Origin of the sequence: Bacillus sp. 123MFChir2, assembly GCF_000383235.1 — a bacterium.
Classification (GTDB): domain Bacteria; phylum Bacillota; class Bacilli; order Bacillales; family Bacillaceae_G; genus Bacillus_A.
The window spans coordinates 56,880-106,456 of the sequence record NZ_KB910930.1; the positions used below are offsets into that span (position 1 = coordinate 56,880).

The following is a 49,577-nucleotide window of genomic DNA, read 5'->3' on the forward strand; positions in this document are numbered from 1 at the left end:
GCCTGATAAAAGTTTTTCACCTTCTCCATTTCCGCCTCCCTGAAGGATACCAACATATACTAAGTTCCCGATATTTACATCACGAAGAAGCGTATCAAATACACCAGAGAGGCCTTTTTTAGCCAATTTTTCTGTGAAAAGAGTAATGCGTATTTGTCCGCTTGCAAGAGGTTGTCCAGATTCTAAAGAGGTTGTTGTTTTAACTTGCTTAATTGTATTTCCATAGCCTTGAAGTACTTGTACTTTATTCCCTTTTCTTTGAATTGGACAAACGTAAGTTACTTTCAATCTTCCATGGTCTGAACCTGCATCTGAAGCAACATCAAAAACAGCCCCTTGAATGAGGCTAATATCGTCAACGATACTTTTTGGGACACATGCTGTTGTAAAAAGTAAGCAAAAACTAAAAAGGAATATTACTTGTTTCTTAATGTTTTCCATTTCTTTTTCACCCACATTATAAGAAATAAGATTGGGATGTACACAAAAACAATCCAAAAGCTTCCTTTTGAGACTTGACTAATAAAATTATTAATGTCATGCCGTTCTATTAGGAGTTGTGAAATAATGACAGTTATGAATAATAAAGAAAGTAATATGTACTTTTGTTTTACATGAAAGACTTCGTGTAATCCTCTTGTTGCAGCCCATAATGGTAAGATAATACTTGTAATGACAATGAGTGCATAGCCCGAAATCGCAATATATTCTAGACGCTCAATGAAAGGAAGATGAATGACTTGTGTGATAGAGAGCTGTGACCAAATTGTTTTTGACAATTGTTTTTCGCTAAAAAAAGCAAAAGCAAGGATTGTACTTAATAAATATAAAAAGTTAGAAAATAAAACACCATATTGTGCAAATTTATGAGATTTCTCAGGCGTTTTGACAAATGGATACATCATCAAAATAACTTCAAAACTAATCATTGTATAAGTTGATGCTTGAGCTGCTTTTAAAATCTCTCCAAAAGAATGAGAAAATACAGGCAATAGATTTCCGAAATTTCCATATTTAATGACCACAAATAGCAGCATGATATATCCGCATGTAGCAACGACAGAAACAACACAAATGCCGGTCATAACCCGGAAGCCGGATGAAATAATATAATAGCTAAGTATGGATAAAAAGATTGTTAATTTCCATGTAGCTGCTGTTGGGAACATCCAAACTTGAATAATTTCTACGTACGTGCGCATAACGGAGACGCTGACAAGAAAGAAATATGCCATAAAAATTACATTGCATGCATTGCCTATCCACTTTCCAAATAGATTTTGATGTAATGTAATCAAGTTTCCATTTATGCTTTCTAATAAACGGTATATCATCCACATAAGAATATGAATGATGATACCTGCAATAAGAACCCCCATCCATGCATCGTATCCGGCAGCTTTTGCAATAACACGTGCAAATCCAAGAACACCAACACCGAATTGCGCGCTATGGACTAAGAAAAAAACAAAAATGGGAGATACTTTATAGTTGGTTTTAACTGTACTCATATGCGCTCCTCGCTTTTTACTCATCGAAATCTGTCATACGTTTTTGAAATACTTCCTTTATATAACGACCATCATGTTGTGGCCTTGCTTGAACCCCTCGCTGATCTATTTTAGATAATGGCATTCGTACGAAAGAGTCTTTTGCTGACTGTTTGCGAAATGGATAGACAAACCCATACGGTTTTCGAAGAGATGATAATCGAAAAAGCCGTGTTAATAGAAAGATAAATCCTAAAGAAATTCCTAATAATCCCCATAACTCAGCAAGTATGAGAAAGGGAAAGCGAAGTAAACGAACGGCATTACCCATTTGATAAATCGGTGTAATAAACGATGCAAGCGCAGATAAGGCAACGATGATTAACAAAATGTTACTTGTTAATCCTGCTTGGACGGACGCTTGTCCAATTACGATACCGCCTACAATGCCGAGCGTTTGTCCGACTTTCACTGGTAAACGTGCTCCTGCTTCCCGAAGAAGATCAATAGCTAACTCTAGGAAAAAAGCCTCTATTATAGGCGGAAATGGTACTTGTGCCCGCGATAAAATTAATGTCTCCAGCAAATCACTAGGAATTAATTCATAGTGATAACTAAGCACAGCTACATATAGAGGCGTTGCACAAATGGAAAACGTAACTGCGATAAAGCGTAATAAACGGGAAAAAGTTGCATAAAACCATGACACGCTGTAATCCTCTGGAGAGATGAAGAAATCCAGTAGAGATACAGGTGATAACAAAACATTTGGTGAGCCATCAACAAATATAGCAATTTTTCCATCAATGAGCCCGTTGCTGACACGATCAGCACGTTCTGTGTTAATAAATGTTGGGAAAATAGATGTATTACCCATTAGCTGGGGAATATAATAGCTATCATTAATTTGTTCATATTGCATTGTGTTTAAGGCATTTTCTAGATATGTAACGTTTTCTTTTTCTGTTATATTACTCAAATACATGATAACGACTTTCGTTTTGGATAATTCTCCGATTAAGAGTTCTTTTGTTTTTAACTCCAGAACTGGCAACCGTTTTCGAACCAGGTTAATGTTTGTATCGATATCCTCTACAAATCCTTCTTGCGGTCCGATAACTGTTGATTCGTTTAATGGTATAGTCGGTAATCTGTATTTCTCAATTGCGACATTTGCAAGTAGACATTCCGTATCATGTTCTTGTAGTTGAATGATAGCATGCCCTTTTAAAACCATTTCTTCAATTTTTTTTACGTCACTTGTAATGATGAGTCCGCTGATTGGAACCATTGCTTTTATTTCTTCTAGTGTTGGCGCGGTATGGTGCAATAAAGCAGGCATTAAATAATTTTGTAATCTCATACCATCCATTGACGCACGAAAATAGGAGATCCAATACGGTTTAGTAGGGTCTTCAGAAGTATGATAGTGAACAAAATCGCTGGATTCTCGTAATTTTTGAATCAATTCTTGTAGCGAATGAGCGGTTTCGTGCTCTGGTTTACTAAAGTCAAAAATGTCATTTTGACTTTGCTTTGATTGTTGATTCGTTGTAGTTCGTTGTTGGTTTGTCTGCTGTTTGTTGTTTTGAGCCTGCTGTTGGTTTGCTTGCTGTTTGTTGTTTTGAGTTTGTTGTTGGTTTGCTTGCTGTTTATTGTTTTGAGTTTGTTGTTGGTTTGTCTGCTGTTTGTTGTTTTGAGCCTGCTGTTTGTTTGTTTGCTGTTTGTTGTTTTGAGTTTGTTGCTGGTTTTCCTGTTGTTTGTTCGTTTGCGCTACTTGCTTGACGTTTGTTTGTTCATTTTGTTTCTTTTTCGAACCTGTATTGTTCTTTTCTACTTGTTTCTGATCGTTCTTCTTTTTGCGAAACCATTTGAAAAACATATGTATTCCCTCTTTACCCAAATAAGATAACTTTAGTCTGTGGGAATTTTTATATATTATGCATATATTTGTGTGCGAAAAAGTGAAATATGAATAGCGAGGCGAAAAGATGTTATATGTACAAAAACAAGTATTTCGGCTAAAGAAATATACATTTGAAAACGGTGCATCAATTTCTAAATCAGCAAATCTCAAGTATGATGTAACTACTACACATAACTTGTTTTCTAAGTGGTGCATGCTAAAATTGAGAAGAAAAAAGGAGGAGAGTTTTATGACTGAAGTGAAAACAATTATGCCAGAGGAAGTACAAGAGCGTTTAGAAAAAGGAGAAACGCTATTTTTAGTAGATGTGCGTGAAGATGAAGAAGTAGCATACGGGAAAATTCCAGAAGCAGTTCATATTAAGATGGGGGACATTCCACATAAAGTAGATTTCTTTGATAAAGAAAATGAATATATTTTTATTTGCCGCTCTGGTATGCGCAGCGAAAATGTTTGCCATTATTTAAATGAACTAGGCTATAAGACACTGAACATGGTTGGCGGTATGATGCAGTATGAAGGAGAAGTAAAGTAAGCTACTATTTCTTAAAATGTAATCATTCTTTTGAAAACTTGAAACGCGTCCGTTTCAAGTTTTTTTCTTTTGCATACAGTGTAGAAAGCAGGAGATATTGTTAAGAAAGGTGGCTCAAGAGTGAATTCACTTATTCGAAAAATCAAAATTATAAACAATAAAGGAGCAATCAATATGGGGGATTGTTATAATCTTTCTCCATTTTTTGCAAGGAAAGCGTTTAGTGGTGCTGGTGGATCGAGCGTTGCGACATTTTTAAATGGGAAGTTAACGCCGCCGATAACACCGCAAACTACTGAGTTTACTCCGCCTCTACCAGCTAGTGTATTAACAGCAGGATTATAATATATAGATGCAAAATGAAAAACTAACATAAAAACCCTTTTCTTTTTCGGTGGGCGAGAGCAACTGGCCATGTATAGAAGCGGTCAGGGCCTATTCCTGCCACATGCAGGGTTTTAAACAAAGGGAGCAAGCGAGTAGAAATTATGTTTTATTCTGCATAGCAGCAGCTGTTGTGTAGGGAAATTAAAACATGAATTTAGATGGAAAGGTTGTATAAAATGGGGGTTTGTATTAAGGAATTTGTTATTGTTAATAATTCTGGGAATATTTTTACGGGGGATAATTTGCGAGATACTTCGTTTGTTGCTTCGAAAACATTTACAGGATCGACAGGACCAACATGTATGGATGTTGTCGTCGTTATAGGGAATACAAATGAAGTTTGTTTACGCCCAGGTGATACATTGACAACTTCAATTACACGAGGGACTGGACTAACAGGTAGTAGCTCAAGCAGTGGCCAAAGTAATAGTTCAAGTAGTAGCGGTGGGAGCGGTTTACAAGCAGCTCCTAGTACAGGGAATGCAGATTTTGGAGTAGGGTTTTCGTAGAAGTACCTCCGAAGGTTAAATACTCGTTAACCGAATTTGGAAAGTCATTGATTCCAATTATTATAATGATGCGTAATTGGGGAGATGAATATTGAATGCAAATAGAGCAGGGATAAAAGAAGTGTGCAATCAAGATGTTGCACACTTCTTTATCCCTATTAAAATTTTAACGGTTTTCGTTTCCGATAAATGATATAACTGCGTCGTAAATATTTCACCGGTACGCTAAAGACATGAACGAGTCTTGTAAATGGCCACGTTGCAAACAATCCCATAGCGCCAATGATATGAATTTTAAACCAAATTGGGACCTCCGCCATATATTCTGCTTTAGGTTGGAATATAAAGAGGCTGCGGAACCACGGGCCAATCGTTGTTCGGTAATCAAAACCGTTTGAATCAATATTTAAAAATGTAGAAGAAAGCCCTGCAAGCATTACAATGAGCAACAAGATAAGGGCGATATAATCTCCGGTTGTACTTGTTGCGATAATCCGTTTTACGGTGAAGCGGCGATACGTTAAAATGAATAATCCGATTACAGAAGCAATACCTGCCGGAAGGCCGAAGCCAATTGCCATTATATGATACGTATGTTCAGAAATGCCAAGGGAACTGTAGACAGATTCGGGGATTAAAATTCCCATAACATGCCCGCCAATTACGAACATAATACCAAAGTGAAATAGTAAACTTCCGATTCGAAGCATTTTCTTCTCTAATAGTTCACTAGATTTTGATGTCCAACCAAATTGATCGTAGTTGTATCTAAAAATATGTCCACCAATGAAAATAGCTAAAATGATATAAGGGAAGATTACCCATAAAAATTGATCCATCATTCTTGCTCCACTCCTTTCTATATAAATCCATTTTGACTTTTTGACATATAGATTGCTGCCATGAAGATAAAAACGAACCTACATCTTGCTACCGTTCTCTGTTTTAAAGCTTTGTGCGTGGCAGAAAAGGCCCTGACCGCTCCTATGCATGGCTAGTCCCTCTCGGCCATTTAAAAAGATGCCTTTCTTCCTTTTTTTATAGAGGGACTGAGTAGTTACAAAAGAAAAGGCTTTTTATGTCGGTTTTTTAATTAGGATTTACATAGTTTATTTCATACTGCCATGCATGAATAGCAGTAAGGATGCAACGGACAATTGGTTCGTGCATACTGTTTGTGTCTTTTAATTGTTGATGCAATGCTTCGATATTGCTTTCATATTTTTTCATAATTGGCTCACTATCTTCTTTATCAGCGTTTGCCAGAAATTCTAGCATAAGCGGTAAATAATCAGGCAATTCTTTATCTGTTACAGCGAGGCCTGCTTTTTGATAGTGTTGTTTAAGTTCTAGCAGTTCAATTCCTCGTTCTCGTTGTTCACCAGTATTCATATAAGTGAGATACATATTTGTTTTTTTGCCAAAATCAAATGTATATACAAACGATTGAATTAATTCATCATTTGTCTTTTGTTTTGCTTGTTCGATAAATGTTGTAAGGGTAGTGCGAATTTCCTCATGTTCGATCGTTTGAATATCATTTTGTAAATGAGTAAGTGCTTCTCTCCATCCTTGTTCAGGATAGGAGAGAAGAAAGGAAGAACAAGAGAAAGCTGTTTGTAAACTTTGATTCATAATTGTTACCTCCTTTATTTTAAGAGATTGTCATGCAAGAGCCAGGACCACCGGTAAAGGAAAGACCACAGCTTCCTTGCTCGTTATAAAGGTCTGCTACTTGCTCGCGGTGAGAAGTTGGAATGACGAAACGATCTTTATATTTCGCAATCGCAAGAAGACGATACATATCTTCAATGTCTTCTTTTGTTAAGTTCAGTTCTTTTAATATAGCTTCATTTGGTTCTTTATTTATTTGCAATGCTCTCATATGAGTACGCATGACAGCTAGCTTTTTCAATGTAAGACGAATATGAGATTCATCGCCTGCAGTTAATAAATTTGCTAAATATTGAATCGGAATACGCATATTATCAATAGCAGGGAAAATTTCTTCTGCTTGCCAGTTGCTTCCTTTTCCTTCGACCATGTTCATAATTGGACTTAATGGCGGAATATACCAAACCATTGGCAATGTACGATACTCCGGATGAAGAGGAAGAGCAATTTTCCAATCGATAATCATTTTATAAATTGGTGATTGCTGAGCAGCCTTGATCCATTCTTCTGGAATACCTTGTTTCTTTGCTTCAGCAGCTACTTCTGGATCGTTTGGATCTAGGAATACGTTAAGCTGAGACTCGTATAAGTCTTGTTCATCTGGTGCAGATGCAGCTTCTTTTACTTTATCAGCGTCATATAACATAACTCCGATGTAACGAATGCGTCCGACGCATGTTTCCGAACAAATTGTTGGCATACCAGCTTCAATACGCGGGAAACACATCGTACATTTTTCAGCTTTATTCGTTTGCCAGTTGAAATACACTTTTTTATATGGGCAAGAAGAAACGCAGAATCTCCAAGCACGGCATGCGTTTTGGTCGACAAGGACAATTCCATCTTCATCACGCTTATACATAGAGCCAGATGGACAAGAAGATACGCACGACGGATTGAGGCAATGTTCGCAAATGCGCGGTAAGTACATCATGAACACATTTTCAAAATCCGTTTTTATTTCTTCTTCCATTTTTTTGACGTTTGGATCTTGTAAGCCTGTTATATGTCCGCCTGCTAAATCATCTTCCCAGTTTGGTCCCCATTCAATTTTGTCAATAAATTCACCTGTAATAGCTGACTTTGGGCGAGCAACTGGTTGGTGCTTACGCTGTGGGCTATTTGTTAATGTTTCATAATCGTAGTTCCAAGGCTCAAAGTAATCATCAATTGTTGGCTGATCTGGGTTATGGAAAATGTTCATGAGACGCTTCATTTTTGAACCGGATTTCAACTGAAGGTCTCCGTTTTTCAGCTCCCAGCCGCCTTTATATTTTTCTTGATCTTCCCATTGTTTTGGATAGCCAATGCCCGGTTTTGTTTCCACATTGTTAAAGTACATATACTCAGCACCTGGACGATTCGTCCAGGTGTTTTTGCATGTTACGCTACAAGTGTGACAGCCGATGCATTTATCAAGATTCATTACCATTCCGACTTGTGCTTTAATCTTCAAGCCAATCTACCTCCTTCAGTTTGCGGATGACGACATTTAAGTCACGTTGGTTCCCAGTTGGGCCATAGTAGTTAAAGCCATAGCTTAATTGACCGTATCCGCCAATCATATGAGTTGGTTTTACGTGAATACGCGTCGGACTATTATGGGTTCCGCCGCGGTTACTTGTTAAATTCGTACCAGGCACGTTAATGTGGCGGTCTTGTGCATGATGCATAAATGCCATTCCGCGCGGCATACGGTGTGTAACGACAGCGCGCGCAACAACAACGCCGTTTCGGTTAAAGCATTCAATCCAGTCATTATCAGCAACACCGGCTTCATTGGCATCATCTTTATTCATCCATACTGTCGGTCCGCCGCGGAAGAGCGTTAACATCGGCAGTGAATCAAAGTACATACTATGAATAGACCACTTATTATGCGGTGTTAAATAGTTTAGCGTAATTTCTTTTCCTTCTACTTCAGGGCGAGATTTACGGAACGGTTTATGCTGTAAAATTGGTTTGAACGTTGCCATTGTTTCGCCAAATTCTTTCATCATGTCGTGATCTAAGTAGAAAGATTGACGCCCAGTTATTGTTCGCCAAGGAATGAGACGTTCTACATTTGTTGTAAACGGTGAGTAGCGACGTCCTCCTTTTTCAGATCCAGTAAAAGCAGGTGATGTAATAACTGTTTTTGGCTGCGCTGTAATTTGTTCGAATGTGAAGCACTCTTCTTCACGTTCTTCTGCTAAATCGCGCAGTTGTAAATCCGTTTGTTTTTCAAGCGCTTCCCATGCTTTTACTGCCATATGACCATTTGTTGTTGAAGAAAGAGTTAAGACTGCTTCAGCAGCATTGATTGCTTCTGTTATGTTAGGACATCCTTTTGCGATGGAATCTGTACGGATGACACCTAATTTACTCTTTAGTTGTTCATATTCTTTTTCCGCAGACCAGGATATTCCTTTCGTACCAATTGGTTGTTTTCCAACGTTTGGTCCGAGTGCGGTCATTTTGTCGTACAGCGTTTTATAGTCGTGTTCTACAATATGAATTTGCGGCATTGTTTTGCCTGGGATTGGCTCACATTCTCCTTTGCTCCAGTCTTTAATTTGACCGAGCGGTTGTGCTAATTCTTGCGGTGTATCGTGAAGAAGCGGCGTTGCAACAACTTCTTTCATTGGCTCAAGGTCTAATGTTTGGGCTAAATCAGAGACTGCTTTTGAAAGGGAGCAGAAAATATCCCAGTCAGAACGAGCTTCCCACGGTGAACCGATTGCTGGATTAAACGGATGCACGAACGGATGCATATCTGTACTGCTTAAATCATGTTTTTCATACCACGTTGAAGCAGGAAGAACGATGTCAGAGTATAGTGCTGTCCCGGCCATCCGGAAATCTAAGTTGATAAGTAAATCTAGTTTTCCTTCAGGTGCTTCTTCATGCCAGTTTATTTCCTCTGGTCGTAATGAATCATGATCGTCGTTCATTAATCCGTTTGTTGTACCTAATAAATGTTTTAAGAAATACTCGTGTCCTTTACCGGAACTTGAGATCAAATTCGCGCGCCATACGAATAAATTGCGCGGGAAGTTATTTTTGTTATCAGGGTCTTCGATCGCAAATTTGAGCTCTTTGTTTTTTAGCTTCTCTGCAACATATTTTCCGATTTCTTCCTGGGTAGTTGCGCCACTAGCGACCGCTTCCTTATATAATTCAATTCCGTTTTTCTCGAATGTTGGATAGGATGGTAACCAGCCAAGTCTTGCGGCCAACACATTGTAATCACCGTGATGTTGATAGCGAGAGTTGCCGACAACTGGTGATGCTAAATGTCCAACTGGTGTATCTTCATAGCGCCACTGATCTGTAACGAAATAGAAGAAGGATGTACCGTTTTGTAGTTTCGGCGGACCTTGCCAATCTTTTGCCATCGCAATTGTTTGCCAACCTTCTGCTGGGCGTAATTTTTCTTGGCCGACATAATGAGCCCAGCCGCCGCCGTTTACTCCTTGTGCTCCAACAAGAAGAACGAGGTTTAACACAGCGCGGTAAATCGTATCAGAGTTAAACCAATGGTTAATGCCAGCGCCGACAATAATCATTGAGCGTCCATTTGTATCAACGGCATTTTGCGCAAATTCACGAGCAATTTGAATAATAAGTTCTCGTTTTACACCTGTCATTTTTTCTTGCCATGCTGGTGTAAACGGAGCATCTTCATCAAAGCTCTTCGGTTCTTGGCCGCCAAGACCGCGGTCCACGCCGTAGTTTGCTAATGTTAAGTCATAAACAGTTGTTACGAAAATATCGCCGTTTGGCGTTGGAATCTTTTTCACTGGAATGGTACGTTCTAATACTTCATTTCCGTCATCAGAGAAATATGGAATTTGGACAGTTCCAATTGCATCTTCCATACCAAGTAAAGAAAGACGCGGGTCAATTTTTTCCCCTGTTTGTTCATCTTCTAAACGTAAGTTCCATTTTTTCTCGTTATCCCAGCGTGATCCCATTGTGCCGTGAGGTGTAGCGAAATCAAGACTGTTATCGTTCCAAAGAACAGGTTTCCATTCACCAAGCTTTGTTTCCCGGCCAATATCAGTGGCATTTAAGAAACGATCTGCAACAAATTGATCTCCTTGCTGTTTTAACGTGACAAGGAATGGGAAATCTGTGTATTGTTTTGCATAATTTATGAAGTAGTCTACTTGTTTGTCCACGTAGAATTCTTGTAAAATAACGTGCCCCATTGCCATTGCAAGTGCACCGTCTGTTCCTTGTTTTACGCTGATCCAGTCATCAGCGAATTTTGTTGATTCGGCAAAATCAGGGCTAACAGAAACAACTTTCGTTCCTTTATAGCGCACTTCTGCTAAGAAGTGGGCATCTGGTGTCCGTGTTAGCGGTACGTTAGAGCCCCATGTCATAATGTAGCCAGCGTTGTACCAATCACTACTTTCTGGTACATCTGTTTGATCACCCCAAATTTGCGGCGAAGCTGGCGGTAAGTCAGCGTACCAATCGTAGAAGCTGAGCATCGGCCCGCCCATAAGCTGCATAAAGCGGCTGCCAGCTGCGTGACTTAACATTGACATTGCAGGAATTGGCGAGAAGCCAACATTTCGATCAGGACCATACTTGATTACTGTATATAATAAGGAAGCAGCAACGAGCTGTAATACTTCATCCCAACTTGCACGAATGAAGCCGCCTTTTCCGCGAGCACTTTTATATGTGCGCGCTTTTTCTGGATTTTCAACAATGCTTTTCCAAGCATCTAACGGTGATTCATGTTTTTGCAATTCTTCTTGCCACATATTCCAAAGAACGCCGCGTACATATGGATATTTCACACGAAGAGGGCTGTAGATGTACCAAGAAAAGCTTGCTCCGCGCGGACATCCGCGTGGCTCAAAGTCTGGCATATCAGGACCAGTAGACGGATAATTTAGCTCTTGTCCTTCCCAAGTGACAATTCCATCTTTTACGTAAATGTTCCAGCTGCAAGAACCGGTGCAGTTTACGCCGTGTGTGGAGCGGATTACTTTATCATGTTGCCATCGTTTTCGATAGGCATTTTCCCATTCTCGGTCTTCATACGTTTCTTGCGTATGGTTATCGTTATAACGATCTATTGGAGAAAAATATTTTAAACGTTGCATGAGTGGTGATAGTTTCTTTTTCATATTGTTCACTCCTTTATTGCGTCTCTCTTGCTTACTTTCACTATAAGAGGGCATGCAAAATAGGGATGTGATATCTATCACAGTTCAACAGATTGTCAAAAAATTATTGATATATAAGGGGAAATGGAAAAGATGTGACATTTTGCACATCACAAAGTATGTTTTGTATGTAAAGTAGGGGAGAGAAAGAAAAAAAGAGCAGCATCCTCAATCATATATCCAATTTAATTTTCCGACACATAAGCTGCTGTTATGCAGAATAAAACATCATTGCTACATGCGTGCTCCTTTTGGTTGAAACTTCGCATGTGGCAGGAGAAGGCCCTGACCGCTTCTATGCACGGCCAGATACTCTCGTCCCTCCCTTAAAAAGAAAAGGGTTTTATGTCGGTCTCTTAACTTGTATATATAGAATGCTACTCAATACTACAAATAGAGGTAGGGCAATCCTCACAAGCGATTGCACATTTTAAAAAGTGTAAATTATGAATGGTGATTTTGCCTTTATGAATAGAAATAATGTCTTGTTTTTTTAAATCATTTAACATGCGATTGACACTTTCACGGGAGGTTGCACAGAAGTTTGCAAGCTCTTGATTCGTTAAGGGAAGATCGATAAGAATACCATCTTCTTTTAAAATGCCATAACTATTCGTCATGCGAATGAGAGTGGAGTAGAGTGCGCCCTTTTTGCCGTGTAATACTAAATCACGAAACTTCGTTTGCATTCTTCGTAAATGTTCACTAACCCACTTCATAAATTCAAAGGCAAGAGCTGGTTTTTCCAGCAATGCTTTTTCTAATGCATCCCGCTTAATGACGCCGATTTCTGCATGTTCAAGTACTTTTGCATTTAATAAATATTTGGCGTTTTCTGTAAATAATGTAAGTTCCCCAATAATATCATTCTCCGAACAAATGCGCAGTGTCAATTCTTGACCGTCGGCGCTAATTTTACTAATTTGCACTTTTCCAGAGTGAATAATGTATAGTTCTTTTGCCTCCATACCTTCTTGGAAAATATAATGGGATTTGCTTACTTGCATTTTATATTCAACAGATGCGAGTAATTCTTTTAAATCATTTGATAATGCAGTACTGTTTGCCACAGCAATCACCCCTTTTTTTCCGAATAGTCTATTTCTTATTTTGAATATAAATATAGTAAAAATGCAAGCGTTTTTTTCCTTTGCCAAATTGTGAATAGTTTTTGAACAGATTTGTGAAGAATTTTTGAATGAGGAAATTGATGTGAGAAATATCACAACATAGATTGTTGTTCTTTTTTATGATGAAGACAAATGAAAAACAGCCAAAAAAAGATAAAGTGCAAGAGCAAAACCACCCTAGTTTAAAAATATATTATAATAGAATAAAAGTAGACATACAGCAAGAAGGAGGGGTGAAGATGACTGAGAAGATTGTAGATGTATGGCAGCGTCCACTTCAAGATTTACGCATTTCTGTTATTGATCGTTGTAATTTTCGGTGCACGTATTGTATGCCAGCCGAAGTGTTTGGACCAGATTATGCATTTTTAAAAGAAGAGTTTCTACTTACATTTGATGAGATTGAGCGATTAGCTAAGCTTTTTGTTCGTATGGGCGTAAGGAAAATTCGCTTAACTGGCGGCGAACCGTTACTTCGTAAAGATCTACCACAGCTCATTACACGTCTGGTGAAATTAGAAGGCTTAACAGATATTGGGCTGACAACGAACGGTATTCATTTAACGAAGCAGGCAAAGGCGTTAAAAGAAGCAGGTTTACAGCGAGTAAACGTTAGCTTAGATGCGTTAGATGATGATGTATTTCGAAGTATTAATGGCCGCAATGTAAGTACAAAACCTATATTACGAGGAATTGAAGAAGCAAGATCCGCCGGCTTAGAAGTCAAAATCAATATGGTCGTGAAAAAGGGAATGAATGATAACCAAATTTTGAAGATGGCCGCTTATTGTAAAGAGCAGTGCATCCCTCTTCGCTTTATCGAATTTATGGATGTTGGAAGTACGAACGGCTGGAACTTTAAACAAGTTATTACGAAGAAAGAGTTAATCGATATGATTGGACGTACGTATCCAATTGAACCGATAGATCCTCATTATTTCGGTGAGGTAGCCAAGCGATATCGATATGTTGGAACTGAGGCTGAAGTTGGTTTTATTACCTCTGTTTCTGAATCATTTTGTTCTTCTTGTACGAGAGCGCGCATTTCAGCAGAAGGTCAGTTGTATACTTGTTTATTTGCAACGACAGGAACAGATTTACGAGCCCTGATCCGGGGTGGGATAGATGATGAGGAATTGTTTCAAATTGTGAAAGATGTGTGGAATAAGCGTAATGATCGTTATTCAGATGAACGAACGGAAGAAAGTGTAAATAACCGCCCGAAAATTGAAATGTCATATATTGGCGGATAGGGAGAAGGGGTTAAGATGCAAGAGCGGTACTCACGGCAAATACTATTTTCTGAGATTGGGGAAGCTGGTCAGCGCAATTTAAGGGGAAAACACGTATTGATTATCGGTGCTGGTGCACTTGGTACAGCAAATGCGGAGGCGCTTGTTCGGGCAGGAGTTGGCAAGTTGACGATTGCTGATCGAGATTATGTCGAATGGAGCAATTTACAAAGGCAGCAATTATATACAGAAAAAGATGCGAAGGACTATGTGCCGAAAGCAGTTGCAGCGGCGCAGCATTTAAGGGAAATTAATTCTGGCGTAGCTATTGAGCCAGTTGTAACGGATGTAACAGTGCAAGAAATCGAGCGACTTGTGCAAAACGTGGATGTTATGATCGATGCGACGGATAATTTCGATACACGTCTTCTTATCAATGATATTTCACAAAAGTATAACGTTCCGTGGATATACGGTGGCTGCGTTGGGAGTTACGGTGTAACGTATACGATTATTCCAGGGAAAACACCGTGCTTTCGCTGTTTAATGGAGCATCCAACGAGCAGTGCAACGTGTGATACAGCGGGAATTATTCAACCAGCCGTGCAAATGGTTGTTGCGTATCAAGTTGCTGAAGCTTTAAAAATATTAGTTGGAGACTTTGAAGCACTAAGAGAAACGATGGTATCATTTGATCTTTGGAACAATCAGTATATGGCATTTAAAGTAAACAGGCAGAAAAAAGAACATTGTCTATCATGCGGCAAGCTTCGAACATATCCAAGCTTAACGTTTGAAGCACAAACGAAAACAGAAGTATTATGCGGCCGCAATACAGTTCAGATTCGCCCAGGCATAAATCAGCCTCTTAACTTAGAAGAAATAGAAAAGCGCTTACAAAAAAGCGTGCCAGTACAGAGGACGCCGTACTTATTATCATTCCACGCTGATGAATATCGCTTCGTTTTATTTCAAGATGGGCGAGCCTTTGTTCATGGTACAAATGATATACAAGTGGCAAAACGACTATATGCACGTTACATAGGTTGAATCCAAAGGTGAGTACCTTTGGATTCAACGAGAAAATTTAAGATAGATTTCGGGAATAATCACCGTTTTTGCCGCCTGTTTTTTCAAGCAAGTATGTTTCGCCGATGATCATGCCTTTGTCGACAGCTTTGCACATGTCATATACAGTAAGAGCGGTAGCAGAAGCAGCTGTTAAGGCTTCCATTTCAACACCAGTACTGCCTTCTGTTTTCACGTTTACTTCAATAAGCAAACGATATTGTTCATCTGCAATATGCCAGTCAAAGGAAATATCGACACCTTTTAGAAGGAGTGGATGACACATCGGAATAATATCAGAAGTACGCTTTGCCGCCATAATACCAGCGATTTGAGCAACAGCTAGAACATCACCTTTTCCAATTTCATTACGGGTGATTTTATCATAAATTTCTTTTGTCAAGGTGACGCTAGAACGAGCGATAGCTGTTCGTACAGTAATTTTCTTATCGCTAATATCAACCATTTTGGCACGGCCTTGATCGTTAAAATGAGTAAATGAAGACATGAGATTCCTCCTTGAAATAATTGCTATTATGATTAGCATTGTACAACAAAAATTGTAATGAAGATGTGATATTTTGCAAATGCGGGGTGAAAATGATGCTAGAAAAACGAATACCAATTTCTGTTAGAGATGCAGTAGCACGTGTGATGGAGTATGCACAGCGCGGAGAAATTGAGCGTGTACCACTTACGGAAAGTTATGGACGAATTCTTGGGGAAGATGTAATTGCTGATCATGATGTGCCTCATTTTGACCGATCGCCGTACGATGGTTTTGCAGTTCGGGCAGAAGATACACAAAAAGCAAGTTATGAACATCCGGCCGAATTTGAAGTTGTTGGGGAAATTGGTGCTGGTTCTGTTTTTACGGAGGAAGTGAAGGCATTTCAAGCGGTACGAATTATGACCGGTGCAGCGATTCCAACTGGCTGTGATGCGGTTGTCATGCTTGAGCTTACGGAAGGATTTCAAAAAGACGAAAAGACATATATGAAATTGAAGCGTCCGTTTCAGTCAGGTGATAATATTTCACGCAAAGGTGAAGATGTCAGGAAGCATCATGTGCTTGTCGGAAAAGGAACGACGATTAACCCAGGAGTGGCGGCGCTTCTTGCAACGTTTGGCTATAGTGAAGTAGCCACCGTAAAGCGTCCGGTTATTGGAATTGTGACGACAGGAAGCGAATTGTTAGAGGTTCATCAGCCGCTTGAACCAGGGAAAATTCGCAACAGTAATTCATATATGATCGCTGCGCAAATTATGCGAACAGGCGGAATGGTTCGGTATTACGGACAATTCGCAGATGACTTTGACACTTGCTATGAGATGGTAAAAAAGACAATGGAAGAAGTCGATATTCTCATTACGACAGGCGGTGTGTCAGTTGGTGATTATGACTACTTACCAGCTATTTATGAAAAGCTTGGAGCGAACGTACTGTTCAATAAAGTAGCGATGCGTCCGGGAAGTGTAACGACAGTAGCGGAAGTAAATGGAAAGTTACTATTTGGATTATCAGGAAATCCATCTGCTTGTTATGTTGGATTTGAATTGTTTGTACGTCCGGTTGTTCGAACATATCTACATATGAAAGAGCCTCATATGTACCGCGGTGATGCCATTTTAATGAAGGGTTTCCCAAAAGCAAATCCATTTACACGCTTTGTTAGAGGGAAAGTAGAAATTGAAAACGGAAGGCTGCAAGCCGTTCCAGTTGGACTTGATAAATCTAGTGCTGTTTCTTCACTCGCCGATGCGAATGCGTTTATCGCTTTGCCAGGTGGCACGCGTGGTTTTGAAGAAGGGATGACTGTTACTGTCCTTTTATTAGACAGAGAGCAAGGAAGTGAGTGGCCATGGAAAGAGCCGTTCCAGTCTTACAAATCGTAGGGTATCAAAATAGCGGGAAGACAACATTGACAGAGAAGTTGATTAAAGCGTTAACGAATGAAGGTGTGAAAGTAGGAGCGATTAAGCATCATGGGCACGGGGGATATCCAGAATTGCCGCTACAAAAAGATAGCGAACGTCATAGAGAGGCTGGAGCAATTGTCAGCGCAGTGGAAGGGGAAGGATTATTGTCTTTATCCGCTCAGCGTGACTGGTCTTTAGAAAAACTCATCCGTTTGTATACATGTTTTGAAGCGGAAGTCATAATCGTTGAAGGGTATAAAAAAGAACGATACCCAAAAGTTGTTTTACTTCGGTCGGAAGCAGATGCCTCTTTATTAGAAAGTGTAGAAAATGTGATCGCTGTTATTGTATGGAATGAAGCTTTAAAAACAAGACAAGAAAGCTATCAAGTTTTTCATATAACAGAAGATGAAAAGTTTACAAATTGGTTTGTACAAAGAATGAGGGATGCAAAATGACAAAGACGTATTTTGAAGTAGTGGATACACCGATTTCTATTGAAGAAGTAGCGCAGAAAGTGATTCGCCGTGAATGCGGCGCTGTGACGACATTCATTGGTACAGTGCGCGAATTTACGAAAGGACGACGTACGCTTTACCTAGAATATGCTGCGTATCGTTCAATGGCTGAAAAGATGCTTGCTAAAATTGGAGAAGAAACGAAAGAAAAATGGCCAGGCACACATGTAGCAATTACGCATCGCATTGGTACATTGCAAATTTCTGATATTGCCGTTGTTGTTGCTGTATCGACGCCGCACCGAAAAGCGGCGTATGAAGCAAATGAGTATATTATGGAGCGCATTAAACAAATTGTTCCGATTTGGAAGAAAGAGTTTTGGGAAGATGGTGGGAAATGGATTGGCGATCAATTAGAGCAAACACCGTATCCAAACGGAGAACCAGAAAAGGAGAATGCGAAATGATTACAGTATTATTATTTGCTCACCTGCAAGAAGAAGCTGGAACACATCAATTACAAATTGATGCCCAAAACCTTGCGGTAGCAGAGTTGAGGGAACTTGTAACGAAAGATTACAATGTCTCCCTTTCTCAGCACACGATGGTAGCGATTAATGAGGAATATGCAAATGAAGATGATATCATCCAAGATGGTGATGTTGTCGCATTGATTCCACCGGTAAGCGGCGGGTGATTCTTTCCTGCCTAATCATGAAAAAGCGTGATTAGGCAGGAGGGAAGCAACAGAAAATGTGAAATATTGAACACAATAGGGGGAGAGACTGATGAAAAATCCGAATTTTCAGTTAGGATTACAAACTTCAAATCTTATACTTGGCTTTATGGTATGGGTGATTTTATCTTCTTTAATGCCATTTATTAAAGCAGACATTGCGTTAACAGCAGGACAGATTTCTCTTGTTACAGCAGTACCAGTGATTTTAGGCTCTATTCTTCGCATTCCGATTGGTTACTGGACCAATCGTTACGGAGCAAGAAAATTATTCTTTATTAGTTTTATTATTCTATTATTCCCTGTCTTTTATATTAGTATGGCAACATCGATGCTAGATTTAATTATTGGCGGTTTATTTGCTGGGGTTGGCGGAGCTGTATTCTCTGTAGGAGTAACATCTCTTCTGAAATACTATCCGAAAGAAAAGCATGGTTTTGTAAACGGAATATACGGAATAGGAAATATAGGAACAGCGGTTACATCCTTTCTTGCACCAGTACTTGCAACTTCATTTGGTTGGAGAACAACGGTACAAATGTACTTAATCTTACTCGCTACATTTGCATTAGCAAACTTCTTGTTAGGAGATCGTAACGAGAAAAAGGTAAATACATCATTAACGGAACAAATTAAAGGTGTTTATAAAAATGAAAAGCTTTGGTTCTTATGTATTTTCTATTTCTTAACGTTCGGTTCGTTCGTCGCATTTACAGTTTATTTACCGAACTTCCTCGTATCTCACTTCGGTTTAGCGAAAGTAGATGCGGGATTACGTACAGCTGGTTTTATTGCATTAGCAACAATTATGCGTCCAATTGGCGGCTGGCTCGGCGACAAATTTAATCCATTTAAAATTTTAATCTTTGTCTTTACCGGTTTAACATTAGCAGGAATTATTTTATCATTCATGCCAAAAATGAATGTATACACATTCGGTTGTTTATTAGTTGCTTTTTGCGCTGGTACTGGAAATGGAACAATCTTTAAACTTGTACCAATGTATTTCTCCAAGCAAGCTGGTATTGTAAATGGTCTTGTATCGGCACTTGGCGGACTTGGTGGTTTCTTCCCGCCATTAATCTTAACATTGTTATTCCAACTGACAGGCCATTATGCAATTGGATTTATGGCGTTATCAGAAGTAGCGCTTGCTTGTTTAGTTATTACTGTTTGGATGTATAGTCAAGAGAAGTTAGTTGCGATGCTACAGCATAGATAGGAAAAGAAGGTGTCTCCGAAGTGATGATTTTGGGGATACCTTTTTTTTAGTATTTTAGGGGATTTGAAAACCAAAAATGCAATTTGCCTACTTTTGGCTATCTAATCCTGTTAAAAATTTTTCAAATCTCGGTGTTAATTTAACTATATATCCATTTGAATTTTCCAGCATTTTTGTCTAGCTCCCTTTGTTTTAAACCTCGGATGTGGCAGGAAAAGGTCCTGACCGTTTCTATGCATGGCCAGATGCTCTTGTCCCCCAAAAAAGAAAGGGGTTTTTACGTCGTTTTTTAACTTGTATATAAGAGAGGAATTATCTCGATAGTATAAGCATACTAGTTTATAGAGTTTATCTTTATGCATAAGGGGAATGAAGAGAATGGATAGAGTGAACAGGGTAGGAAAAAATGATTTCGTTTCTGGTTTTGTGCCACATCATAACCATGGATCAGTGGATTATACATCTGTTGTGGGAGGACATGTACATCAATGCCTAGATGTAACATCTCCGCCTATTAAGACACAAGAGGGCGGGCATATACATTATACAGAAGGATACGTCCTCTTCGAAGATGGGCATACGCACTATTACAAGGCGTATTCAGGACCAGCAATTCCAGTTGGGAATGGGATGCATGTTCATTATTACGATTTTTATACGACGGAAGATAACGGGCATAAACATCATATCAAGGGCGTAGATCAAGCTGCTCCAGGTGATAAATAAAAGCTCTCGTAGCTTAAAAGGAGTGATTATATGTCTCAAGACCAACCTGTCTCTGAACAATTTGTGATGGATCCTCAGCGCGCTATGCTCCTACCTCCAGAGCTGAAAGCGGCACCTTCTGAATCATTAACAGAACAATTATTTATTGAAAGATCCTTAACAGAAAATCAATTTTGGCTACGAATTATGAAGGAGCATGCTCTTTTTCTGAGTGAAGGGTTTGATAGACATGAGAAAAGTTTAATTCAACAAGTAGAAGTATTTTATCATTTGTTTGACCGACACTTACAAAAAGCATTTTCTGTTCCTCGCACAGTTCAAGCAGTTCGGAAATTAAATGAAGAAAGTATTGAGCTAGTTTACGCTTTCCGTAATTATAAAAGAAATCTTTTAATTTTAATTATTAATTGTAAAGCAAAAGGGTTTAATTTCCCATTATTAGTGGACCATACTGCACGAGAAGCGGAATATTTTATAAGAACACTCCAGAAATTTAACGAGGGAAAAATGGATCCGATTCAAGATTCAATCATTAGTGAAAATGTATTTTGGTTACGAATCATGATGGAACACTCGCGTTTTATTGCATCTCTGCTTGATCAATCAGAAAGAAATTTAGTTCATACTGCATCGAAATTCGGTGACGATTTTGAAGTTCTCCTCAATCAAGCTAGAGATGTTGAATCCATGTTATATAAGAAACAACCAACATATCCGATTATTGGCAAAATGAATAAAGATAGCGAAAATGCGACTGTTGAATTAAGAAACTTCAAAAAAGCAGGGCTGGAGTTCATCCAAACATGCCAAATTAAAAATGTAATCAATCCTTTACTAGCGGATCACGTTTTAAGAGAAGCGAATCATTTCCTCTTTATGATTAGCGTTTTAGAACAGCGATTAAAACTAAAACAAATGGAGCAATTTGGACAGTAATCATATAGCTAAGATTCTCTAGTTTTAATATGGATATTGAATCAAACTCTACAAACCTTTATTATGAATATATTGGATGTTATGTATTATTTTGGTTCATTACCGTGACATGGGGTTAATTTTTTGAAAATGAGTCATTTTTCATACACGGAATGGAAAGCTTCCACTCGGAGTGGAGTGTACATCTATCTATATGTCCCCCCATCTTTTGGTGATGAACCATTATTTTAGGGTTTTTGCTTTTTGACATATTAATTGTATATACATAGTAAAGGTGGATTTACATGTTCTTTCAGAAATATAAAGGTTTAATTCTTACGATAGTTGGTGCTGTTATTTACATGGTCACAACACTTTATTTTAAAGATCTAGAGTATGTATATCGAGTGTGTATCAAAATATTTGCGGCAATCATGATAATTGTTGGAGCGATTATGATCGAGGATTCAAATCGCTTCTATAAAAAACAGAGAGATAACAATGTATAATTGTTTGAAACGATATATGCACGGGGGAGTGCCTACCGAGTATAAACTTGGAGGCGCTTTGTTTTGTTTATAAAATAAAAAGGAGAATAGTGTATGAAAACAAGGTACGTCGTTCAGCTTGGGATAGTGATTATATTCTTCATCGTTTCAACTCTTATTAGTTGGTACGAAGGAAGTAATCTAATCGAGGATTCATTTGAATGGAAATATTCCGCTAAGTTTACGAATTATTTTAAAGGGCCAGTTTCAAATTATGACGACATTTTGCAAATCGATTTTTTTGTATATGCAGCTAAATTTTACCCGGTGCCAGTACTAATTATGGTTGCGAGTTTTGGGTATATGTTGTTTTTAAGTATGTATCTTATTTTGAAGAAAAGAGGCATTTATAAAGTTTAGAAGTAGTTATGTATACTGATAATCTGCTTTTTTCCGAAAACAAATGAGCGTTTTACACATTTCATTTCTACTTTTTCATAATGTTTGTGAAGTAAAAAGAAATCAAATTTATCCCCATAAAAGGATATAATCTGATTTCTTTTTTTCTTTCTTTCTATTATTGTCCTTCTCGTTTCGCTTTTCTTCGTAAGAACCAAGCTCCAAGGAGTGCAAGAACTCCGGCCATTCCTGTTGTTTCAACAGCAGAACCTGTTTTTGGGAGTGATTTTGATACGATTGATTTCTTAACTTGTCCTGTTCCATTTGTGTTACTGTTATTAGAGTTGTTATTGCCACTGTTAGAATTTTCGTTGTTACTGTTATTAGAATTGTTATTGCCACTGTTGGAATTTCCTTTGTTACCGTTATTATTGTTGTTCCCATTTTCATTGTTTGTATTATCTGTTTGTGAGAATACTAGTTTTGTTGCTTCACTTTCTAACCATTTATCAGTCTTTTTGTATCGAATGAGGGCTATTTTGCCTTCTTCAACTGAAATGTGTCCATCAATCATAAAGTTATTCCATGTTTTCCCTTCATCAAGAGAGTATTCCATATGATTAGATACACCTAAAATCTTCTTGTTTTTCATATCAACAAAGACAACTGGTGCATCTGGACGATCACTGTGAGTGGAGAATTGATAATCAAAATAATAACCAAAATCAGTTTGCTCATTATCATTTTCAGGCTTGAAATTTTGCTGTAACAATTCGATATGCTTTTTCGCGAATGGTCCATTTTTTAAATCAAGTTTATTTTCTTCGATATTTAAATAAAGAAGTTTGGATGTGTTTAAGTTAGGCAAATTAGTCAGTGCATTGTTATTTAATTGTATATTGCGAAGTATTCCGCTTGAATTGAACTGTATAGAAGAAAGTGCATTGTGTTCCGCAAAGAGATCGTGCAATGCGACTTGATTTTCTAAGTTCAAACTTGTTAGGTTATTGTTAGCTACATCGAGTATTTGTAGTTTTGATTGTTTTGGTAAATGTAATTCTTTTATACCATTATGTGCAGCTGACAGAACAGTTAGTTCGGTTTGCTTAGATACGTCTAGGGCTGCAATTCGATTGTTTTCTAAATGCAAAGATTGTAGATCTTTGTTTTCAGATAATGAAAGTGCAGTGATTCCTAGGTTGCTTATAGCTAAGTGCTTTAGTTTCTTATTGCTTGATAGATCAATAGAAAGAGCAGATTTGGTTAATACCTTGTTTACTTTATTATTTGCATACAAATTGAGTTCTTCTAAATTTGGTAATAAGTGAAATCCTTGTAAAGAAGTGAATGTCCCCTCATTCGTAATGTCAAGCATTGTTACTTGCTTTAATTCTTCTTCTGTTACTTTATCATTAGGTGTTTTTCCAAGTTCACTAGCAACTGCATTGGCAATAGTTGCGTCAGGGAATAGTTCTGAAATTGTTTGTTTTGCTTGTGCTTGCTGGTTTGTTTCCTCTTTTAATTTTTCTTCTTTTGTAGGTGCTGTTTGCTGAGGTGTTGGTTTATTCTCTTGAGAAGGTGGAGCGGTTGTTTTGCCTTGTTCTTGTACAGGTTTCGTTTGTTCAGTTGGCTTTTGCTCTTGTACAGGTTTTGTTTGTTCAATTGATTGTTGTTGTTGTTGTTGTTGTTCAGACTTGGATTCTTGCTTTTGCGCAGTTTCAGAAACATTCGTTTGTTTTGATTCAAGTTCTTTCTTATGTACAGTTTCTTTTGCTTCTTCTAAAGTGACAGTCTTCGTTTCGTTCGTTTGAGCGAACGCACTCATAGGTTGCAGTAATAAAGATGTAGCTGCGACAGCTTGTAAAGCGTGCTTTTTCTTCACTAAAAATCACCTCTAAATTTCGAATTTTTTAAAAATACTAACAAGAAATTTATACCAAAAATTACAATAATAATCAATGGCGGTGTTTTTTCAACTTCTGTAGATGGTAGAGATGAATATGCTCAGTTTTTAAAAGAAAATGTAAAAACATTTATTACTAACTTAAAAAAACAGCCGGGAAAATGTATTTGGCTAATTGGTGGTGGTAATTTAGCACGAGAATTTTTCAAAGAAAACTTAATTAATGAATTTCAACTTGCAATCGCACCTATCATTTTAGGTAAAGGTATTTCTCTTTATACTGACGGTGACATTGAAACAAAATTCACACTAACAAAGACAGAACAACTTGGTCAACTTGCTATGTTACATTACGTTAAAAAAGTCGGTTCTTCTGTTAGTGAGGATAGTCGCTAGTAACTCTAAAGAAAGCATATCTCTTCAAATTCATTCATAAAATCAAAAATCCTTAATACAATAAACCAATCCGTTCTTTTTCGAAAGGGGGGGTGGGAGATGAGCCGTACAATTAAAATTGATATTACAGACAAGATAGTGGCGAAATTTAAAACAGATTATTTGGAATTATACTCTAATAAATTTATGATTGGTAAATTTTATGTCTATACTGAAGAGAAGCAGTATGTATTAGAAGATGGCTATTTATATGAAGATGGTAAGTTTTATCGCATCATTGATACGCGCCGAGATAACAGTCCAGCAGTAGAAGGTTGTGACTTAGGATGGTGTTAATGTGATTCGCGTGAAAATCTTTGATGAAAGTCATGAAAAGGATTTAGAAGAGGCAATCAATGTCTTTTTGAAGAAAATGGACGAAGAACAAATTGTAGATATTAAGTATCAAGTATCGGTTTCGAACAATGATGAAGAGAGTCAGATTTATTGTTTCTCTGCGATGGTTGTATATCGGTCTTAAACACAAAAAAGACGACGCGAAGTCGTCTTTTTTGTATTTATCCCGCTATTCGTGGGCAGTAAGACCCCCACCTAATAGAAGTTTCACTTTATCGGCGACTTTAAGCAATATAAGACCCTTCGACAACACCTGACACGAATTGCACTTTCTACAGTGCAGTGCCTTTTTGCTGCGGTACAACTGTTTCTTGTTGTTTGGATTGTAAGCATACACATGCAATAACTAAACTGATAACGGCTAATATAAATGTGCCGCTAAAGATAATATGAACACTAGAAGCGAGTACTTCTTGCGACCCTATCGCGGTGCTTCCATGTTCCGAAGTTACTAAGTTTACATTTCCGTCTCCTGCGCTGTGGATGACTGTATTGAAAATCGTTCCAAATACTGCTGCGCCTAGCGTTTGACTAAATGTATTAATAAATGTATTTAAACCGACTGCTGTTCCGCGTTTATTTGCAGGGACAGAAGCTTGAATTGTGACCATAAAGATTGGTGTGATAAGTCCCATTCCCATGCCGAACATCCCCATTGCAATGTAAATAAGAGATGGATGCGAGTGAGTAGATAGCATAAATAATAAGAACGTTGAAGCGGATAAAATGCTGCCGCCAAGTAAAATAATTTGTTTTGTTTGTAAACGGCCAACTAAGTTACCAGACATCATTGCACCAACTGTCCAAAATACAGGAATTGGCATTAAAATCATACCAGCCTCCGTTGCATTTTTTCCTAGGACCCCTTGTGTCCAAATCGGAAGGTACATTGTAATACTAATAATCATCGCACCAGCAATTAACGTTAATACGTTCACAATAAATACAGATCGGTTAGAGAACAGATCTAATGGAATTAGTGGTTCTGGTGATTTTTTTTCTACAAATAAGAAAAGGATAAATGCGAAAACTGCAAATACTAGCAGGCCGATAATTGTGATGTCGCCCCAGTTTTGATGCTGACTTCCTGTTAGTAACGCATAAAGTAAGGCGATCGTACTAAGTGAGAAGATAACAGCACCTGGATAGTCGATATGATGTTTTGCTGGTTTGATAGATTCTTTATAGGAAATTGCAATCATCGTACAAGCAAAGATTCCAAATGGAATGTTTAAGAAAAAGATATAACGCCAAGATAGTGAATCTACTAAAAATCCACCAACTAACGGTCCGACAACACCAGATACACCCCAAACGGCACTCAGCCAACCTTGGGCTTTTGCACGATCTTTTGCTTCACTATATAAGTCACCGATAATAGTCATTGTAATTGGCATAACAGCACCTGCTCCTACTCCTTGTAGGGCGCGGAACAGAATTAATTGCTCCATTGATGTTGCGACGCCGCATAATGTAGAGCCGATTAAAAAGATGGCAGCCCCAATTAATAATACTTTTTTACGTCCAAATAAATCTGCTAGCTTCCCGTAAATCGGAGTTGTTACTGCGGTTGCTAACATATAAATCGCATATACCCAGCTTACAAGCCCTACTCCTGAAAGTTCACTTGTGATGCGAGGCACCGCTGTACTAACGATCGTTCCTTCAACAGCGGAAAGAAACGTCATTAACATTAAAGATATCATTACTTTTTTTCTCATCTGTTTTCCCCTTTTTCTTTTTTACAATTACAAATGAAAAGGAGTCTGTAATTAGGCTCCTTTTTTATTACTATATGGTAGCATTTTGACCAGCTGTCATTCCAGCAATTCGGCCTGTAACGAATGCCGAAGTAATATTATACCCGCCCGTATAGCCGTGAATATCAAGAATTTCTCCGCAGAAATATAAGCCGTTCATAAGTTTGGATGACATTTCTTTCGGATTAATTTCTTTCACCGACACACCGCCGCCTGTTACGAATGCCTTTTCAAGTGGCTGCGTTCCATTTACGGTAAAGATAAATCCTTTGAAATCTGCAGCAAGAGCACGGATTTTTTCATGAGAAATTTGTCCGCATTGCTGACTGCCGTCAATTTCATTTTTCTCTAATAGGAATAAGAAATAACGCTCAGGCACATAGCCTTTTAGTACATTTTTCACTGCTTTTTTCGGATCTTCTTTCATTTGTTTCATCATACGCTGGAAGAGTTGTTCGCTATGTTCTTCTGGCAATGCATCAATGCTCATTGTTACGTTGTTTGTTTTGAACTTTTTCATCGTTTTCAAGGCAAACTGACTGCAGCGAAGAGCAGCTGGCCCAGACACACCGAAGTGGGTAAAGAGCATATCCATTTTATGAGAGATAACCGCTTTTCCTTTTGGATTTAATACGCTTAGTTCTACATCACGAAGTGCTATGCCTTGTAATGTACGGTCGCGAATAAATGGCTCATTCGAAAGGAGTGGTACTTCCGTCGGAAATAGTTCTGTAATGGTATGCCCTGCTTTTTCCGCCCAAGCGTAGCCATCCCCAGTAGAACCTGTATGCGGTACAGATTTCCCGCCAACGGCAATAATAACATGGTTCGTTTCAATCACTTCACCATTTTGCAAGATGACTGCTTTCGTTTGGCCATTTTCATACTCTACAGTTTTAACAGGAAGATTTGTCCGAATCGTAACGCGCAGCTCTTTTAAACGTGTTAATAAAGCATCTACAACGGACTGTGCTTTATCTGATACAGGGAACATACGACCATGATCTTCTTCTTTTAATTTGACGCCAAGCTTTTCGAAAAACTGAATAATATCTTCATTATTAAAAATAGAAAAGGCACTGTATAAGAAACGACCATTTCCCGGAATATGTTTTACAATTTCATCGAGCGGAAGACGATTTGTTACGTTGCAGCGTCCGCCGCCAGAAATAGCAAGCTTTCTTCCTAATTTGTCACCTTTATCAAGAAGCAAGACACGTGCACCCTCTTCAGCAGCACCGATCGCTGCCATTAATCCAGAAGGACCTCCTCCGATGACAATTACATCATAATGCATATAAATCGACCTCATTTTCTTAGTTTGCTGCATTCAAGAATATCACGTTTTCATAGAAAAGAAAAATGAAGGGATATACTGTTAAGAAGAGAAAGTATGGTACAATACAAAGGTTGGAGTTCAGCGTTTGAAATAATAGAGGAGGATTTTTTATGTCCGATTCAAAATTTTTACGCGGAACGCTTATTGTGACGCTTGGGACGTTTCTAGTAAAGTTCCTCGGCATGATTTATGTTTTTCCGTTTCATGCGTTAGTTGGCACAGAAGGCGGGACGTTATATAACTATGGATATAATCCATATACAATCTTTTTAAGTATTGCAACGGCAGGGGTACCGCTTGCAGTTGCGAAGTTTGTTTCGAAATATAATGCGCTTGGAGATTATAAGACGAGCCAGAGAATGTTTCGCTCCGGTATGGTTATGATGATCATAAGCGGAATACTTTCCTTTTTAGTCTTATATATGACAGCGCCGTTATTTGCTGAGGCAATGCTAGGGAAGCAGAATTTATATGACAGCTTAGAAGATGTAACAATGATTATTCGTCTCGTTAGTTTTGCGCTTCTTGTTGTACCAGCGGCAAGTTTAATTCGCGGCTATTTTCAAGGGTTCCAATCAATGGGGCCAACGACCGTTTCACAAATTATTGAACAAATTATTCGTATTGTATTTTTACTTGTAGGTAGTTTTATCGTTATAAAAGTAATAAAAGGTTCGGTCGCAACAGCAGTTGGCGTGGCGACATTTGCAGCGTTTGTTTCCGCTGTTGGAGCATTGGCTGTACTCATTTGGTATTGGGTGAAGCGAAAGCATCATTTAAATCAATACATAATCAACCAAACGGTACCCGAATCAACAGTTCGAACATTTGACCTATATAAAGAACTGTTTGCTTATGCGATTCCTTATGTTGTGATCGGGTTAACGATTCCGCTTTATCAGCAAATTGACATGTTAACGTTTAATGCAATTATGCAAGCAATTGGACAAGGGGATATTGCAGAACGTGCCCTCGGTATTTTTACAGTGTGGACACATAAGCTAATTATGATCCCAGTATCGCTTGCAACGGCGTATAGCTTAACACTCGTACCAGCGATTACAAAATCGTTTACAGAGGGACAGTCCCGTTATTTGAAACAGCAAATTACCCAAACGTATCAAGTGAATATGTTTTTAACGTTACCAGCTGTTATTGGAATATCCACTTTAGCATATCCAATTTATACCGCATGTTATGAAGCTGATCCGCTTGGTGGAAAAGTATTAATGTGGTACGCTCCAGTCGCGTTATTATTTGCATTATTCACAGTAACAGCAGCTATTTTGCAAGGAATTAACCAGCAGAAGCATGCAATTGTTGCACTTGGCATGGGTGTTATTTTAAAATTCTTATGTAATGTGGTGTTCATTCGTTATTTTGGACCGATTGGTGCAGTCGTAGCAACAGGTGTAGGATTCGCTGTATCCATTTGGTATACAAATAAACAAATTCGAAAATATACAAACTTTTCATTTGCGCTTGTGTATAAACGAACGTTTCAAATTGCAGTATTAACGGCAGCAATGGTCATTGTTGTTAAAATATTATTATGGATTCTTTCCTTTATGCTTCCATATGAGACAAGCCGCCCTGCAGCACTTGTTATAGTCTTCATTTGTGCAATGGGAGGAGCGGCGGTGTACGGCTATTTAGCGTATCGTACTGGCGTAATAGAGCGAGTATTTGGCGGTGAATTTTTAGAGAAGATTCAGCGCAAACTTGGTGGTAGATTGAAGATAAAAACGAAAGGGGCGTAAATTGTGCGCCTCTCTTTTTTCTAATTATATAAAGCAGGTGAAACGATGAGATTAGATAAATTATTAGCAAACATGGGTCATGGTAGCCGTAAAGAAGTGAAAAAACTATTAAAAGACGGCGTTGTCAAAATAGATGGCGTATCAGTGAAAGATGCAAAATATCATGTGAACGTAGAAGAACAAGAGGTTACGATTCACGGTGAAGTAGTAGAGTATAAAGAATTTGTATACTTAATGATGCATAAACCACAAGGGGTCATTTCTGCAACAGAAGATGACAATCATGAAACAGTTATCGATCTATTAGAAATGGAAGATGCAATTTTTGATCCATTCCCAGTGGGACGACTCGATATTGATACAGAGGGCTTTCTTTTATTAACAAATGACGGAAAGCTAACGCATCAACTTCTTTCTCCGAAAAAGCACGTGCCCAAAAAATACTTTGCGAGAATAGCTGGGAAAGTGACAGAAGAAGATGTTGCAGCATTCAAAAAAGGTGTTATTTTAGATGATGGCTATGAAACAAAGCCAGGTGAACTAACAATTCTAGAAAGTGATGACATATCTGAAATTGAACTTGTTATTACAGAAGGGAAATTTCATCAAGTAAAGCGCATGTTTGAAGCGGTTGGAAAAAAGGTTGTGTACTTAAAACGCACAGAGATGGGTCCTTTAGTATTAGATGAGGAACTAGAGCTTGGACAATATCGTGAATTAACAGACGAAGAAGTAGAGATGCTAAAGTCTTATCACTCACAAGTATAAAGAGGTAAAAACGCTCTTTTTTAGATGGGAGAGAGGTCCTAGCCATGCATAGAAGCGGTCAGGCCCTTTTTTGGCCCCCGCGCGATGTTAAAACAGAGAGGAAACGAGTGCAAGTTACTTTTTGTTTTAGCTAGAACAGATTTATATCATAATCAAAAAGACCCCCATTCTTCTATTAAGAATGGGGGTATGTATATACTAAATCAGGTTATACTCATTACGAGGTCATTCTCACTTTCTTTCCTGTTGTTGTCCACTTGCCGCGGCAAGGGCTACACACGAGTTCATTAAATTGCAACACATTCAGATCGCGCTGTATCGTTCGCGGTGTGATCCCAAACTCATCTACAAGGTCTTGCGTCGTTACGGTGCCTTTCTCATTAATGTACATATAGATTGATTTAATGCGTGTTAGCATACGAGTAGTTGTAGGTTTTATCAAAAAACCACTCCTCTACAAGTTTTTTGACCCATTCAGGAAAGAAGGTCGTTATTTCCATTGTACTCCAGATGAAAAAAAACATGCTCTAACTTGCTCAAATTTTACGAAATTTTAACAGGCAATAAGTTTGTAGAAAGAAAGTTGTTGATATTCTGTTTCTCTTTATCAACTATCTTATAAATTTCTACGTAAAACGTCAAATTCCTGCAAAAAAATTAAAAAAATAAGAAAAAACTAATTTTAATTATCTGAAATATTAAAATTGTTAGTTATTAGATTTAAGCTTGCTAGCATAAAAAGAGATCGTTTGCTATGATGAAAAAGAGAATAGAGAAGAGGGTGAAAGTATGACAAATATAAATTGGATGCAAGAAGTAGAAAAACGAAAAGATGCTCTAATCCATGATGTACAGCAATTTTTACAAATTAAAAGTGTATGGGAAGAAGAAACGGCAAAAGAAGGTGCACCGTTTGGAGAAGGTGTAGCAAAAGCATTATCTTTCATGTTAGATAAGGGAGAGGCTGACGGATTTCTTTCTAAAAATTTAGAGGGATATGCAGGGCATTTAGAACTAGGACAAGGAGAAGAAATTGTAGGTATTTTATGTCACGTTGATGTAGTACCAGAAGGGGACGGATGGACGACGCCTGCATATAGCGCGGATATTCGTGATGGAAAAATCTTTGCACGCGGTGCGATTGATGATAAAGGTCCAACAATGGCAGCTTATTATGCAATGAAAATTGTAAAAGAACTAGAATTGTCGCTTTCTAAACGTGTCCGCATGATTTTAGGAACGGATGAGGAAAGTAATTGGAAGTGCGTAGACCATTATTTTAAACACGAAGAAATGCCGACGATGGGCTTTGCTCCTGATGCAGATTTTCCAATTATTAATGCAGAAAAAGGAATTTGCGATTTATATGTCGTTCAAAATAAAAAAGAACATGTAGCAGGAGAAAATGTATTAGTGTCCTTCTCATCCGGGCGTCGATTAAATATGGTTCCTGATTTTGCAGAAGCGGCCCTAACGAGTGAAAAAGCAACAGAACTTGCAAATCAGTATGAACAATACATACAAGAAGCAAAGAAAAACGGGAAAGCAATTGTGGAAGGAAATACAATCACGCTGCAAGTAGAAGGGATTTCGGCACACGGTTCTACGCCAGAGCAAGGAGAAAATGCAGGTTTAACACTTGTGAACTTCTTAACGACAATTTCTTTAGATGAGCAAGGCGGTGCATTTGCTAGCTTAGCTACGGAAACATTTACAAATGATACGCTTGGAGAAAAAGCCGGCATTGCGTATGCAGATGAAATTACAGGCCCATTAACAGTAAACGTTGGTCTTCTTTCTTATACAAAAGAAGAAGGCGGTAAACTCGGATTGAATATTCGTTATCCAGTCACAACAAACTTAGAAGGAACGCTGCAAACATTAACAAATTATGTGAATGTGAAAGACTTTGCTATCACAAATGTATCAGATTCTCGTCCGCATCACGTTGATAAAGATCATGTATTAATTCGTACACTTCAGCGTGTATATGAGGAGCAAACGGGAGAAAAAGCGGAGTTATTAGCAATTGGCGGCGGTACATATGCACGTTCATTGAAAGCCGGGGTTGCATTCGGTCCGCTATTCCCAGGGAAAGAAGAATTAGCGCATCAAAAAGATGAGTATATTGAAATGGAAGATTTACTGAAAGCAACAGCGATTTATGCACATGCGATTTATGAATTAGCGAAATAGTGGTGTGGAAGTGCAATTTAAAAAACATAAAACCTTTCTTTTTTTAGATGGGTGAGAGGGACTGGCTATGCATAGAAACGGTCAGTGCCTATGTCTGCCACGTGCCGTGCGAAAACAAAGAGAGGAAACGAGTGCGAGGGAACTTTTTGTTTTGCATAGCTTGGACTCTCATTAGTGGAGTAAATAATGAGTAAACCGCTCTCGATAAGGAGAGCGGCTTCTTTCGTATGTATGGAGAATCAGCTTCACACGAATAATAGGTGTATCCTGGGAAAAGGAGAGAGAAAAGATGGCGAGACATTATTTTATTGCAGTGAAATTACCAAATGAGATAAAGAACATACTAGCAGAGTGGAAAGAAATGATAGCAGAAACGACGTCGTTTCATTCTTGGGTACATAAAGAAGATTATCATATTACACTTTCGTTTTTAGGGAGTGCGGAGGAAGAACAGCTTGAAAAATTGAAACAAGACTTGCAGCAACTGGCTAAAATATCCCGTTTTTCACTTCCATTGCAAGGGTGTCATACATTTGGTGTAAAAGAACAGCCGCGTGTGTTTTGGGTAGGAGTGGAAGAAGAACGTGCTTTGTTTGACTTACAAAAACAAGTGTATACGATATGTGAGAAAAATGGGTTTCAATTAGAAACGCGTCCGTATCATCCTCATATTACTGTAGCTCGTAAATGGAAGGGAGAAGAATCGTTTGATAAAAATCAGCTTCCTGCCCTGCCGTTTCATATATTTGAAGTGGAAACCGTAACGTTATATGAAACGCATGTAGAACGAGTGCCGAAGTATGAGGCGATTTATGAAATATCTTTACAGAATGCACAAGCTTGAAAACGTTTTCTGATTTTTTGAATATACTATAGAAAATGGAATGTCTCTTGGGAGGGTGTGGATACATATGTTAAGCATACAGCGCACGTTTGAAGCATATTTAGACGAAATGGATAAAATTACAATTTTACTTCCGCATGCGTACGGGACGAGTAGCATATTCCATTTAAAACAAGGCGCGACTGAATGGGAACTTTCAATTACTTGTATCACTTCTCTTCTACATGCAATGAAATATGAGTGTAAAGTGAGCGAACCCATTACATTGAGTAACTGTTATATCGTACGCGATGAACGGGGGACAGAAACGGACTTACAGATGGGGGCTGTTATTCGGACAGAGAAATTTGATGAGTTATATATGTATGAAGGATGCGATTTAGGTGCTTCTTATTCCTATAATCAAACTGTATTTAAAGTGTGGGCGCCAACAGCTACGAAAGCGAAAGTTCGCATTTATGAAACAGGGGCGGTATATAAAGATTATGAAATGGAAGGACAAGAAAAAGGTGTTTGGAGTTGCGAGTTACCGGGCGACTGGGATGGTGCGAAGTATACCTTTCTTGTCTGCATTAATTTAATATGGCGAGAAGCAATTGACCCATATGCAAAATCAGTGTCTGTAAACGGTACGTACGGAATTGTCGTAAACCTTGCGAAAACATATGTGCAAGATGAGGAAGTATTACCTCTCATGACTTCTATGACGGACGCCATTATTTATGAGGGGCATATTCGTGACGTGACAGTTCATCCCCATAGCGGCGCAACGTATAAAGGGAAATATCTCGGTCTAACAGAAGAAGGAACGACAGGAGAACGAGGGACGCTAACAGGCCTTTCTTATATAAAGGAATTAGGCGTTACACATCTTGAATTATTACCGATTCATCATTATGCTGGAGTTGATGAGGAGCAGCCATTTGCAATGTATAATTGGGGGTATAATCCGTTATTTTACAATGTTCCAAATGGTAGCTATGCAACAAATTCGTTTGATCCGTACAATCGCATTGTTGAATGTAAACAAATGATTCAAGCACTTCATCGAAATGGATTGCGCGTCATTATCGATGTTGTTTATAACCATGTGTATGAAAGAGAAACATCTTCTTTTGAAAAGCTTGTTCCTGGATATTATTTTCGGCACGATGAAAATGGAATGCCGTCAAATGGGACGGGAGTTGGAAACGATATTGCTTCAGAGCATAGTATGGTACGTAAGTTTATTGTCGATTCCATTTTATATTGGTTAACAGAGTATAAGGTGGATGGTTTCCGGTTTGATTTAATGGGAATTTTAGATGTTGAGACAATGAACGAAATTCGTCAGAAAGTAAATGAAGTAAAAGAGCATGTCATATTATTAGGCGAAGGATGGGATTTACAAACACCGCTTGCTTCGGATCAGAAAGCAACATTACAAAATGCAGCGAAACTACCACGAATCGCCCAGTTTAATGATCAATTTCGCGATGGGATTAAGGGAAGTACTTTTGACATGCAAAAACGAGGATATGCGCTTGGGGAGACAACAAATAAAGAGCATATCCAATACTTGCTTACAGGAAGTATCCCTTATGTCAAACAGAGAAGTTTATTTATAGAACCTGTGCAAAGCATTAATTATGTAGAATGTCACGATAACATGACGATGTGGGATAAGATTAGCGGCAGCAGTAAAGAAGAGAAACATATGCAAAAACGTCGCCATCGCCTTGCAACAACCATGACATTATTAGCACAAGGCATTCCGTTTTTACATGCTGGTCAAGAGTTTTATCGTACAAAGCAAGGAAACGAAAATAGTTATAATGCCCCGGATTGTGTCAATCAAATGGACTGGGATCAAAAAGAGCGCGAGGAAGAAACCGTTTCTTATATAAAAGGAATCATTCGGATTCGCAAATCACACGGTGCCTTTCGTTTTATATCTTCTGAATTAATTAGGCGGCATATGTCTTTTTTAAATACAACTCCTTCTGTCATTGCATATTACTTACAAGATGTGCAACAATTTGGAAAATGGAAAGAAATTGTTGTGTTATTTCATAATGGAACAGAGGAGCAAACCGTTTCTTTGCCTAAAGGTGGTACATGGCACATCCTTTCAAATGAGGAAAAGGCAAATGAAGATTCAATTGCTTCATTTGAGGGAGATACAATTGTCATTGCCCCAATTAGTACGTATATATTGACGAAATTGTGACGAATCGCCCCTTGACGATGCGAATATAATAAATGTAGAATTGAACAAGGTGGCTATTCAGTTAAGTTGCCAGTTTATTATTATTTTTGTAAAATAAAGTAAAGGGTAAACGACTTGTCTGTTTTTCACTTTTACTTACATTGAAGAAAAATGAATAGAAACCATGGGCATATGTTTGGGTATGTTGCGGTTTTTCTTTTCATAACTATAAAAGATAAGGAATTGTTAACGGGTAATGAACATGGAATGGTTGGAACAATTGTTAGGAAAAGAATGGAAAGTAATGCCGGCCGGAGGGGCGACAGGGGATGCCTACATTGCGCACAACGAACATCATAAAATCTTTTTAAAGCGCAATTCATCGCCCTTTCTTGCGGTATTGTCAGCAGAAGGAATTGTTCCGAAGTTACTTTGGACAAGGCGATTAACAAATGGTGATGTGATTTCGGCACAAAGATGGCTCCCCGGACAAAAATTAGAACCAGAAGATATGAACTCTAAGCGAGTGGCAGCATTGCTGAAAAAAATTCATTCTTCTGAAGCGTTAGTGCATATGATTCAAAAGCTTGGGAAACAGCCTTTGCATGCGCAAGATATACTAGAAGAGGTGCTTCTCACTTTGCAAGAGGATGTAAAGCAAAATGAAGTCATTCAAAAAGGACTTCAGTATTTACAAAAGTCCCTTCAGAATGTAGAATTTGAACATCTTGCTGTTTGTCATTGCGATGTCAATCATAACAATTGGTTAGTAACGGATGATAACGAATTGTTTTTAATTGATTGGGACGGAGCAGTTATTGCAGACCCAGCTCTTGATATTGGAATGCTGCTTCATTGGTATGTTCCAAGAGACGAATGGCACGAATGGCTTGAGCATTATGGATTAGGATTTACTGATTCTTTGCTGAGCCGTATGAAATGGTATGTTACACTGCAATGTATGATTTTCGTACAATTGTATAGAACAAAAAATAAGCAAGTAGAAGCAGAATATTGGCTTCAATATTTAATGCAACTACTCGCTTCAGAATAAGTTAAGAAAAACTATCCATTCCTGTAATCCATTGTGACAGCTGTTCTTGATGACCAGAAATATGGTTATCTAAATCAGGAGAATATTTACCCGATTGACTATAGTAATATACATCGTTTAACATCGATTTAACATCATTACTCACATTGTCATTTACGAGTAATGATTGAATGAGACGTTCTAATTGTTCACATTCAGAAACCGTTCCACAGCAATCACTTTGATGATTGACTAAGATGTCTTTTAAGATTGCCATTTGATGTTCATGATTAAGTGGCATTTTGACACATCCTTTTCAGTTGTTATCGTAACAATGAAACGAGCGTAACGAACCGCTTATGGAAATTGTATTTCATACACTTTGTAGTTTCCGTCAAAATAGTAAATTTTATACTTGAAAGAAACGGACCGAGTGCTCGTACGTACTTGGTTTTTTATATGATACACACATCTTGGAGTGCAGAGAGGGAGAGAACTATGCGTTTAAGACATAAACCATATGCAATGGACCGAACGAAAGAATATTCACACTTTGTAATTGGAAGTCCAGAAGAACATAACGGAAAATGGAAAGAGCTATTTGGAAATGAAAACCAGATTCATATTGAAGTTGGAACAGGCCGTGGCCGCTTCATGTACGAAATGGCAAAAGCAAATCCAAACGTAAACTATATCGGGATTGAAAAATTTACAAGCGTAATTGTAGATGCACTTGATAAATTAATTGAAGAACCGCTTTCAAACTTAAAACTAATTAATAAAGATGCAGAAGATTTAACAGTATTCTTTGCGGAGAATGAAATTGATCGTGTATATTTAAACTTCTCAGATCCATGGCCAAAGAATCGCCATGAAAAGCGCCGTTTAACATATAAAACATTTTTACGCAACTATGAAACAGTACTTGTAAAAGGCGGAGAAATTCATTTCAAAACAGATAACCAAGCCTTGTTCGAATACTCTCTTACAAGTATGGCGGAATATGGCATGTTGCTACCTTTTATTAGTTTAGACCTTCACAAAAGTGACTTTGAAGGCAATATTATGACGGAATATGAAGAAAAATTCTCAAGCAAGGGAAATCGTATTTACCGTGTCGAAGCAAAATATCGTACAGAACCTGCGCAATAATGCGCAGGTTTTTTTTATCTTTGGTAAAGAAATAGATTTTTAATAGTAAGTAGCTAGGAAAAATAAGTAACTTGCCGTTCCTAACAATAAATATTTACATACCATGTATAGAGTGGGACAAGTCCTACTAGATTTAAAAACGAAAGGGGTGAGGTGGAATGCCTATTATTAAACCTTTTTTAGCTGCTAGAAGATATAATGCAACAATTGGTGCTGGAACGGGAACTGGAGCAACGTTTAATATTTTAGCAACCGCTTGTACTGATGACACTGGTGCTGCTGCAACAGCATTTCCTTCGTCATTTGCGTATTACAATTTATACGTGAGTGGACAATTGCAACCTGTGGTTAACTCAAGTGTTACTACAGCAGCGATTACAATTCCAGATGGAAATACTTTGGATCCTGGGGTTGTTGTTAGTGTTGAATTTGTCATGAACTAGTAGTCAATAAAAAGCGGATTCCTTTAAAGGAATCCGTTTTTTATTGATTGATTAAAATAAATTGAAGTGTGATTATAACACCAGCTGGTGGTGCCTCATCAGCCAATATTGTAAGCATTCCCGCTTGTACGACATAAGAGTTCTGCGACTGAATAACGCCATTAATAAATAAATTCATATAGGATACTTGACTTGGTGCTAAAATCTGCGTAGTTCCGAGTTGTGGCAAACCATCGGTATTTGTGTATACGAGACTCGTGCCATCTGAAACAGTAAAGAACATTAAATTTGTGGCAGAGATTAACCCTTGGAAGGTAGGCCCCGTAGCTCCGGTAGGCCCCGTGGCTCCGGTAGCTCCAGTCGGCCCAGTATATCCGGGATCAGGAACAGGAAATGAACAAGGAAAATAATAAGAATTACAGTTTTTTTCAGAAGAAAATAAGTTCAAAAAAGTCCCTCCTTTTGACGAACAGAATAAACTTATTACAAGTATATGGATAAATATAGTATTTGGTTGTGCGTTGGTCATATTTTGAGGGATTCGTTTTCATAGTAATCTCTTTTAATAGAATAAAAAAAGCCGCCCCAAAGTCCTAGCTTTGTGACGACTTCTTGCAAGGATAAAGAAAGAGCGGGAGTAGCACAAGAATGTCAATGAAAGTTAAAAAGGTTTCAAAAACTTAATTTTCAGAAAACTTATAAGCTTAAGGGTTTTTCGCTACTCTTTCTTTATTAATTAAGAGTTTAACATGTATAGCAAAAGAAATCAACGGAAAATAGACAATTTTCTTCTAAATTCGACATTTTTAAAAATTGATCTAAAAACACTTCTATCAATTTAATGGTTGAAGACTGTAAAAAACAGCAGCGATCGTTGAAAAACATTTTAGTTCCTTAAAAATAAATGGTGTATTTGAAAAGGGCGGCGGCATCATCTTAGGAAAGCATGAGCAATTTGACGATCAAGGAACAGGATTAACACCATATGATAGTTTGCTCGAAGTAATGGGTGACGCTGATATTCCAATCTTAGCCGATTTTGACTGTTGTCATACACATCCTATTCTTACAATGCCTATTGGCGGGACAGTAGAATTAAATGCAACGCAGAAGACGGTTCGAATTTGGGAATTTTAAAATGCAAAAAGCTAGCAAAATGCTAGCTTTTATAGTGCTATATAAATACAAGTTGACTTTTTAACATCTAAGTCGCTGCTATGTAGAACAAAACATGGGCGCTACTTGCTGTCTATCTTTGTTTTAAACTTCGCACGTGGCAGGAAAAGGAACTGACTGCCTCTATGCATGGCCAGTTGCTCTCGCCCACCGAAAAAGAAGAGGGTTTTTATGTTAGTTTTTCAATTTGCATCTATATATAAAGAATCAATATAATTTTTAGCTTCCAGTAATGACAATCCTAAAGTCTCTCTCGCTCTCTTGATTGCTTTGATTTTATCGCCATCTTTTACTAGTTGGCGAAGTTCTTCGTTAATTTCATGCTCAGGGAGTTCCAAGTGTTTAGCGATTTGATGTAATTTATCCTCTGTTCGTTTCAATCTTGTATGAATGTTGTTTAACTGACCGGAAATATAAAATATACCTAAAGCGATTACTGATGTTAGAAGTAAATAATCCATATTCATCTCTCCTTTTTCACTTTTTTTATAACATCTACGATAAACGGCGCTTTTGCATTTGTGTATGCAACTCTATCAAAACGATATTTAGTCGCTAATTCTTTTTTTAATTGCTCATATTGCTGACGCACATTGGGGTGACTTCCTAGGTAATCGCGAAATAAAAGGTTATGATTCCACTCCTCACTACCATATCGATAAATATGTAAATGATGCGTTCCGGCTCTCCACAATCCTTTTCGAAAGAATCTTCTATTTGGAAATTCCTCATGAAGTACATGTTCATATCCAATTGCTTTCAATGGTTCAATGAACATATCTATGTCGTTAAGAGTACGAACGCCAACCATCATATCAAGGATAGGTTTTGCGCTTAGTCCTTCAACGGATGTACTTCCGATGTGTTCAATGGCAATGGCTACATCGCCTATAATACCTATAATGCTTTTTTGTTCTTCTGTAAATTGTAATGCCCATTTTGCCGTATACTCTTCAATGACAACTGGTTTGTTCATATATTTCCCCCTTTTTTATTTCCTTAATTTAACTTTATTTTAACAGAAAAATATGCGCGCTGAGAAAAGGAAAACATTACAAAAATGTAATGTTGCTGTCATGTAAATCGATAACAAATCATATATAAAAATTTTATGATACAAACAGGCATAGTAAATGGACAGAAGAGGTGTGATTCACTTGAAGAAACATGTAATAGGGATTACGTTATTTATGCTATTATTTTCCGTATCTTCAATGGTAGTACTAGCTGCTGCTGAAAAAAATGATGCGATAGATATAAAGAAATGGATAGCAAAAGAATATTACGTTCAAATCACAGAGAATGGAAAAGAAGAGTCTGTGGAAGATAATGATGAAAAAAAACAGCCCGTGTACTGGTATACAATAAAAGCCTATAATAAAAAGGGAAATGAAGTAACAGTTAAATTTTTCGCAAAGAAAAACTTAAAATTAGGGGCATTTCTACGTGTGCATGTAAGTGGCGAATATCCTGACAAAACAAACGGAATTGAAAGATATAAAGAAATAACGACGAAGGAAATACCTGTGAAAGCGAAAGAAAAGTTAGGGGTGAAATAAAATGAAACTTCCATCGGTGGGAGATAACTGCCCGCGAATAGCGGGATAAATAAGCAGCTTGTGGAAACCATGTCCATAAGCTGCTTGTTTTATTGAAATATCAATTGCTTGGCAGTTCTATTTTCATCGCATGCATTTTGGGTTGTATTTTGGATTCATTTACTCCATAACTTAATTTCGTTACTTATTTCCAACTTCGGATAAACTTTTAATCACAGAGGGTTGATAAAAGATGTATAGTTTAAAAACATTAAAAGCTCTTGGATGGATTTATGGAGCATTATTCTTGTTTAAATGTGTGGATGTATGTTCAGACCTTTTTATTGAACATAAATTTTCGTGGCTACATACGATTTTGGCAGTCATGTTCTTCATTGTATTTATAGATGTTGTATATAGCATTAAAAACAAAAAATATAAAACTGTATAACCAAATAAAGGCATGCCGGTAGCTTGTTGCTATCCAGCATGCCTTTATATTTTTTCGTCTAATATACCCCTACATTATTTCTTCATGTACGTGATAAATCCAGATAGGGATGCCAACAAAGAAAAAACAAAAGGATCACAAGGAATTGAGTCCTCGCAAATTTCTTGAACATTCTTACTCCATTCATACAATTTCATTTCGCAAATTCACCTCGTTGAATATTTGATAATTCCTAATATTTAAATTGTAACACAAAAAAAGTGCTCATAATCAAAGAAGCCAAGGGAAATATAAGGTTAAAAAAGTCAGATCAAAAATAGTCTGACTGATTTCTTTAATTACAAAACCACTTACAAAAGTTACAAAATCTATTATTACTATTGAAAGCGTTTTAATATTGTAAATAACAACATAAGGGGGTGCCTCTATGGGAATTCAAAAGCAAGCGGAAACGATGCCATCTGCAGGTGAAGTAGAAACAAAGCAGGGTACATTCGTTTCGAAAATTATGAATATTAAAATTGGTGTTATACCTTTACCTTTATATCTTGTACTAGCAGCGGTTATTTACGGAGCGTCTGTATATAATAAGTTGCCGGCGGATATGATTGGTGGATTTGCAGTTATTATGATTATGGGTATTTTCTTAGGCGATATTGGAATGAGAATTCCAATTTTAAAGAACATTGGCGGACCAGCAATTCTTTCATTATTTATTCCTTCATTACTTGTGTTCTTTAACTGGATCAACCCAGCATCAATGAATGCTGTGAATATGTTAATGAAAAAATCGAACTTTTTATATCTATACATTTCTTGTTTAGTAGTCGGAAGTGTTTTAGGAATGAACCGTAAAGTGTTAGTACAAGGCTTTATTCGCATGTTTATTCCGTTAGTTGTAGGAACGCTTGCTTCTATTGCAGTTGGATTATTAGTTGGATCATTATTCGGATTTGAAATGAAGAGAACGTTCTTCTTTATCATTGTACCAATTGTGAGCGGTGGTATCGGAGAAGGGATTTTACCACTTTCCTTAGCTTACAGTGAAATTTTACATCAATCATCAGCAACATTCGTATCTCAGCTTATTCCAGCAGCGGTTATCGGAAATATGTTTGCGATTGTAGGCGCTGGATACATGAAGCGATTAGGTGAGAAAAAACCAGAACTTAGCGGTAATGGTGTATTGGTAAAAACAGGTAATCAAGATGACTTATTAAAAGAACAAAATACAGAAAAACCAATTGACTTCTCATTAATGGGAGCTGGTTTATTAATTGCATGTACGTTCTTTATTTTCGGTGGGTTGGCTTCTAAATTTATCGGTATTCCAGGCGCAATCATTATGATTTTCTCAGCAGCACTTGTGAAGTACTTTAAATTAATGCCAGCAAAAATGGAGCAAGGTGCATATCACTTATACAAATTTATTTCGACAAGCTTAACGTGGCCATTAATGGTTGGTTTAGGAATACTGTACATTCCGTTAAAAGATGTGGCAGCTGTTCTTTCAGTTGGATATGTTGCGGTGTGTGCATCAGTGGTAATCACAATGATCGCAACTGGTTTCCTTATTGGAAAAGTCATGAAAATGTTCCCGGTTGAATCTGCGATTGTAACAGGATGTCATAGTGGACTCGGCGGAACAGGAGACGTTGCAATTTTATCAGCTTCAAACCGTATGGAATTAATGCCGTTTGCACAAATTTCAACGCGTTTAGGCGGAGCGGCGATGGTTGTAACTGCGTCAATTTTATTAAAAATGTTTTCGTAATGTAACATCAAACAAGCTAGCTATGTAAAGACGTAGCTAGCTTGTAAAATTAGGAGGAGATTATTTTTATGTTAGAAAGTCAAATTAAAGAACGTTCGTTATTACTTCATAAAGAATTAATGGGGAAAATTGAAATTACAAGTAAAGTAGAAGTGAATTCAGCTGATGATTTAAGTTTGACATATACACCAGGCGTAGCGGAATCTTGTAAGGCGATTGCAGCGGATGAAGAAACAGCTTATGACTATACAGCGCGCGGTAATATGGTTGCTGTTGTCTCAGATGGAACGGCAGTACTTGGTTTAGGTGATATTGGCCCGAAAGCAGCTATGCCTGTTATGGAAGGGAAAAGTATTTTATTTAAAAAGTTTGCAAATGTTGATGCATTCCCGCTTTGTCTTGGAACGACTGATGTAGATGAAATCGTAACCATCGTTAAAAATTTAGAACCTACATTTGCAGGGATTAATTTAGAAGATATAGCAGCGCCGCGCTGTTTTGAAATTGAAAAGCGTTTAAAAGAAGAAACAAATATCCCAGTGTTCCATGATGATCAGCACGGAACAGCAATTGTTGTTTTAGCGGCAGTTCTTAACGCGTTAAAAGTAGTAGATAAAACAATGGATGAAGTGAAGATTGTCATTAATGGTGCTGGTTCTGCAGGAATCGCAATTGGTAAATTGTTATTAAAAGCAGGCGTAAACCATATGACATTAGTAAGTTTAGAAGGTATCGTGTGCGAGGAAGAGTCATGGATGAACCCTGCACAAATCGAGATTGCGAAAGTAACAAATCGCGAACATGTACGCGGAACATTACAAGAAGCGATTCAAGGTGCAGACATTTTTATCGGTGTATCTGCCCCTAACGTATTAACAAAAGAACATGTGAAGACAATGAATGAAAATCCGATTGTATTTGCAATGGCGAATCCAGTACCAGAAATATTCCCAGAAGAGGCGCTAGAGGCCGGCGCAGCTGTTGTTGGAACAGGACGTTCTGATTATCCAAACCAAGTGAACAATGTATTGGCATTCCCGGGTATATTCCGCGGTGCATTAGATGTGCGTGCGACAGATGTTACAGAGGAAATGAAATTAGCTGCAGCATATGGAATTGCTAACATCATTACAGATGAAGAACGAAATGCAAATTATGTAATTCCAAATCCACTTGATAAAAGAGTTGTGCCAAGTGTAGCAGCTGCAGTAGCAAAATCCGCAATTGAATCAGGTGTAGCACAAATTAAAAAAGTGCCAGACTATTCAATCGAACAATAAAGTGAAACTTCCTCTTGGGAAACATTTTTCTTCCTAAGAGGTTAGTTGAACCAACCGGGCTTTTACGTGCAGTTCTCCCCATCTTTAAGAGGTGGGGAGAATTTTTGTATTTTCTCTAAATATCTATTTTAATATAATAAATTATAGCTATGCAGAAAACAATATGACCTGCCTTTTCCTTTAAACCTAGCATGTGGAATAAAAAGGAACTGACCGCTTCTACGCATGGCTAGACGTTCTCGCGCACCTAAAAAGAAAAGGTTTTTTATGTCGTTTTTTTACTTGGATTTATATATAAATCCAAGTTGATTTTTTAACATATAAGTCACTGCTATGCAGAACAAAACATGGCCGCTACCTGCTTTCTACCTTTGTTTTAAATTTTGTACGCGGCAGGAAAAGGAACTGACCGCCTCTATGCATGGCCAGTTGCCCTGGTCTCCTCCCCTAAAAAAAGTTGTTTTCATTGTAAAGAATCAGTAATATAGATTTCGCATAGAGTATAGAAAAGGGAATGAGAGGGATGGAGAAGAAAAAGAAGTTTTTAAGTCTACAGGGAACTATTGCATTGTTAGTATGTGCTGTAGTCGTATTTTCTTTACTTGTAACAGGTATTTTAATTAGTCGTCATGTCGAGCACACGACAGAAGAAAGTCAAATAGAAAAGGCGAAAGCAATTGCACGTATTACAGCAAATTCACCAATCATAATCGATGCTTTATCGGGGAAAAAAGATGAATCTGAAATTCAAACAAATGTGAACCAGCTTTTAAAAAATGCTGATATTCAATTTATTGTAGTTATGGATATGAAAGGGATACGAAAATCTCATCCAGATCCTAAGAAGATTGGTCAACATTTCGTTGGGGGCGATGAAGAAACGGCCTTGAGAGGAAATGAATATGTATCAACGGCAAAAGGGACATTAGGAAAATCTATGCGAGTATTTGTACCCATTTTTTCTGAAACGAAAAAACAAATAGGGGTCGTGGCTGTCGGAATTTCCGCTGATAATGTAGAAGAGATGGTCGAACAGAGTAGACATATTATGTACATCGGTGTCAGCGTTGGGATTTTAGTAGGAGTTATCGGGGCTATTTTATTAGCTAGACATATTAAGAAAATTTTATTTGGCCTCGAACCTAATGAAATTTCCAAAATTTTAGAAGAACGCAATGCAATGCTACAATCTGTTAAAGAAGGAATTATCGCAATTGATAAGGATGCGAGGATTACTTTAATTAATAACGAGGCCAAACGGTTAATTGAGAAAAGTGGTTTTAAAGAAGAATTTATTGGCGAAGACATTAAAAAGTACATGCCAAATTCAAGGATAAAAGAAGTATTACAAACGGGAGTAGCGCAGTTCGATGAGGAGCACAGTATGCATGGGATTACAATTGTTTCAAATCGAGTTCCGTTATACGTAAAAGGAGAAATTGTTGGTGCCATTGCAACATTTCGTGATAAAACGGAAATAAGAAAATTAGCAGAGCAGTTAACCGGTATTCGACTATATGCAGAGGCTTTACGTGCACAATCTCATGAATTTATGAATAAGATGCATGTTGTATTAGGACTAACACATATGAAGAATTATGAACAATTAGAAACGTATGTTAGCAGCATGGTATCAGAACATCAATACGAAATTGGAGATGTGATGCGGAAGATAAAAAATCCTGTGTTTGCCGGCTTTTTACTTGGGAAACTTAGCTATGCGAGAGAAAAAGGAATAGAATTAACGATCAGTGAAGATTCTTATTTACCACAGCCAGATGATGAGGGAATTATTCATGAACTCATTACAATTGTAGGGAACTTAATTGATAATGCTTTAGATGCCGTAGCGGATTGCAAATATAAGCAAGTGAATGTTACAATCGAATATTATGATAAACTAATTTTAACAGTTACAGATACAGGGAAGGGAATTACTCAAGAAAAAATAGATAAATTATTTGTCAAAGGGTATTCTACAAAAGGAGAAAATCGGGGATATGGTTTATATCTTGTGAAGGAAAGTCTGGAACGTATAAAAGGGAATATACATATTGATTCAGTACTAGGAGAGCAAACAATAATCACAATTGAAACACCATATAAAAGTAGGGAAGAGATGGAAGATGATTAAAGTTTTAATTGTAGAAGATGACCCAATGGTAGCAATGCTAAATAAGCATTATTTAGAACAAGTTGGCGGGTTTGAACTTGTCCATGTGGCTAGCTCTGTAGATGAAGCATTACATGTATTAGAAGAGAATCATGTAGATTTTATATTGCTTGATATTTTTATGCCTGGTGATACTGGATTTGAATTGTTATTGGACATTCGCAATAAAGAAAGAGAAATTGATGTGATGATGATTTCAGCGGTTCATGACATGGTCAGTATTAAAAAAGCACTGCAGTATGGAGTTGTAGATTATTTAATTAAACCATTTACATTTGAACGTTTTAAGGAAGCCTTATCTGCTTATCGTGAAAAATTTAAATTTATGAAGGCACAGCCTAATATTAATCAATCCGAACTAGATGAATTAATTTTACAAAAAGAAAAAAAAGAAGCTCCTGTAAGTAAAGTGCTTCCAAAAGGTTTAACGAAACAAACATTGCAGTTAGTTTGGAAACAAATCCAATCGCTTCGTGGAAAAACATTTACAACAGAAGAAATGGCACAATTAGTTGGAATTTCTAGGGTTTCTATTCGGAAGTATGTTATGTTTTTAATCGAAATCGGAGTTTTAGAAAATGAGATGGTGTATCAGCAAGTAGGAAGACCGGTAAGTAAACTGCGTTGTATTGATGAAAGTAAAATACATTTGTACATATGAAACTGTCCCAAAAGGTCGTTGCATAACGGCTTTTTGGGGACAGTTTTTTTGTTAAAATCATAAGCGCTATTATAAATGCGTTTCACTCTATGTAAACATTTTGAGTTGAATTGCATAATAATGTCGAATTAGTTAGAAAATTGTCGTTTTTTGTATTGATGTCTTGTATTTTTAGTGTTAAGCTTATAATCACAAAGAGGAAGTAGCAAATTATTTTTTTAGAAACAATAAACTGAAAATTATGTTTATTCAAAGATTTTCTCTGTTTTTGCGTGATCGACGTGTATGAATATTAGCTGCTTTTTCTTTGTTTTATATGATACAAGCATTATTGAGTAACGATATGGAGGTGATTTAGAGAAGGGATTCATCATTTATCAAAAGTATTTTTTTAAAAAAATTTAAAAATGGTTGACAATAAACCTGTTTTTAATAATAATTATATTATAATTATTTTAAATAAGTAATTATTATATAAATAGGAGGCTCCAAAATGAACCCAAACAATCGCTTAACAACAAACCAAGGTGCTCCTGTAGGAGATAATCAAAATTCTCGTACAGCAGGTCGTCGCGGGCCAGTATTATTAGAAGATTATCACCTAGTAGAAAAGTTAGCTCATTTTGATCGCGAACGTATTCCAGAGCGCGTTGTGCATGCGCGCGGTGCAGGTGCTCATGGCGTTTTCGTAACAAAAAATAGTATGAAAGAATATACAAGAGCAGCGTTCTTACAGAAAGAAGGAACCGAAACACCTGTATTTGTTCGCTTCTCAACTGTTATTCATGGGCAAGGTTCTCCAGAAACAGCTCGTGATCCAAGAGGGTTTGCGGTCAAGTTTTATACAGAAGAAGGAAACTACGATCTTGTTGGTAACCATTTACCTGTATTTTTCATTCGTGATGCAATCAAATTCCCTGATATGGTTCATTCTTTAAAACCGGCGCCTGATACAAATATTCAAACGCCAGATCGTTACTGGGATTTTATGACGCTAACACCAGAATCAACTCATATGTTAACGTGGGTGTTCTCTGATTATGGTACACCTGCTAACTACCGCGAAATGGAAGGGTTTGGTGTTCATGCATTTAAATGGGTAAACGGAAATGGCGAGGTTGTATACGTAAAATATCATTGGAAGCCAAAGCAAGGTATTCGTAACTTTAATGTCAAAGAAGCAGAACAAATGCAAGGAAAGGATTTTAACCATGCAACTCGTGATTTATTTGATGCGATTGAGCGTGGGGATTATCCAAAATGGGATCTTCATGTACAAATCATGAAACTAGATGAAATGGATTCCTTAGAGTTCTATCCACTAGATCCAACAAAGGTGTGGCCAGAAGACCGTTTTCCATTAACGGAAGTAGGTACAATGACGTTACATCGCAACCCACAAAATTTCTTTGCAGAAGTTGAGCAAGCAGCATTTTCACCAAGTGCAACCGTGCCTGGTATTGAACCATCTGAGGATAAATTATTACAAGGACGTTTGTTCTCTTATCCAGATACACAGCGCTATCGCTTAGGGGTAAATTATTTGCAAATCCCTGTAAACTGTCCGTACGCAACTGTGCATAACCAACAGCGTGATGGATTCATGCAAGTAAATCAACAACCGTCTACGGTTAATTATGAACCAAGTCGTCATGCAGAAAATCCAAGCGAAGATCCAGCATACCGAGATTCAACTATGAAACTTACAGGTTATGTATCTCGTGAAAAAATTGAGAAACCAAACGATTTTGGGCAAGCTGGTGAGCGTTATCGTTCATTTTCTAAGGAAGAACAAGGTAACTTAATCTCGAACTTAGCAAACGATTTAAAAGGTGTAAATGAACAAATAAAATTACTTGCGGTTTGTAATTTCTTCCGTGCAGATCGAGAGTATGGTATGCGTTTAGCAGAAGCATTAAATGTTGATATTTCGGCGTATGTGGGAGGTCCTGTAAAGTAGGGACTGCGCAAGAAACATCTGGCCCTGCATAAAATAAAATGTACCCTATAGAGTAGACACTAAAAAAAGTCTCTCTCTGTAGGGTACATTTTTGTATAATTAAGAAATACAAAACTTGAGAATACAACGTGGGGACGGAGAACAAATGAGCAAAAAGATTTTTACAGAAAAAGAAATGCAGTTACTATCATCTAATAAATATGTAAAATCAGTTAGACCAAAGGGAATTACTTATACAGATGAATTTAAACGTTTATTTATCATAGAGAAAGAAAAAGGCAAGTTTCCAAGACAAATCTTTGAAGAGTGTGGCTTTGATGTTGAAATTCTGGGAATGGATAGAATTAAGGCTGCTAGTAAGAGATGGAAAAAGGCTTACGATGAAAATGGGATAAGTGGTTT

49 protein-coding genes and 2 pseudogenes (1 of these 51 only partly in view) are annotated in these 49,577 nt (G+C 37.6%); 34 read left to right on the forward strand and 17 right to left on the reverse strand.

From position 1 onward, the window contains the following. The 3 genes in view from H280_RS0106270 to H280_RS0106280 are tightly spaced (at most 16 nt apart) and all read right to left on the reverse strand, a layout consistent with a single transcriptional unit that may run on beyond the window. A protein-coding gene (locus H280_RS0106270) for a Ger(x)C family spore germination protein (RefSeq protein WP_020060266.1) crosses the window boundary here: on the reverse strand, nt 1-441 show its beginning. 666 nt of this gene lie to the left of the window's left edge; only the first 441 of its 1,107 coding nucleotides appear in the window; it begins with the start codon at nt 439-441; the stop codon falls past the left edge of the window. Further along, on the reverse strand, nt 417-1,511 hold the full coding sequence (locus H280_RS0106275; protein WP_028411123.1) for a GerAB/ArcD/ProY family transporter: 1,095 nt from the start codon (nt 1,509-1,511) through the stop codon (nt 417-419). The genes H280_RS0106270 and H280_RS0106275 overlap by 25 nt, the downstream gene beginning before the upstream one ends. A gap of 16 nt (nt 1,512-1,527) precedes the next feature. After that, the gene (locus tag H280_RS0106280) at nt 1,528-3,372 is read right to left on the reverse strand and encodes a spore germination protein (RefSeq protein ID WP_020060268.1); all 1,845 of its coding nucleotides are present in this window, start codon (nt 3,370-3,372) and stop codon (nt 1,528-1,530) included. A 274-nt stretch (nt 3,373-3,646) separates the two neighbouring features. On the opposite strand from H280_RS0106280, the gene H280_RS0106285 reads away from it, so the two are divergent. From H280_RS0106285 to H280_RS24770, 4 genes and pseudogenes are all read left to right on the forward strand, one after another. After that, nucleotides 3,647-3,952 carry a rhodanese-like domain-containing protein gene (locus H280_RS0106285; RefSeq protein ID WP_020060269.1) on the forward strand — a complete coding sequence of 102 codons (306 nt, stop codon included), beginning with the start codon at nt 3,647-3,649 and terminating at the stop codon, nt 3,950-3,952. 120 nt (nt 3,953-4,072) lie between these two features. After that, nucleotides 4,073-4,297: a spore germination protein gene (locus H280_RS0106290; protein WP_020060270.1), complete on the forward strand. Its 225-nt coding sequence runs from the start codon at nt 4,073-4,075 to the stop codon at nt 4,295-4,297. A gap of 218 nt (nt 4,298-4,515) precedes the next feature. Next, a complete protein-coding gene (locus tag H280_RS0106295; RefSeq protein WP_020060271.1) occupies nt 4,516-4,848 on the forward strand; it encodes a hypothetical protein in 333 nt (110 codons plus the stop codon). Then, nucleotides 4,839-4,943: pseudogene (locus tag H280_RS24770) on the forward strand (winged helix-turn-helix transcriptional regulator); the annotation flags it as partial. The gene H280_RS0106295 and the pseudogene H280_RS24770, both read left to right, overlap by 10 nt. A gap of 63 nt (nt 4,944-5,006) precedes the next feature. Here the strand turns inward: H280_RS24770 and narI are convergent. The 5 genes from narI to H280_RS0106320 all read right to left on the reverse strand — a co-directional run bounded on the left by narI (nt 5,007) and on the right by H280_RS0106320 (nt 12,760). Beyond that, nucleotides 5,007-5,690 (reverse strand): respiratory nitrate reductase subunit gamma, encoded by a 684-nt coding sequence (gene narI, locus H280_RS0106300; RefSeq protein ID WP_020060272.1) that lies wholly within the window; start codon nt 5,688-5,690, stop codon nt 5,007-5,009. Nucleotides 5,691-5,937: 247 nt separating this feature from the next. Beyond that, nucleotides 5,938-6,483 carry a nitrate reductase molybdenum cofactor assembly chaperone gene (narJ, locus tag H280_RS0106305; RefSeq protein ID WP_020060273.1) on the reverse strand — a complete coding sequence of 182 codons (546 nt, stop codon included), beginning with the start codon at nt 6,481-6,483 and terminating at the stop codon, nt 5,938-5,940. Nucleotides 6,484-6,502: 19 nt separating this feature from the next. Further along, a complete protein-coding gene (narH, locus tag H280_RS0106310) occupies nt 6,503-7,978 on the reverse strand; it encodes a nitrate reductase subunit beta (RefSeq protein ID WP_020060274.1) in 1,476 nt (491 codons plus the stop codon). After that, nucleotides 7,968-11,651 carry a nitrate reductase subunit alpha gene (locus tag H280_RS0106315; protein ID WP_020060275.1) on the reverse strand — a complete coding sequence of 1,228 codons (3,684 nt, stop codon included), beginning with the start codon at nt 11,649-11,651 and terminating at the stop codon, nt 7,968-7,970. Before H280_RS0106315 ends, narH begins: the two co-directional genes overlap by 11 nt. Before the next feature lie 416 nt (nt 11,652-12,067). Next, on the reverse strand, nt 12,068-12,760 hold the full coding sequence (locus H280_RS0106320) for a Crp/Fnr family transcriptional regulator (protein ID WP_020060276.1): 693 nt from the start codon (nt 12,758-12,760) through the stop codon (nt 12,068-12,070). A 299-nt stretch (nt 12,761-13,059) separates the two neighbouring features. Here H280_RS0106320 and moaA point away from each other — a divergent pair, with 299 nt between their 5' ends. Together moaA and H280_RS0106330 are read left to right on the forward strand one after the other, a co-directional pair. Then, nucleotides 13,060-14,073: a GTP 3',8-cyclase MoaA gene (gene moaA / locus H280_RS0106325; RefSeq protein WP_020060277.1), complete on the forward strand. Its 1,014-nt coding sequence runs from the start codon at nt 13,060-13,062 to the stop codon at nt 14,071-14,073. A gap of 15 nt (nt 14,074-14,088) precedes the next feature. Continuing rightward, nucleotides 14,089-15,102, forward strand: a complete 1,014-nt coding sequence (locus H280_RS0106330) for a molybdopterin-synthase adenylyltransferase MoeB (RefSeq protein ID WP_020060278.1) — start codon at nt 14,089-14,091, stop codon at nt 15,100-15,102. A 37-nt stretch (nt 15,103-15,139) separates the two neighbouring features. Here the strand turns inward: H280_RS0106330 and moaC are convergent, their stop codons facing one another. Further along, nucleotides 15,140-15,628: a cyclic pyranopterin monophosphate synthase MoaC gene (gene moaC / locus H280_RS0106335; protein ID WP_020060279.1), complete on the reverse strand. Its 489-nt coding sequence runs from the start codon at nt 15,626-15,628 to the stop codon at nt 15,140-15,142. 95 nt (nt 15,629-15,723) lie between these two features. Here moaC and H280_RS0106340 point away from each other — a divergent pair, with 95 nt between their 5' ends. The 9 genes from H280_RS0106340 (at nt 15,724) to H280_RS0106380 (ending at nt 22,005) form a co-directional block, all read left to right on the forward strand. Further along, nucleotides 15,724-17,016 carry a molybdopterin molybdotransferase MoeA gene (locus H280_RS0106340; RefSeq protein ID WP_020060280.1) on the forward strand — a complete coding sequence of 431 codons (1,293 nt, stop codon included), beginning with the start codon at nt 15,724-15,726 and terminating at the stop codon, nt 17,014-17,016. Then, nucleotides 16,977-17,498, forward strand: a complete 522-nt coding sequence (gene mobB / locus H280_RS0106345) for a molybdopterin-guanine dinucleotide biosynthesis protein B (protein WP_028411125.1) — start codon at nt 16,977-16,979, stop codon at nt 17,496-17,498. The genes H280_RS0106340 and mobB overlap by 40 nt, the downstream gene beginning before the upstream one ends. Then, nucleotides 17,495-17,965: a molybdenum cofactor biosynthesis protein MoaE gene (locus H280_RS0106350; protein WP_020060282.1), complete on the forward strand. Its 471-nt coding sequence runs from the start codon at nt 17,495-17,497 to the stop codon at nt 17,963-17,965. Before mobB ends, H280_RS0106350 begins: the two co-directional genes overlap by 4 nt. Then, a complete protein-coding gene (gene moaD / locus H280_RS0106355) occupies nt 17,962-18,195 on the forward strand; it encodes a molybdopterin converting factor subunit 1 (RefSeq protein ID WP_020060283.1) in 234 nt (77 codons plus the stop codon). Before H280_RS0106350 ends, moaD begins: the two co-directional genes overlap by 4 nt. Before the next feature lie 91 nt (nt 18,196-18,286). Next, nucleotides 18,287-19,456, forward strand: a complete 1,170-nt coding sequence (locus H280_RS0106360; protein ID WP_020060284.1) for a nitrate/nitrite transporter — start codon at nt 18,287-18,289, stop codon at nt 19,454-19,456. A 387-nt stretch (nt 19,457-19,843) separates the two neighbouring features. Continuing rightward, the gene (locus H280_RS0106365; RefSeq protein ID WP_028411126.1) at nt 19,844-20,182 is read left to right on the forward strand and encodes a YmaF family protein; all 339 of its coding nucleotides are present in this window, start codon (nt 19,844-19,846) and stop codon (nt 20,180-20,182) included. Between the two features lie 30 nt (nt 20,183-20,212). Next, the gene (locus tag H280_RS0106370) at nt 20,213-21,118 is read left to right on the forward strand and encodes a DUF2935 domain-containing protein (protein WP_020060286.1); all 906 of its coding nucleotides are present in this window, start codon (nt 20,213-20,215) and stop codon (nt 21,116-21,118) included. A 284-nt stretch (nt 21,119-21,402) separates the two neighbouring features. After that, nucleotides 21,403-21,606 (forward strand): hypothetical protein, encoded by a 204-nt coding sequence (locus H280_RS0106375; protein WP_020060287.1) that lies wholly within the window; start codon nt 21,403-21,405, stop codon nt 21,604-21,606. A gap of 93 nt (nt 21,607-21,699) precedes the next feature. Continuing rightward, a complete protein-coding gene (locus H280_RS0106380; protein WP_020060288.1) occupies nt 21,700-22,005 on the forward strand; it encodes a YjdJ family protein in 306 nt (101 codons plus the stop codon). A 157-nt stretch (nt 22,006-22,162) separates the two neighbouring features. On the opposite strand, the gene H280_RS0106385 is transcribed toward H280_RS0106380, so the two are convergent. Next, nucleotides 22,163-23,866, reverse strand: coding sequence for an LPXTG cell wall anchor domain-containing protein (locus H280_RS0106385; protein ID WP_020060289.1), 1,704 nt, complete (start codon nt 23,864-23,866; stop codon nt 22,163-22,165). A 72-nt stretch (nt 23,867-23,938) separates the two neighbouring features. On the opposite strand from H280_RS0106385, the gene H280_RS26710 reads away from it, so the two are divergent. The 3 genes from H280_RS26710 to H280_RS0106395 all read left to right on the forward strand — a co-directional run bounded on the left by H280_RS26710 (nt 23,939) and on the right by H280_RS0106395 (nt 24,803). After that, on the forward strand, nt 23,939-24,283 hold the full coding sequence (locus H280_RS26710) for a dihydrofolate reductase family protein (RefSeq protein WP_269208738.1): 345 nt from the start codon (nt 23,939-23,941) through the stop codon (nt 24,281-24,283). 99 nt (nt 24,284-24,382) lie between these two features. Then, nucleotides 24,383-24,619 carry a DUF2553 family protein gene (locus H280_RS0106390; protein ID WP_020060290.1) on the forward strand — a complete coding sequence of 79 codons (237 nt, stop codon included), beginning with the start codon at nt 24,383-24,385 and terminating at the stop codon, nt 24,617-24,619. A gap of 1 nt (nt 24,620) precedes the next feature. Next, the gene (locus H280_RS0106395) at nt 24,621-24,803 is read left to right on the forward strand and encodes a sporulation protein Cse60 (RefSeq protein WP_020060291.1); all 183 of its coding nucleotides are present in this window, start codon (nt 24,621-24,623) and stop codon (nt 24,801-24,803) included. Between the two features lie 148 nt (nt 24,804-24,951). On the opposite strand, the gene H280_RS0106400 is transcribed toward H280_RS0106395, so the two are convergent. Together H280_RS0106400 and H280_RS0106405 are read right to left on the reverse strand one after the other, a co-directional pair. Further along, entirely contained in the window at nt 24,952-26,400 is a 1,449-nt protein-coding gene (locus tag H280_RS0106400; RefSeq protein ID WP_020060292.1) for an MDR family MFS transporter, read from the reverse strand. Between the two features lie 70 nt (nt 26,401-26,470). After that, the gene (locus tag H280_RS0106405) at nt 26,471-27,736 is read right to left on the reverse strand and encodes an NAD(P)/FAD-dependent oxidoreductase (RefSeq protein ID WP_020060293.1); all 1,266 of its coding nucleotides are present in this window, start codon (nt 27,734-27,736) and stop codon (nt 26,471-26,473) included. Between the two features lie 152 nt (nt 27,737-27,888). Here H280_RS0106405 and H280_RS0106410 point away from each other — a divergent pair, with 152 nt between their 5' ends. Then, complete coding sequence (locus tag H280_RS0106410) at nt 27,889-29,538, forward strand: putative polysaccharide biosynthesis protein (protein ID WP_020060294.1); 1,650 nt, start codon at nt 27,889-27,891, stop codon at nt 29,536-29,538. Nucleotides 29,539-29,583: 45 nt separating this feature from the next. After that, nucleotides 29,584-30,306, forward strand: a complete 723-nt coding sequence (locus H280_RS0106415) for a pseudouridine synthase (RefSeq protein ID WP_020060295.1) — start codon at nt 29,584-29,586, stop codon at nt 30,304-30,306. A 217-nt stretch (nt 30,307-30,523) separates the two neighbouring features. On the opposite strand, the gene H280_RS0106420 is transcribed toward H280_RS0106415, so the two are convergent. Next, the gene (locus tag H280_RS0106420; protein WP_028411127.1) at nt 30,524-30,745 is read right to left on the reverse strand and encodes a DeoR family transcriptional regulator; all 222 of its coding nucleotides are present in this window, start codon (nt 30,743-30,745) and stop codon (nt 30,524-30,526) included. A gap of 350 nt (nt 30,746-31,095) precedes the next feature. On the opposite strand from H280_RS0106420, the gene pepV reads away from it, so the two are divergent. The 4 genes from pepV to H280_RS0106440 all read left to right on the forward strand — a co-directional run bounded on the left by pepV (nt 31,096) and on the right by H280_RS0106440 (nt 36,588). Then, on the forward strand, nt 31,096-32,502 hold the full coding sequence (pepV, locus tag H280_RS0106425; RefSeq protein ID WP_020060297.1) for a dipeptidase PepV: 1,407 nt from the start codon (nt 31,096-31,098) through the stop codon (nt 32,500-32,502). A 289-nt stretch (nt 32,503-32,791) separates the two neighbouring features. Continuing rightward, nucleotides 32,792-33,346 (forward strand): RNA 2',3'-cyclic phosphodiesterase, encoded by a 555-nt coding sequence (gene thpR / locus H280_RS0106430; protein WP_020060298.1) that lies wholly within the window; start codon nt 32,792-32,794, stop codon nt 33,344-33,346. A 67-nt stretch (nt 33,347-33,413) separates the two neighbouring features. Further along, entirely contained in the window at nt 33,414-35,555 is a 2,142-nt protein-coding gene (gene pulA / locus H280_RS0106435) for a type I pullulanase (protein ID WP_020060299.1), read from the forward strand. Nucleotides 35,556-35,790: 235 nt separating this feature from the next. Next, complete coding sequence (locus H280_RS0106440) at nt 35,791-36,588, forward strand: phosphotransferase family protein (protein ID WP_028411128.1); 798 nt, start codon at nt 35,791-35,793, stop codon at nt 36,586-36,588. A 1-nt stretch (nt 36,589) separates the two neighbouring features. Here H280_RS0106440 and H280_RS0106445 read toward each other — a convergent pair whose 3' ends face one another. Beyond that, complete coding sequence (locus H280_RS0106445) at nt 36,590-36,868, reverse strand: YtzH-like family protein (protein WP_020060301.1); 279 nt, start codon at nt 36,866-36,868, stop codon at nt 36,590-36,592. A gap of 197 nt (nt 36,869-37,065) precedes the next feature. On the opposite strand from H280_RS0106445, the gene trmB reads away from it, so the two are divergent. Both trmB and H280_RS0106455 read left to right on the forward strand, forming a co-directional pair. Beyond that, on the forward strand, nt 37,066-37,719 hold the full coding sequence (gene trmB, locus H280_RS0106450; RefSeq protein ID WP_020060302.1) for a tRNA (guanosine(46)-N7)-methyltransferase TrmB: 654 nt from the start codon (nt 37,066-37,068) through the stop codon (nt 37,717-37,719). A gap of 158 nt (nt 37,720-37,877) precedes the next feature. Continuing rightward, the gene (locus H280_RS0106455) at nt 37,878-38,162 is read left to right on the forward strand and encodes a DUF4183 domain-containing protein (RefSeq protein WP_020060303.1); all 285 of its coding nucleotides are present in this window, start codon (nt 37,878-37,880) and stop codon (nt 38,160-38,162) included. Nucleotides 38,163-38,202: 40 nt separating this feature from the next. On the opposite strand, the gene H280_RS25640 is transcribed toward H280_RS0106455, so the two are convergent. Next, the gene (locus tag H280_RS25640; RefSeq protein ID WP_020060304.1) at nt 38,203-38,610 is read right to left on the reverse strand and encodes a DUF4183 domain-containing protein; all 408 of its coding nucleotides are present in this window, start codon (nt 38,608-38,610) and stop codon (nt 38,203-38,205) included. A 410-nt stretch (nt 38,611-39,020) separates the two neighbouring features. On the opposite strand from H280_RS25640, the pseudogene H280_RS24780 reads away from it, so the two are divergent. Beyond that, a pseudogene (locus tag H280_RS24780) lies at nt 39,021-39,299 on the forward strand (LD-carboxypeptidase); the annotation flags it as partial. Nucleotides 39,300-39,520: 221 nt separating this feature from the next. Here the strand turns inward: H280_RS24780 and H280_RS0106465 are convergent. Beyond that, a complete protein-coding gene (locus H280_RS0106465) occupies nt 39,521-39,799 on the reverse strand; it encodes a hypothetical protein (protein WP_020060305.1) in 279 nt (92 codons plus the stop codon). Nucleotides 39,800-39,801: 2 nt separating this feature from the next. Next, the gene (locus tag H280_RS0106470; RefSeq protein WP_020060306.1) at nt 39,802-40,314 is read right to left on the reverse strand and encodes a GrpB family protein; all 513 of its coding nucleotides are present in this window, start codon (nt 40,312-40,314) and stop codon (nt 39,802-39,804) included. A 181-nt stretch (nt 40,315-40,495) separates the two neighbouring features. Between H280_RS0106470 and H280_RS0106475 the strand changes: the two genes are divergently transcribed. The 7 genes from H280_RS0106475 to H280_RS0106510 form a co-directional block, all read left to right on the forward strand. Further along, complete coding sequence (locus tag H280_RS0106475; RefSeq protein ID WP_020060307.1) at nt 40,496-40,897, forward strand: YxeA family protein; 402 nt, start codon at nt 40,496-40,498, stop codon at nt 40,895-40,897. 857 nt (nt 40,898-41,754) lie between these two features. After that, the gene (locus tag H280_RS0106485; RefSeq protein ID WP_020060309.1) at nt 41,755-43,101 is read left to right on the forward strand and encodes a 2-hydroxycarboxylate transporter family protein; all 1,347 of its coding nucleotides are present in this window, start codon (nt 41,755-41,757) and stop codon (nt 43,099-43,101) included. 68 nt (nt 43,102-43,169) lie between these two features. Further along, nucleotides 43,170-44,381: an NAD(P)-dependent malic enzyme gene (locus H280_RS0106490; protein ID WP_020060310.1), complete on the forward strand. Its 1,212-nt coding sequence runs from the start codon at nt 43,170-43,172 to the stop codon at nt 44,379-44,381. 523 nt (nt 44,382-44,904) lie between these two features. Further along, on the forward strand, nt 44,905-46,515 hold the full coding sequence (locus H280_RS0106495; RefSeq protein ID WP_020060311.1) for a sensor histidine kinase: 1,611 nt from the start codon (nt 44,905-44,907) through the stop codon (nt 46,513-46,515). Further along, a complete protein-coding gene (locus H280_RS0106500; protein ID WP_020060312.1) occupies nt 46,508-47,215 on the forward strand; it encodes a response regulator in 708 nt (235 codons plus the stop codon). The genes H280_RS0106495 and H280_RS0106500 overlap by 8 nt, the downstream gene beginning before the upstream one ends. Nucleotides 47,216-47,708: 493 nt before the next feature. Continuing rightward, nucleotides 47,709-49,175, forward strand: coding sequence for a catalase (locus H280_RS0106505; protein ID WP_020060313.1), 1,467 nt, complete (start codon nt 47,709-47,711; stop codon nt 49,173-49,175). A 145-nt stretch (nt 49,176-49,320) separates the two neighbouring features. Beyond that, nucleotides 49,321-49,577 (forward strand): HTH domain-containing protein (locus H280_RS0106510; RefSeq protein ID WP_020060314.1); only part of this gene is annotated, 257 nt, incomplete at its 3' end.

Bases quoted from the DNA above. Each gene is read 5' to 3' on its own strand.
- H280_RS0106390 (WP_020060290.1), top strand. From the start codon at position 24,383: ATGAGCCGTACAATTAAAATTGATATTACAGACAAGATAGTGGCGAAA.
- pepV (WP_020060297.1), top strand. From the start codon at position 31,096: ATGACAAATATAAATTGGATGCAAGAAGTAGAAAAACGAAAAGATGCT.
- H280_RS0106285 (WP_020060269.1), top strand. From the start codon at position 3,647: ATGACTGAAGTGAAAACAATTATGCCAGAGGAAGTACAAGAGCGTTTA.
- H280_RS0106280 (WP_020060268.1), bottom strand. From the start codon at position 3,372: ATGTTTTTCAAATGGTTTCGCAAAAAGAAGAACGATCAGAAACAAGTA.
- H280_RS0106410 (WP_020060294.1), top strand. From the start codon at position 27,889: ATGTCCGATTCAAAATTTTTACGCGGAACGCTTATTGTGACGCTTGGG.
- H280_RS0106340 (WP_020060280.1), top strand. From the start codon at position 15,724: ATGCTAGAAAAACGAATACCAATTTCTGTTAGAGATGCAGTAGCACGT.
- H280_RS0106370 (WP_020060286.1), top strand. From the start codon at position 20,213: ATGTCTCAAGACCAACCTGTCTCTGAACAATTTGTGATGGATCCTCAG.
- H280_RS0106315 (WP_020060275.1), bottom strand. From the start codon at position 11,651: ATGAAAAAGAAACTATCACCACTCATGCAACGTTTAAAATATTTTTCT.
- narJ (WP_020060273.1), bottom strand. From the start codon at position 6,483: ATGAATCAAAGTTTACAAACAGCTTTCTCTTGTTCTTCCTTTCTTCTC.
- H280_RS0106500 (WP_020060312.1), top strand. From the start codon at position 46,508: ATGATTAAAGTTTTAATTGTAGAAGATGACCCAATGGTAGCAATGCTA.
- H280_RS0106505 (WP_020060313.1), top strand. From the start codon at position 47,709: ATGAACCCAAACAATCGCTTAACAACAAACCAAGGTGCTCCTGTAGGA.
- H280_RS0106295 (WP_020060271.1), top strand. From the start codon at position 4,516: ATGGGGGTTTGTATTAAGGAATTTGTTATTGTTAATAATTCTGGGAAT.
- H280_RS0106495 (WP_020060311.1), top strand. From the start codon at position 44,905: ATGGAGAAGAAAAAGAAGTTTTTAAGTCTACAGGGAACTATTGCATTG.
- narI (WP_020060272.1), bottom strand. From the start codon at position 5,690: ATGATGGATCAATTTTTATGGGTAATCTTCCCTTATATCATTTTAGCT.
- H280_RS0106400 (WP_020060292.1), bottom strand. From the start codon at position 26,400: ATGAGAAAAAAAGTAATGATATCTTTAATGTTAATGACGTTTCTTTCC.
- H280_RS0106485 (WP_020060309.1), top strand. From the start codon at position 41,755: ATGGGAATTCAAAAGCAAGCGGAAACGATGCCATCTGCAGGTGAAGTA.
- H280_RS0106360 (WP_020060284.1), top strand. From the start codon at position 18,287: ATGAAAAATCCGAATTTTCAGTTAGGATTACAAACTTCAAATCTTATA.
- thpR (WP_020060298.1), top strand. From the start codon at position 32,792: ATGGCGAGACATTATTTTATTGCAGTGAAATTACCAAATGAGATAAAG.
- H280_RS0106440 (WP_028411128.1), top strand. From the start codon at position 35,791: ATGAACATGGAATGGTTGGAACAATTGTTAGGAAAAGAATGGAAAGTA.
- trmB (WP_020060302.1), top strand. From the start codon at position 37,066: ATGCGTTTAAGACATAAACCATATGCAATGGACCGAACGAAAGAATAT.
- H280_RS0106470 (WP_020060306.1), bottom strand. From the start codon at position 40,314: ATGAACAAACCAGTTGTCATTGAAGAGTATACGGCAAAATGGGCATTA.
- H280_RS0106415 (WP_020060295.1), top strand. From the start codon at position 29,584: ATGAGATTAGATAAATTATTAGCAAACATGGGTCATGGTAGCCGTAAA.
- H280_RS0106330 (WP_020060278.1), top strand. From the start codon at position 14,089: ATGCAAGAGCGGTACTCACGGCAAATACTATTTTCTGAGATTGGGGAA.
- H280_RS0106350 (WP_020060282.1), top strand. From the start codon at position 17,495: ATGACAAAGACGTATTTTGAAGTAGTGGATACACCGATTTCTATTGAA.
- H280_RS0106465 (WP_020060305.1), bottom strand. From the start codon at position 39,799: ATGGATTATTTACTTCTAACATCAGTAATCGCTTTAGGTATATTTTAT.
- H280_RS0106380 (WP_020060288.1), top strand. From the start codon at position 21,700: ATGAAAACAAGGTACGTCGTTCAGCTTGGGATAGTGATTATATTCTTC.
- H280_RS0106445 (WP_020060301.1), bottom strand. From the start codon at position 36,868: ATGCCACTTAATCATGAACATCAAATGGCAATCTTAAAAGACATCTTA.
- H280_RS0106275 (WP_028411123.1), bottom strand. From the start codon at position 1,511: ATGAGTACAGTTAAAACCAACTATAAAGTATCTCCCATTTTTGTTTTT.
- pulA (WP_020060299.1), top strand. From the start codon at position 33,414: ATGTTAAGCATACAGCGCACGTTTGAAGCATATTTAGACGAAATGGAT.
- H280_RS0106405 (WP_020060293.1), bottom strand. From the start codon at position 27,736: ATGCATTATGATGTAATTGTCATCGGAGGAGGTCCTTCTGGATTAATG.
- H280_RS0106455 (WP_020060303.1), top strand. From the start codon at position 37,878: ATGCCTATTATTAAACCTTTTTTAGCTGCTAGAAGATATAATGCAACA.
- moaA (WP_020060277.1), top strand. From the start codon at position 13,060: ATGACTGAGAAGATTGTAGATGTATGGCAGCGTCCACTTCAAGATTTA.
- H280_RS0106490 (WP_020060310.1), top strand. From the start codon at position 43,170: ATGTTAGAAAGTCAAATTAAAGAACGTTCGTTATTACTTCATAAAGAA.
- moaC (WP_020060279.1), bottom strand. From the start codon at position 15,628: ATGTCTTCATTTACTCATTTTAACGATCAAGGCCGTGCCAAAATGGTT.
- moaD (WP_020060283.1), top strand. From the start codon at position 17,962: ATGATTACAGTATTATTATTTGCTCACCTGCAAGAAGAAGCTGGAACA.
- H280_RS0106375 (WP_020060287.1), top strand. From the start codon at position 21,403: ATGTTCTTTCAGAAATATAAAGGTTTAATTCTTACGATAGTTGGTGCT.